The following is a 57,671-nucleotide window of genomic DNA, read 5'->3' as shown; positions in this document are numbered from 1 at the left end:
TTGCTACCATTCTCTCCCAGGCTTTAAGTGCTGCATGGGTTCTTCGGTTTCTTACCTCAAAAAAATCAGGTGTCCGCCTTTCTCTTCGCACCATGAAACCGGATTTTTCCATTTTAGGCTCTGTCATGGCACTCGGCATCTCACCATTTATCATGTCTGCAACGGAAAGTGCCATCACAATCGTCATGAACCACGGGCTACAGACGTACGGCGGCGACCTCTATGTCGGCTCGATGACAATTCTCCAGTCGGTGCTGCAGCTGATTTTCGTACCGGTCAACGGCTTTACGAACGGTGTACAGCCGATCATCAGCTACAACTTTGGTGCAGGCCAGTTTGACCGTGTCCGCCAGACAATCCGGCGCATGATCGCCATTACTTTTACTGCCGCTTTCGTCTACGTTGTATTCGCAATGCTTCGTCCGGCTCTTTTTGCCGGTCTTTTCACGACTGACCCGGAACTGATTGTCATCGTAGAGAAGGTACTTCCGGTTTACATTGCCGGCATGGCAATTTTCGGACTGCAGAGCGGCGTACAGAGTTCCTTCCTCGGTCTTGGCCAGGCGAAGATTTCTCTTTTTATTGCACTGCTTCGAAAAGTCATCCTTCTGATTCCGCTTGCACTCATTCTGCCGCATTTCTTCGGTGTCATGGGCGTTTACTATGCAGAACCGATCGCTGATGTATGTTCTGTTATCACTGCCGTTACGCTGTTTCTCTGCAATATCCGGAAAATTCTTTCAACAGAAACACTTGCAAAAGTGACTCATACCGAAGAATGACAAAAGAGGCGCTCTGCGACCTTTTCCATGCACCACCCATAATCAATTTTCTCGATCGTTTCGGCTGCATAGACGGGATATTCCGCGAGAAGAATCCCGTCGATCGAATACGTAACCGAACCGACCTTTTCTCCTTTCTTTACCGGGGCTTTCAAAAGCTCCGGTAAAAAAATGTCTTTTTCCGGTATTTCTGTCTCTTTCAGAAGAGCGGGAAGCGAGCGCGCCGGATCAAGCGCCGGGCTTGTAAGGGTAAGGCGGGCGCTGCTTTTTACCTGCAGCATCCCGTCGTAAACACCGTCTGCTACTTCAATCTGCCCTGGGTTCCAGCTATGGTCCAGCACGTCACGATACATATACGATTCCAGCCCGTAGTTTAAAAGCTTTGCGGCATCCGCCCATTTATAGTTTTTATGGCTGGGCCATCCGCACGCAAGCAACGACACAATCAGACGCTTTCCATCCCGCTCCAGCGCACCGGTATAACAGTAACCGGCTTTTGCCGTGAAGCCGGTTTTTCCCGAAACAGCTCCATCCATCTGATCCAGCAGTGCGTTGTGATTATAGCAGTTGAACATGTTTTTCTTTTCCAGATCCCAGAAGGTATAGGACCGCGTCTGCGTCACTGCGAGAAACTGGGCGGCTTTCGGTGAAATCCAGACACAGTATCGCATGATCCGTGCCAGATCAGCTGCTGTCGTGTGGTGATCTCCGCCTGCGTCAGAAGCATCGAGACCGTTCGGCGTCACAAAATGCGTATCTGTGCAGCCGATTGCTGCGGCTTTTTCATTCATAAGCGATGCAAATTCCTCTACACTTCCGCCGATGGTCTCTGCAATCATTACCGCCGCGTCGTTATGCGATTCCAGCATCAGGGAATACAGAAGATCGCCAAGCAGAAACTGTTCTCCCTCCCTCACACCGAGATGTACTTTCGGCGCTGCGGCTGCTTTAGCCGATGCAGTTGCGACCGTCTGCTCTTGTCCGTTTTCCAGTGCCAGAATGCATGTCATGATTTTCGTTGTGCTCGCCATTGCCATAGGATCTGTCTCGCGTTTTCCGAACAGCACACGGCCGGTATCGCCATCCATCAGGCATGCCGCCGTTGCAAACAGCTGATTCGGCTCGCTCTCCTGCTCTGTCGCAGTCACGGACACACTTCCCAAAAACAGAAGCAGGATTCCCAGGAAAAAACCTGTCTTGTTTCTTCTTTTTCTGTTCAAAATCAGATCCCCCTTGTGTTTTTTCTCTTTAAAAACGGAAAAGCCGGACGCTCTTTTGGGACCGGCTTTTTGTCTGCTTCTTCTTCATTATATGAGGTTTCCTGTAAAATCATGGTAAAATTTCACAAAGTTATTGACACTGCGATCCATATCATGTATAATTCCCCATGTTTGTATAGAATTACTAAACTTTTTGTTTATTTTTACTGAGATTTCCTGAGAATCCGTATTCAGCAAAAGGATCCCGGGAAAGACTTTGGATGCAGAAAGGATTTTTTATGGAAATCGGAAAAAAAATCAGGGAACTGCGGATGTGGAAAGGGCTGACGCAGGAGGAACTGGCAGATCGGAGCGAGCTGTCAAAGGGATTTATTTCCCAGCTTGAAAACGATGTGACCTCTCCCTCGATCGCCACGCTGGTTGATGTTCTTACCTGCCTTGGAACGGATCTAAAAACGTTTTTCGGCGAAGAGCAGGACAATCAGGTTGTCTTTTGCGAAGAAGATTACTTTGTAAAGACCGCTGAAGCGCAGGGCAACGAGATCGCATGGATCGTTCCGAATGCACAGAAAAACAGGATGGAGCCAATCCGGCTGACGCTGCAAAGCGGCGCGTGCACCGAGATTGATTCACCGCATGAAGGCGAGGAATTCGGCTATGTACTTTCCGGCCGTATTCTCCTTCATCTTGGAGATGAATGCCACAAAGTGAAGAAAGGGGAAAGCTTCTACTATCCCGCTTCCTGTAATCACTATCTGGAAAATCCGGGTAAAACGCCGGCCATCATTCTCTGGGTCAGTTCACCGCCTTATTTTTAGATTTTTTACACCGCGTGATTTTCACGAGAAACGGTGTTCCAAATTTCACAACCCGAAAGGAGCATATTACACATGAGTACCAAATTACTTGATCTGGTCAACATCACAAAATCGTACGACGGAGTTACCATTCTGGATGATCTGAATCTTTATATCCGTGAAAACGAATTTCTTACCCTCCTTGGCCCGAGCGGCTGCGGAAAAACAACTACATTACGTATCCTCGGCGGTTTTGAGACACCGGATACCGGAAAGGTTTTATTTAACGGACAGGATATCACCCAGCTTCCGCCAAACAAACGCCAGCTAAACACGGTGTTCCAGAAATATGCTCTTTTCACGCATATGACAATTGCGGAAAACATTGCTTTCGGGCTGAAAATCAAAGGAAAATCCAAAGCATATATCAATGACAAAATCAAATACGCATTAAAACTTGTTAACCTTGAGGGTTACGAAAACCGCTCCCCGGCGCTTCTCTCCGGCGGCCAGCAGCAGCGAATCGCCATTGCGCGCGCGATTGTCAACGAACCGAAAGTTCTCCTTCTGGATGAGCCGCTCGGCGCACTTGACTTAAAGCTCCGCCAGGACATGCAGTACGAGTTGATCCGTCTGAAAAACGAACTTGGCATCACCTTTGTCTATGTCACCCACGATCAGGAAGAGGCGCTTACCATGTCGGACACGATCGTTGTCATGAACCAGGGTTATATCCAGCAGATCGGCACACCGGAAGACATCTACAATGAACCGCAGAACGCATTCGTTGCAGACTTCATCGGTGACAGCAACATTCTCGACGGCATCATGATTGAGGACCGTCTCGTCGAGATTCTCGGTGCGAAGTTCGAGTGCGTTGATGTCGGATTCGGCAAAAACAAACCGGTCGACGTTGTGATCCGCCCGGAGGATATTGATCTTGTGAAACCGGAGGAAGGTACCATCCGCGGACGTGTCACCCATCTGATTTTCAAAGGTGTTCACTATGAGATGGAGGTTACGGTGAACGGTTTTGAGCTTCTCGTTCACTCTACCGATCTGTTCCCGGTCGGACAGGAAGTCGGCATCCATGTCGATCCATTTGATATCCAGATCATGAACAAACCGGAATCCGAAGATGAGGAGGCGGCAGCCATTGAAGAGTAATAAATTAAAGAAATGGCTGGCAGCACCTTATGCCGTCTGGGCTGTTGGTTTCATCATCATCCCGCTGATCCTGATTCTCTACTATGCGTTCACCGGGGAAGAAGGCGGCTTTACCCTTTCGAATTTTGCCTACGTTGCAACGAAGGAAAACATCAAGGCACTTGGCCTGGCTCTGTGGCTCTCACTCCTTAGCACAGTACTCTGTCTTGTCCTTGCCTATCCGCTTGCCATGATTCTGGCAAACCGGAATGTCAACCAGACCAGCTTTATTGTGCTGATCTTCATTCTCCCGATGTGGATGAACTTTCTGCTCCGTACGCTTGCATGGCAGACACTGCTTGAGAAAAACGGCGTCATCAACAGCATTCTCTCGTTTTTCCATCTGCCCGGCATTTCCATCATCAACACACCGGGAGCGATCATTCTCGGTATGGTGTACAACTTCCTGCCGTTTATGGTTCTGCCGATCTACAATGTTCTGATTAAGATCGACCGTGATGTCATCAACGCAGCAAGGGACCTCGGAGCAAACAGTGTGCAGACGTTTCTGAAAGTAACGCTGCCACTCACCACGCCGGGTATCGTAAGCGGTATTACCATGGTATTCATCCCGGCGCTTACAACCTTTGTTATTTCCGACCTGCTCGGCGGAAGCAAGATCCTTCTGATCGGAAACGTCATCGAGCAGGAGTTCAAACAGACCAACAACTGGAATGCCGGAAGTGCACTCTCCACAGTCCTGATGATCTTCATCATCCTGTCGATGGTTCTGATGAACAAATACGATAAAGACGGGGAGGGAACGGCATTTTGAGAAAGAAACTGGAAAAAATTTACATGGCGCTCATCTTTATTCTTCTGTATGCGCCGATTGTCACCCTTGTGGTGCTCTCCTTTAATGCATCAAAAACGCGTGCCAAATGGGGCGGCTTTACGCTGCACTGGTACCGTTCACTGTTTGCCAATACAGAGATCATGAACGCGCTGTATACAACGTTAATCATTGCGCTTCTTGCCTCTGCGATTGCAACCATCCTTGGAACGCTTGCGTGCATCGGCATCAACAGCATGTCAAAAAAAAGCCGGACGCTTTTCATGGGTATTACGAACATCCCGATGCTGAACGGTGAGATCGTTATGGGAATCTCGCTGATGCTGCTCTTTATCATCTGCCGCATTCAGCTTGGATTCGGCACGATTCTGATGGCGCATATCACGTTCAATGTTCCTTATGTTATTTTGAGCGTTATGCCGAAATTAAAGCAGACGAACAAATCAACGTACGAGGCAGCCCTCGACCTTGGCGCTTCCCCTCTGTACGCGTTTTGGAAAGTCATCTTCCCGGACATCATGCCGGGTGTTGTTTCAGGCTTTCTGCTCTCCTTTACCATGTCCCTCGATGATTTCGTTATCACCTACTTCACCAAGGGACCGGGCGTTGATACGCTCTCCACAAAGATTTATGCCGAAGTCCGCAAGGGAATCAAGCCGGAGATGTACTCGCTCTCCACAATTCTTTTTGTCACCGTACTGCTTCTGCTGCTCCTTGTGAATGTGAATCCTTCTCCGAAGGAAGAAAAAGAGGAGGCAAAAGAGCGCGAGGCTATGGCGAAGAAGGGCATCCGTTTCCGCATCACGAAACGTGTGGTCTTCCGCCGGATTCTTCCGATCGCCATGGTGCTTGTCATCGGCGGCGGCGGTATTTACTACGGAAGCCAGAATGCTTCAGCCGGCGGCTCCCAGCAGCTGATTGTGTACAATTGGGGCGAATATATGGATTCTGATGTCATCGATATCTTTGAGGAAGAAACCGGTATCCACGTTGTTTACGAGGAGTATGAGACGAACGAAATCATGTATCCGAAGATCAAATCCGGTGCGATTTCCTACGATCTTGTCTGCCCGTCCGACTATATGATTCAGAAGATGATCCAGAACGATCTGCTGCAGCCGATCAACTTTGACCATATTCCGAACGCTTCCAACATTGGAGATATGTACTACGAGACTTCCGAGCAGTTCGACCCGGGCAATCTCTACTCGATCCCGTACTGCTGGGGAACAGTTGGTATTCTGTACAACAAAAAAATGGTAAGCGAGCCGATCGACTCCTGGTCTGTTCTGTGGGATACCAATTACCGCGACAGCATTCTGATGCAGGACAGCGTGCGCGATGCGTTTGCTGTTGCTTTAAAGGATCTGGGATACTCCTTAAACTCCACCAATATCAAGGAGCTGACGGAGGCGAAGGATCTGCTTGTGACACAGAAACCTCTCGTGCAGGCGTACGTTGTGGATCAGGTGCGTGACAAGATGATCGGAAATGAGGCGGCTATCGGCGTTATTTACTCCGGTGAAGCTATCTACACGAAGCGTGAAAACCCGGATCTGGAATACGTTGTTCCAAAAGAAGGCTCCAACGTCTGGATCGATTCCTGGTGCATTCCAAAAGATGCGCAGCATGTCGAGAACGCAGAGAAATTCCTGAATTTCCTCTGCCGGCCGGACATCGCACTGAAAAACTTTGAGTATATTACCTACTCTACGCCGAATGATGCGGCGCGTGAACTGATTGAGGATGACGATATCCGAAACAGTGAAATCGCCTTCCCGGATGAGGAAACGCTTGCACGGTGCGAAACCTTTACGTATCTTGGCGATGATGCCGATGAGGTTTACAACCAGCTGTGGCGTGAAGTAAAATCAAATTAAAGATCTGCTTTCGGACAAAAAAAGATCCCGGTCAGGAATTCTTAGGAAAGATTCCTGCCGGGATTTTTCTATTCTTACTGTTGCTCTCAAAAGTCTGTTTTAATCAAAATTGTGGTCAAAGCGCGGGGAAAGCGTTCCGTTTCCATGGAGCACTTCATCCAGCTTTACAAGTTCCTGCGGCGCCTCTGCAAGCGCTCTTTCGTACAGGTGGACAAGATTCCGTGTGCCCGCTTCGCATTCCTTCTGAGGCCTTCCAGGCATCACACGGCCGCCCATCGAATCATAGCAGCCGACCAGTTTCATCGCTCCAAGAAGAAGGCTTCTTACCGCACTGCTGCGGCAGATCGTGATTCTCGTCCAGAGCTTCATGCCCTTCAGGCATTCGACAATTTCTGTTTCCCCGATTTCCGGAAAACAGCGGTGGATGACCTTGTTGCCGTCGGTGTGCGGGCAGATCGGCGATGCCGGACGGTATACGAGCGGATCGAGGCCGTCCTCCAGCATGAAGTACTGGTCAAGGCTCGTCTCAATCTTTGCATGGGAAATTCCAGTGTGATCCACAAATTTCCCGATATACGGATGACACGTCGAATCGAGAAGGTAATGGCAGGCAAAGCCTAACAGATACGCTTCCATCGCCTCTGACGGGCTCTGCTGATACTTTTTCACCTCATCCTCGAACAGAACGGAAGCCGTCTGCTCATGCAGAAGCGTTCCGTAATCAGACACACGGTTTTTCGAGAACGGATGGTAATAAAAGAAGATATCCGGCCCGTGCAGTCCGATCAGATACAATTTTTTGTTTTCTCGAATGATCTTTTTCAAATTTGCCGGAAGCTGTTCATAGACTTCTCTTCCGAACCTGTCGTGTGCGTACGTAGTAGGCATATCGGTATCTCCCTTCTTTTTTCTCCTGCCGGATCAGACATCCAGCTTGATCTGCATTTCCTCTTCCACTTCTGCGCGGAAGTCCTCCATCTTGACCGGACTGATCTCCGGCAGATTGTCGGTGGAATCGACGCCGAAGTTCCGCAGGAATTCTTCGGTCGTGCCGAACACAATCGGGCGGCCCGGCGCGTCGAGGCGGCCAAGCTCCTGCACCAGATTGTACTCCACCAGTTTGTTGACCGCGTGATCGCTCTTGACGCCGCGGATCTTGTCGATCTCCTGCTTCGTGACCGGCTGCTTGTAGGCAATGATCGAGAGAGTCTCCATCATGACGTCGGTCAGAACCGCCTTCTTCGGCTGCATGGCGATGTTGACAAGATAATCATAATATTCCTGTTTCGTGCACATCTGATACGCATTTTCAAGCTCCACGATGTGGATGCCGCGGTCTTTCGTATTATATTTTTCCATCATATGGTTCAGAATCCTGCGGGTCGTCTCCGTGTCATGGCCGATCGCTTTTGCAATCCTTCCCAGCTCCACGGAATCTCCCATCGCAAAAAGGACTGCCTCGATGGCCGCTTCCGCCTCCTCGACCGAAGAGGGGCGTCTTGCCTCACCCAGGGCAGTTTCTTTATTCCTGTTCTGTTCTTCCATCTGTCTTGTCCTCACTGTCTGTCTCGTCTGTATACGGCACAACTACGGTGTCTTCATCCTCCAGGGATTCAATCAGGATATCCCCGAAAAGCTCCTCCTGGCTGATCCGGATTTTGCCGGTTTTCATCAGCTCCAGGATTGCAAGGAAGGTGACAATCACATGCACCTTGCCCGGCTGGGATTCCAAAAGGTCGCGGAAGCTGAAGCGGCGTTTTTTAACAGCAAACTGCTCGACATACGTCATCTTGTCCGGCAGGCTGACCTCTTCTTTTTCGATCTTTCCGAACTTGCTTCGGATCGGGTCGATCTTGTCCTCCTGGCGCTTTAAAATCATTTTATAGATCGTATGGAGCTTCGCGAGAGAAATCTGCGAGAGGAGCTCGGAGGTGTCGACCGGCGTCCTGTACTCCAGCACTTCTCTTGGAAGCGTCGGTTCCTTGTACACGGAACGGCTCGCCTCGTTCATGCGGTCACGCAGCTCGTACGACATGTACTTGTACATTTTGTACTCTAAAAGCTGCTGCACCAGCTCGGCTCTCGGGTCCTCTTCCTCGCCTTCCTCATTCACTTCTTTCGGAAGCAGCATGCGGCATTTGATATCCAGAAGCGTCGCCGCCATGACCATGAACTCACTCATGATGTCGAGGTCTTCCCGCTCCATCTGATGAATGTATTCCAGATACTGGTCCGTAATCTCTACAATGGGGATATCGTAAATATCTATTTTATTTTTATCGATCAGGTGAAGAAGAAGGTCCAGCGGTCCTTCAAACACCGGAAGCTTTACTGGTATCGCCATGTGCTCTGTTCTCCCTTACGGTTTCCCGATATCTGTAATAATCAATTCTCTTCTGTTCCAGATGCGGACCGGAATGGTGTGTTCGCCCGTTCCTGCACTGATGATCTGGCAGGTGCCGCCCGTCAGGAACAGCCCGCGGCAGTTTTTCGAAAAAAGGCGGAAATCCGGTGTCACAAGCCCCCGGTGCGCGCCAAGGCCCACCACGCCGCCGTGATAATGGCCGGAAAGCGTCAGATCGGCTCCATATGATGCATAGGAGCTGAGGTAGGCAGGGTGATGCGCCAGCAGAATGCCGTAGCGCGCCGGATCCGGTTTTCCAAGGTGGTCTGTCAGTTCCGAAACCGGCAGCGGTCCGCGGTAAAAGCGGTTGTAATAGGTGCGGTCCATGGCATAGCCGTAGATCCGGACCGGACAGCCGCTGATGGTAAGATCCGCCGTCTCATTTTCCAGATAGCAGATTCCTGCCTTTTTCAGGCGCTCCCGGAGCTTTTCATACAGATCACCGTACTGTTCCGGATACAGCTTCAGACGGTATTCGTGGTTTCCGCAGCCATAGATTACCTGGTATTCCTCCGCAAGACGTTCCGCGAAACTCAGACCCGGGTCGAGGTTCTCCCCCGGCTTTGCCACAATCTGGTCCCCGCCGATGATGACAAGATCCGGAGCCGCCTCATCGATGACTGCCTTTAACACCGTGTTGTCCGGGCCAAACTCCATATTGTGAAGATCACTGATAAACGCCAGACGAAAACCGTTTCCTTCCAGAAATTTTCCGTTTGACGAAAGTTTGTAATAGGTCGTTGTAAATTTTCTCATACCGTTCATTATACTTGATTTTTCGGTGTATGACAACCCGTTTTCCCTGCTGTTTATAAGCCCAGTGCCTGTTTTGCCAGCTGATCGGCTTTTTCGTTGTAGGTGACGCCGGTGTGGCCCTTTACTTTGCAGAAGCGGATCGCAACTTTGGCCGATGCCAGATCGTAAAAATTCCGGTAATCGATGGTTCCCTGTTTTTTCGCCTGCCATTCTCTCGTACACCAGCTTGCGATTCCCTGGTAATCGTGATAGATGGCCAGCTCCGGAATATCATGTGTCAGGCAGTAAGCCATGGCCAGCTCTGCGCCCTTGATCTCGCCTGCTACATTCCGCATGGAGACGAGATCCGGGTCGCTGTAGTCTTCTGCAAGATTCAGCTCTTTTCCGTCCAGGAAGAGGACCACACCGCAGGAGAACTTTCCGAGCGCATGCTGATAGCTTCCATCCACGTATGCGACGGCGCTCCTGCCGACACCGGCGTATTCCGGGTCTTCGCATGGTTTTTCCGCCAGAATCAGGTGTTCCCAGTCCCAAGAAGAAGGATCGGGTGCTGCCGTGCTCTGTACTGCCTTTCGTTCCGGGGCAGCGAAATACGTTCCGATTGTTTCCCGCAGCAATGGTTCCAGCATTTTACCGCCGCCCAGAAAGGCCTCTGCCTCCTCCAGACGCTCAAATCCCTTGTAAATTGCGCCAGGATAACCGTGTACCTGCGCTTTGCACGCATCCCATGTCCGGTAGATGCCCGGAACCTTTCCCTGTTTTACCGCATAGTAATTTTTCTTTGCCATGTTTTTCTCCTTTTCGCGCATGATACTCCGGCTTTATGCCGTCCCAAGAAAATATTGTTTCATCGTACATCCGAACAGGTCCCACATGCCGGCTCTTGCCACGTCTGCTCCATATAAAATCGCAACGGAACCAAGTTCCTCACCGTCTGCTTTGTAAACAACTCTTCCGGCACACTCGCCTTTCTGGATAGGGGCCTGCACCTCTTCCGGCAGTTCCATCGTTTTTTCCACTTCACCAATCACCGTCCCGCCCGTCGTAAGATAGCGGAATTCTTCCGCATATTCCAGTTCTGCCGTATCCTGCTTTCCGTAAACAACCGAAAGTTCCGGCAGGGGATCGCGTTCCCGGTCTATGTAGATGCTACAGGACGAAAACCCATACTGGAACAGTGACGCTGCATCTGCAAACCGCACCTTGTAGTCCGGTGCTCCCATCACGACTGCCAGCATCGTCAGATCATTTTTCTTCGCCACTGCCGAGACGCAGTACTTCGCCTTCGAGGTGCTTCCTGTTTTCAGTCCCACACAGCCCTCATAGCCGCGGATCAGCTTATTTGTATTGGTGAGGGTGAATGGTTTGCTTCCCTTCTGTGTGACATGCGTAATCTCTTCCATCCAGATAGAGGAATAGTTCAGGATCTGCGGAAAGCGCTCGATCAGCTCCCGAGACATTTTCGCCACATCTGCCGCTGTCGTGTAATGGCCGTCGGAATCCGTAAGACCGCAGCAGTCCTCAAACTTCGTGTCGTTCATGCCGAGTTCTTTTGCTTTCTGGTTCATCCGGCTGACAAACTCGCTTTCTGTCCCCGCAATATGCTCTGCCATCGCTACAGATGCATCGTTTCCCGAAGCAACGACAATACACTTGATCATCGTCTCAACGGTCTGCTTTTCGCCCTCTTCCAGAAAAACCTGGGACCCGCCCATACTTCTGGCGTGCGCACTCGTCGTCACTTCGTCGGTCAGCTGGAGCGTCCCTTTTTCGAGCTCTTCAAAAATCAGCAGCAGCGTCATGATTTTTGTGATGCTCGCCGGGCTTCGCTGTTCCGACGCATTTTTCTCGTACAGAACAGTTCCGGTCTGTGCCTCCATCAAAAGAACAGACGGCGAAGCCAGCCCAAGGTCCGTTGTTATCTCCGGTGCTGTCTCCTCCGTCTCTTCTGTTTTCTGTTCCGTTGTTTCGTTCTGCTGCTTGTCGGAAGATTCTCCATTCTGCTCTGCCGCAGTCACTTTCAAGGGCGCTGCAAGAAGCGCCAGGATCATCAGCAGGCTCCAGACGATATTTCGTGTTCTTCTCTTCATATTCCCCCGAAACATCTGCTCTTTCTTCCCTACAGGCTATGCAGACGACCGCAGAACTATGCTGTCTGTTCCGTTTACAGCAGCGGTGCCAGAAACTTCAGCGCACCGCGGAGTGCACGGACTGCAAAATTTTTCTTTCGACAGTAGTCCATATTGATCTGCTCACACTGTTCAAACGTGATCAGCGCATCCTCTTTTACCTGGGCAACCGCACTGCTGCCGTACATCCAGACACCGCACTCAAAATGCAGGTACATGCTCCGGTAATCCATGTTGATCGTTCCGACCGTCGCAACTTCATCATCACAGACAAAGCTCTTGGAATGGATAAAGCCTGGCGTATACTGGTAAATCTGAACGCCGGATTCCAGCAGGATCTCGTAATTGGCCTGCGTCAGAATATAGACAATCTTCTTATCCGGGATGCCCGGCGTTACAATCCGCACATCGACTCCGCGCTTTGCCGCCATGCAGAGAGCGGTCAGCGTCTCGTTGTCCGGAATCAGATACGGAGTAAAAATATAAAGATATTTTTTCGCCTGTGAAATAATGTTCAGATAAACATGCTCGCCTACTGTCTCTCCATCCAGCGGGGAATCGCCGTACGGCTGCACAAAACCGTCTTTTTTAAACGCTTCCTCGTGATAGATCTCCGGCCGGTATGATTCGAAATTGCATTCCATACCGGTGATTGTGCTCCACATCTGCAGAAACATCACCGTAAAACTCCATACCGCCTCACCATGCAGACAGATTCCGGAATCCTTCCAGTGGCCGAACCGCTCCTTGCGGTTAATGTATTCGTCCGCAAGATTAATGCCGCCCGTGAAAGCCGTATGACCGTCGATCACGGCAATTTTCCGGTGGTCACGGTTATTTAAAATGACATTCAGCACCGGTCGGAACTGATTGAACGCCGCACACTTGATGCCCATCTGCTGCAGCGATTTATAATACTGATACGGCAGCGTCGTCACGCAGCCGAAATCATCGTAAATCAGCCGCACATCCACACCGGCGGCCGCTTTTTCCTTCAGAATCTCCAGCACCGTATCCCACAGATACCCCTCGCTGATGATGAAATATTCCATAAAAATGTAGTGTTCTGCCTTTTTGAGTTCCTCAATAAAGTGCTCAAACCATACATCTCCCAGCGGGTAATACTCTGTTTCTGTGTTTTCATAAACAGGATAATGCGCATAATTGGTCAGATAGGAAGACTGCCCCGCTGCCAGGATATTTTCTTCCTCGAGCTTTTTACGCGTCTCTTCTTCCTCTCCAAGAACGCCTCCCTGCGAAAGCAGAACTGTATCGTAATGTGTACGGAATTTTCTTGCCACACTGGAATGGCCGAGAATGCCGTACAGGCAGATTCCGGTTACCGGAAGCGCCAGGATACAGACTGCCCACATCAGTTTGTAGCCGGGATTCATTTTCGGATTATTGATAATCGAAAGCACTGCAATCAGGGAAAGGATCGTGACCGCATAGTTGATGTAGACAGATTTTTCATTGAGCTGCATCACAATTCCGGCCAGCCAGCAAAATTCCAGAAGAAGTGCAACACCGATAATGACCATACGGCTGGTAAGCAGCTTCAGAATCTTTTTCACGATACGAAACAGCTTGTTTGCTATTTTGTACAAAATTCTCATTTGTCACCGCCTTGCTGTTTTGTCAAAACCTGCGACTTTAAGTTACAAGTATAAAAATCCCCGGCAAAACAGATCGCCGGGGATTTTTTGCACATTAATTATACTTACGTTTTCTGGCAGCTTCAGATTTCTTTTTACGACGAACACTTGGTTTCTCGTAATGCTCTCTTTTACGAATCTCCTGCTGAATGCCAGCTTTTGCACAGCTACGCTTAAATCTGCGTAAAGCGCTGTCCAACGTTTCGTTTTCTTTAACGATTACATTTGACATAGTCTCACACCTAACCTCCCTCCAGTTGTAGATTGTGCATAATACAACTGTATGGGTATTTTTTGCACTGTTCTTATTATACCAGAAAAATCTCGTACGTCAACAAGTTTTTTCATTTTTTTGCAAAATTTTTCCCTGCCGCCTGCCTGGCTCCTTTTTCTGCCCTGCAGGCGGCAGGATTTTGTGCTGTTTTTCCTGCTTATTGTTATGCGATCTGGCCTTCCAGTACCTCAGCAGCTTTTGCAACTGCTTCGTCGATCTTCTCCGGATTCTTTCCGCCGGCCTGTGCCATGTTCGGACGTCCACCGCCGCCGCCGCCGACAACGGCTGCCACTTCTTTGATCAGTTTTCCGGCATGTGCACCTTTCTTCATCGCATCATCGGTTACCATGGCAAGAAGGCTTACTTTACCGTCCTTTGCAGATGCCAGAACAACAACGCCGCTTCCCAGTTTTTCTTTCAGCTGGTCGCCAAGGTCACGCAGTCCGTTCATATCGACATCCGGTACGGATGCAGCGAGAAGTTTTACACCTTTGACTTCGGTTACTTTATCCATAACATCGCCGAGCGCTTCTTTTGCCAGTTTGCTCTTTAAGGACTCATTCTCTGCCTGGAGTGCTTTTGCCTCTGCCTGCAGATGAGCGATCTTCTCGAGGAGATCCGCCGGTGTTGTCTTTAAGAGAGCTGCTGCCTCATGTATTTTCTCTTCCTGTGCTTTATAATATGCAGTAACAGACGGTCCGGTCAGAGCTTCGATTCTGCGGACACCTGCTGCAACGCCTGCCTCAGAAACAAGTTTGAACAGTCCGATTTCAGCGGTATTCTTTACATGGGTACCACCGCAGAGCTCTTTGGAGAAGTCTCCCATGGAAACGACACGTACTTTGTCGCCGTATTTCTCACCGAACAGAGCCATCGCGCCGGATTTCTTTGCTTCCTCAGTATCCATGATGTCGGTTACAACCGGGATCTGCTCCTGAATCTTTTCATTTACCAGATTCTCAACTTTTTCCAGTTCTTCCGGTGTCATAGCCTGGAAGTGGGCAAAGTCGAAACGGAGTCTGGTCGGGGTTACGAGAGAACCTTTCTGCTCTACGTGTGCACCGAGAACAGTCTTTAATGCCTTCTGCAGAAGGTGTGTTGCGCTGTGGTTCTTCTCGATATTTTTTCTTGCCTCTTCGTTGACCTGAAGTGTAACTTCCTCGCCGTTTGAAATCATACCGGATTTCATGACACCGACGTGGCCGTATTTTCCGCCGCGGAGTTTGATGGTATCTTCTACTTCGAATACACCATTTGCTCCTTTGATGATACCGCAGTCGCCTTCCTGCCCGCCCATGGTAGCGTAGAACGGAGTTTTCTCTACGAAAATGGTTCCCTTCTGGCCTTCCATCAGAGATTCTGCAATCTCAGTCTCTGTCGTCAGAACGGTTACTTTGGAGGTATCCTCCAGATGATCGTATCCGGTAAACTCAGTTGTTACGGACGGGTCGATCTCATCGTAAACGGTTGCATCAGCACCCATGTAGTTTGTTACTTCACGGCTCGATCTTGCACGCTCTCTCTGCTCTTCCATTGCTGCATGGAAACCGTCCTCGTCGATGCCGTAGCCCTTCTCCTCGAGGATCTCTTTGGTCAGATCCAGCGGGAATCCGTAGGTATCGTACAGTTTGAATGCATCCTGTCCGTCCAGAACTTTTTTGCCTTCGCTCTGCATTTTTTCTTCGAGCTCGGAGAGGATATGAAGTCCCTGGTCGATGGTTTTGTTGAACTGGGTCTCCTCGTTGTTCAGAACGTTGAAGATGAAATCTTTTTTCTCTTCAAGTTCCGGATATCCGTCTTTGGAGCCTTCGATTACGCTTGCGGAAAGGCGGGCAAGGAACAGTCCGTCAATGCCAAGCAGACGGCCATGACGTGCTGCACGGCGGATCAGACGGCGCAGTACGTAGCCTCTTCCTTCGTTGGTCGGCATGATTCCATCGGAAATCATGAATGTTGCGGAACGGATATGGTCTGTGATAAGGCGGATGGAAACATCGGTCTCATGATCTTTATCATACTCTTTTCCGGAGATTTCGCATACTTTGTTGCGGAGTGCCTGAATGGTGTCGACATCGAAGATGGAATCTACATCCTGTACGACAACGGCCAGACGCTCAAGTCCCATACCGGTATCAATGTTCTTCTGGATCAGGTCGGTGTAGTGGCCCTCGCCGTCGTTGTTGAACTGGCTGAATACGTTGTTCCATACTTCCATGTAACGGTCACACTCGCAGCCAACGGTACATCCCGGTTTGCCGCAGCCGTATTTTTCTCCGCGGTCATAATAAATCTCAGAACACGGACCGCACGGACCTGCGCCATGCTCCCAGAAGTTGTCCTCTTTTCCAAAACGGAAAATACGGTCTGCCGGGATGCCGATCTCTTTGTTCCAGATATCAAATGCTTCATCATCGTCCTGATAGATGGATGGGTACAGACGATTCGGATCGAGCCCTACTACCTGTGTTAAAAACTCCCAGGACCATGCGATTGCTTCGTGTTTGAAATAATCACCGAAGGAAAAGTTTCCGAGCATCTCAAAGAAGGTGCCGTGACGGGCTGTTTTTCCTACATTTTCAATATCGCCGGTACGGATACATTTCTGGCATGTTGTTACTCTTCTTCTCGGCGGAATCTCTGCGCCTGTGAAGTAAGGTTTCAGCGGAGCCATACCGGAGTTGATCAGTAAAAGACTTTTATCGTTGTGTGGAATCAACGAAAAACTCTTCATAGCAAGATGTCCTTTGCTCTCGAAGAACTCAAGAAACATCTTTCGTAATTCGTTTACGCCATATTTTTCCATGACTGTTTGTCCTCCAAATAATTCAGTGTGTCCCGGAATTTCTTCCGGGAATCCATTCTTTTATAATAGCACACTTAATTATTTAACGCAAATTTTTTTGAAATTCTTCTTTCCTTTTTTCAGAACGATACCGTCCTCGCCGAAGGCTGCTTTTTCTACGGCATATTTCGGATCTGTGATTTTCTCACCGTCTACGGATACACCGCCCTGCTCTACGGCACGGCGTCCTTCGTTTCTGGTCTTTGCAAGCTCTGCTTTGACAAGAAGGGTTACGATATCGATTTTATCGTCCGTGAAATCCTCTGCAGAAAGTTCACTGGTCGGCATATGCTCGGAGCTTCCGGTAGAGAATACGGCACGTGCGCCTTCCTGCGCTTTCTTTGCTTCTTCCTCGCCGTGTACCATGGAGGTCAGCTCATAGGCCAGGATCTCTTTTGCCTCGTTCAGCTTGCTTCCTTCCCAGGAATCCATCTCGTCGATCTGCTCCAGCGGCAGGAAGGTCAGCATACGGATACATTTTAAGACATCGGCATCGTCCACGTTTCTCCAGTACTGGTAGAAATCGAACGGGCTGGTCTTGTTCGGGTCAAGCCATACAGCGTTTCCTGCGGTTTTACCCATCTTCTTGCCCTGAGAGTCGGTCAGAAGGGTGATGGTCATTGCATAGGCATCTTTTCCAAGTTTACGGCGGATCAGTTCGGTTCCTCCCAGCATGTTGGACCACTGGTCATCGCCGCCGAACTGCATATTGCAGCCGTATTTCTGGAACATGTGATAGAAGTCGTAGCTCTGCATAATCATATAGTTGAACTCCAGGAAGGAAAGACCTTTTTCCATACGCTGTTTGTAGCACTCTGCACGGAGCATGTTGTTGACGCTGAAGCATGCACCTACCTCACGGAGCAGTTCTACATAGTTCAGGTTCAGCAGCCAGTCTGCGTTGTTGAGCATCATAGCTTTTCCCTCGCCGAACTCGATGAAACGCTCCATCTGACGTTTGAAGCACTCTGCGTTGTGGTCGATCTCCTCGCGGGTCAGCATTTTTCTCATATCGGTTCTTCCAGACGGGTCACCGATCATGGTGGTGCCGCCGCCGATCAGGGCGATCGGTTTGTTTCCTGCCATCTGCATCCGTTTCATCAGGGTCAGTGCCATGAAGTGACCTGCGGTCAGACTGTCTGCGGTGCAGTCGAATCCGATATAGAACGTTGCTTTTCCATTGTTTACCAGGTCTCTGATTTCATCTTCGTCGGTTACCTGTGCCAGAAGGCCTCTGGCGATCAGTTCGTCATAAATCTGCATTTTGTTTTTCTCCTTTTTTCGGTTGACTTTCGGGTATGTGTTACCGTCTGGGACCAAAGTTTTTTATACAAAAAGACTCCCGTCCTTTCCGATTCAAAGGACGAGAGCCCGTATCTCCCGTGTTACCACCTTACTTCACAGCTGTCTCACGGCAGCTGCCTTTGTCGGTATCCAAAACCTCTGAATACCCTGACGCTGTAACGTTCGTCTCTTACGTCGCAGCCTACTAAAAACGTGCATCATAGTTCTTCTGCCGCCCGTTTTATTCGGTGCGCAACTCCGGGATGTATTCGAATCGTACAGAACCTGCATGCGCCTCTCATCTGCCGGCTACTTTCTGTCCGCGTTTTTGTACGTCTACTTGTTCCCTTCCAAGCCTTTTTCCATGTTCCATAGTATAAACGGTGATTCGAAATCTGTCAAGACTTCTGCTTTCCGTTTTTTCATCTATTTTTAATATCCGCGGTCCTGATCCATCATATACAGGAGTGCGTTGCAGATGCACGCCGCGATATTGCTGCCGCCTTTTCGTCCGCGTGCCACGATATACGGGATATTGGTCTGCATAATCAGTTCTTTGGACTGTACCACATTGACAAAGCCGACCGGAACTCCGATGATCAGCGCCGGTTTTATTTTTCCTTCCCCGATCAGTTCATAGAGGCGGACCAGTGCCGTCGGCGCATTTCCAACCGCAATAATCAGCTTTTTATCCAGCTCCGCTGCTTTTTCCATGCAGGCTGCCGCGCGGGTGCTTCCGGTTTCTTTTGCTCTTGCCGCAACATCTTCGTCTGACATAAAGCAGAGCGCTTCACCGCCGTGGCGCGCAAGCACCTTTTTGTTGATGCCGGATCTTGCCATCTGCGTATCCGTCACAATGCAGGCTCCCTCCCGGATCGCCTCGATGCCTTTTGCCACCGCATGCTCCGAAAAGCAGAGATTATCCGCATAATCAAAATCCGCACTTGTGTGGATACACCGCTTTACAACCAGTTCCTGATCCTCTGGAAACGTTCTTCCGTTTAATTCTTCCGTGATAATTTCAAAGCTTCTCTTTTCAATCTCGTGCGGGCTTACCTGCTCCAGTTCTATCTTCATCTTTATGCCCCTTCTTCCAGAATTTGATAAATCTTCTTCATGTCGAGATGCTCGCGCAGCGCATCTGCGAGAATATCGTACTGTGTCTCTTTGAATGTCTGGTAATCGACACCGTGAATCTGCTCCATGGCAATTCCCTTATTCTTTGCAAGTGCTTCCACGATCCGTTCGGCAACTTCTTCTTTGTCGAAAATGCCGTGCACATACGTACCGTACACATTTCCTTTCTGTGCACCGTCCAGCTTATCCGAATCAGCACGGTTCTGATCATCGATGAACGTGAATGCTTCTGTTTCTTCTTTCCGCACCGTTTCTCCCATATGGATTTCATAGCCCTCAATCCGGGTTCCCTCGATCCCGGCAAGAACGCCTTCTGTTTTTCCAAAAGCGCCCTCCGCGCGGGTTCTCGTCTTCTCACCGGCAAATACGGTATCCATCGGCAGGAGTCCCATTCCTTTGATCGTTCCGCCGGCTTCGACATGCAGCGGATCGCTCAGCGTATCTCCGAGCATCTGGAAGCCGCCGCAGACACCGAAAATTACTTTTCCGGCCGCAGCCGCCTTCAGTACGGCCGCTTCCAGACCATTCTGACGCATCCAGAGCAGATCCTCCATCGTGTTTTTCGTTCCCGGAAGCAGAATCATATCCGGATTTTTCAGTTCGGAGACAGAGCTTACGTAGCGGAGTGATACGCCTTCGATCCGCTCGAACGGGTTGAAATCGGTGAAGTTTGAAATACGCGGGAGACGGATGACCGCAAGGTCAATGAGACCGATCTCCTCTTTTCTGGTGAATCGCTCGGTCAGACTGTCCTCGTCTTCCACTTCGATGTGGAGATACGGCGCCACGCCGACCACCGGGATGTGTGTTTTTTCTTCCAGCATCACAACGCCCGGGTCCAGGATGGTTTTGTCCCCGCGGAATTTGTTGATAATCAGACCCTTGATGCGGTCGCGCTCATCCGGCTCTAAAAGCTCTACGGTACCGTAAAGCTGAGCAAAAACGCCGCCGCGGTCAATATCTCCGACGAGGAGCACCGGTGCATCCACAAGCTTTGCCATTCCCATATTGACGATATCATCGGCTTTCAGGTTGATCTCCGCCGGACTTCCGGCTCCCTCGATCACAATGATATCATACTGTTCTTCCAGTGCATGGTACGCTTTCATGATGTCCGGGATCAGCTCTTTTTTGTGGGAAAAATATTCCCGCGCACTCATGTTTCCCAGTACCTCACCGTTTACAATCACCTGCGAACCGGTGTCATTCGTCGGCTTTAACAGAATCGGGTTCATCAAAACGGACGGTTCGATCCCGGCCGCTTCCGCCTGCATGACCTGTGCACGTCCCATCTCAAGGCCTTCTCTCGTAATAAACGAATTCAGCGCCATATTCTGTGATTTGAACGGCGCCACACGGTATCCGTCCTGATGGAAAACCCGGCATAAGCCCGCCGCAAGCAGACTTTTTCCCGCATTTGACATCGTTCCCTGTATCATAATTACTTTCGCCATCGTTTTTCCTCCTAAAACCACTGCAGAATCTGTGAAACGGCTTCTGTCAGAATCTGGTTTTCTTCATGTGTGCGTACGGCTGCACGGTAATATCCGTCGGCAAGGCCCGGGTAGTTGGAACAGTCGCGGATCAGAATGCCGCCTTTTTCCAGCCGTGCGGCAAGTCCCTTCGGTCCCTCAAAGAACAGATAATTTGCACAGGAATCCCATACGGTAAGACCTGCTTTTTCCAGTTCTGCTTTCATCCAGGCGCGTTCTTTTCCGATCAGTTCCCGTGCTTCTTTGACATAAGCATCCTCGTTCAGGGCGGCAAGGCCTGCCATCTGCGCCGGAATCGAAACATTCCACGACTGCATGCTGCGGCTGATCCGATCCAGCAGATCCTCGTCGCTGCAGAGCAGATAGCCAAGACGCAGGCCAGGCATTGCGTAAATCTTTGTGAACGCACGCAGAATCAGCAGATTCGGATATTCGTCCAGTTTTCCCTGCATCGTCACTTTTTCCGGCTCCGGCAGAAATTCTATGAAACACTCATCCAGCACCAGATAGATGTTACGCTCCCGGCAGTTATCCAGGATCTTTAAAAGAAGCTCCTGCGGAATCGTAAGGCCGGTTGGATTATTTGGATTACATAAAAAAACAAGATCCAGATCGTCGGTCAGATCATCGCAGAAATCGTCCTGTAAAAGAAAGCCTTTTTCCTTTTGCAGCGGATACATACGGATAAAACACCCTGCCGCTGAAAGTGCTGCTTCATACTCTGCAAATCCCGGCGCTGCAATCAGCGCTTTTTTCGGGCGGAGAGCCTGTGTCAGGGCAAAAATAAGCTCCGCGGCGCCGTTTGCAAACAGGATATTTTCTTCTGGAAGCTGCTCCTTTTCCGACAGTGCCCGGGTCAGGTCCCGGCACAGTGCGTCAGGATACTGTTCCACCGATTCCGCGCTCTTTCTCACCGCCTCTTTCACACTTTCCGGAACTCCAAGAGGATTGACATTCACAGAAAAATCGACTCTGCATTTTTTCGTGTAAATGTCTCCTCCATGTGGATTTTGTCTCATACCATATGCCTTCCTTTCTCTTTTCCGTTGTGTTTCTATCTTCTCTTTTTACAGAAATAAAAAGAGCGCGCGGATTCCCGCAAAGAACACCAGTCCGAGGAACGAGGTCAGATACATCAGATGATTTGCTCTTTTGATATCTTCCGCCTCGACCGGGCGGATGTCATCGCCGATCGTTGGTTTCTTTACGACTTTGCCGAAATACACGGCATCTCCGGCAAGCTGTACTTCCAGCGCCCCTGCCATAACTGCTTCTGTCTGCGCAGAATTTGGGCTGGCGTGGCAGTAACGGTCGCGTTTGTAAATTTTTTCTGCATTTTTCCAGTTCATGCGCTCGCATGCAGACGCAAGAATCATCAGCCATGCGCTGATTCTCGCCGGTATGTAATTGACGACATCGTCCAGCTTTGCCGCACACCGTCCAAAATACAGATATTTGTCATTTTTGTATCCCACCATGGAATCCATGGTATTGATGGACTTATACAGAAAGCCCAATGCCGGTCCGCCGAGGGCAAGAAAGAGGAGCGGTGCAATGACACCGTCCGACGTATTCTCCGCGATCGTTTCCACGGCAGCTTTCGTCACTCCTGTTTCCGAAAGATTTTCCGTATCACGTCCTACGATCATGGAAACCGCATAGCGCGCCCCCGGAAGATCGTTTTCTTTTAATTTCTGATAGACCTTCATGCTCTCATCCTTCAGGCATTTCGTTGCCGGAATCTGCCAGCACCAGAGAACCTCCAAAAGGAAGCCGATGACCGGATGAATTTTAAATGCCGCAAAGAGCAACAGTGCCGGAACACCGTATCCCGCCAGACAGACGAGGATCACGAGAAAAACTCCTCCGGCAAGCTCTCCATTTGGCGTTTTCGGAAATACCTTCCGCAGCCATTTTTCCAGCAGGGCAATGAGATTTCCGATCACACGGATCGGATGGTACAAAAAGGAGGGATCTCCAAGCAGCAGGTCCAATCCATAGCCCACAATCAGGGCTGCTAATGCTGTTTTCATCTTGTTTTCTCCTGTTCTTTCCGGTAAGAGACACACTGCTCCAGAAATTCCAGTGCGAGGTGCGGACTTGCCATATAGTAAAGATGCGGGAATCCCGCCATCATCCGTTTTGTCGCATGAATGCATTCCCAGTTCCGCTTCCGCAGCGGTTTTGCCGCATGCCATGCACTTCCGCAGTCTGTGCTGTCAAAGTAATGGAACTCATGGCCGCGCACCGGATTTCCGCCGTTCCGAAAGGTATCCTTCGTGTTTGGCGTGAGGGTGATATAGCCGAATCTTCCCAGCTTTTTTGTCCGGTAAACATTTCCCGGAACAGCCTGTACCATAGGATACACATTTCCATCCATATCCTCCATGGATTCTGACAGGTACATATAACCGCCGCATTCTGCAAGAACCGGCATTCCCTGACGGATGTTATCGCGGATCTTCGTTCTCATGGTCTGGTTTTCCGAAAGCTCTTCTGCGTGCAGCTCCGGGTAGCCGCCGCAGAACAGAAATCCGTCTGTATTCTTTGGCGGCTCCGCATCGGAAAGCGGCGAAAAATATTCGATTTTGGCTCCAAGTGACGCGAGAAGCTCCAGATTATCCCGATAAAAGAAACAGAATGCTTCATCCTTTGCAACGGCAAGAATCGGCTTCGCAGCACGCACCTTGGCGGCTGCTTCGCTTTCTGTCACCTTACGCAGGACTTCCGGCATTTTTCCCGAGAGCTCTTCTGCCCCTTCTGCAATCGCAAGAATTTTTTCAAAATCCAGTGTCTTCTGCAGTGTTTCTGCAAGCAGATTGACCTGCTCCTGCAGATTTTCCACCTCATCCGGCATCACAAGGCCGAGGTGGCGGCTTTCTAAGTGGCATTCCTTCAGTTCCGGCACAAAGCCGGCACAGGAAATGCCAAGTTCTTTTTCCGCCATCGGCGCGATCTCCCGGTACAGCATCTCTGACATCCGGTTAAAGATTACACCGGCGATCCGGCTGTCCTCTTTGTACTGCAGGTATCCCTTGATAAAGGCAAGCGCTGAAACGCTCATGCCTTTGGCATCGACAACCAGAAGAACCGGCGTTTTTGTCATACCGGCGAGATCGTAGGCGCTGCCTTTGGTAGAAATTCCGCCAAGACCGTCGTAATACCCCATAACGCCTTCCAATACGGAAATGTCATGACCCGCTGCATGTTTGCAGAACAGATACTGTGTTGTTTCTTCCTCTGTGAAAAATGGATCCAGATTACACGACGGGGCGCCGATTACCTGTTCGTGAAACATCGGATCGATATAATCCGGGCCGCATTTAAACGCTGCGGGCTGCTTTCCCATCTGCTGCAGTGCACGGAGCAGTCCGCAGGTGATCATCGTTTTCCCGCTTCCGCTCCTTCCTGCTGCCAGCATGATTCTTGGTGCTTTCATTCTTTGGCACCTCCCTGGGCTGTAAAGATATAAACCGGATTCTGGGCAATCATCAGATGGCTTCTTCCGGCCTTTTTCGCATTGGAAGCCTGCAGGCAGACGATTTCCGGCTCTTCAAACGCAAGTTTTTTGAAACACGATGCTGCCTCCGCTAATGTTTCCACGGTTACTGTATTTAATACCACGCGGATGTTCGGATTCTTCCGCAGGAGCAGTTCCAGAATCTCTTTTAAGTTTCCGGCAGACCCGCCGATAAATGCATGCGTCGGAACCGGAAGTGCTTCGAGTGCTTCCGGTGCAGTTCCCTCAATAATTTCCAGATGATCCACTGCAAATTTCTTTTTATTTTCCTGCAGAAGTGCAACGGCTGCCGGATTTTTTTCTATCGCATATACCTTTCCCTGTGCTGCACGAAGCGCCATCTCAATCGAAACAGAACCTGTGCCCGATCCAATATCATAGACAACAGAATTCAAAGAAAGCTGCAGATGAGAAAGAGACGCATTGCGCACTTCCCGCTTGGTCATCGGTACTTTGTCACGCAGAAATACTTCATCTGCCATGCCGGCTGTAAACTCCGGTTCCGGATTCGGGTTTTCAAACAGAAGAACCGCAAGCGGGGCAAACTCCATTTTAGCAAGTTCGAATGGGGTTCCTGTCACAATCTGTTCTTCCGGATACGACAGATCCGTTCCCACATGCAGCACAATCTGCTCCCAGCCGTACGAACTTAACGTCTGGCAGATTTCCCTGACACTGCCCTTTCCGCCGGCGATCGCCAGAGTTTTCCGGTTTCGGCGGACCGTCTCCAGAAAGTTGCAGTGCTGTCCGTGCAGGCTCACAAATGCTGCATCCTCCCAGGACACTCCGATTTTGGCACAGAAATAAACCAGCGAAGAAATTCCCGGCTCTACACGGACAGAAAAATCCGCATCTTCCGCAAGGACGGCCTGAAGTTTCTTTGCTCCGCTGTAAAAGCCGACATCACCCGACTGCAGAAGAACAATCTTTTCATATTCCGGGTGCGCCTTCAGATACTCGTAAATCTTTTCCGGGCTGTATTCTGCAAGCATTGGCTTCTGATATTTTTCTACTGCTTTTGTCATGCGTCCCGCACCGATCAGCACATCCGCCTGCTCACACGCGTCTACGAGCGCCAGCGTCATCTGTGCTTCTGCACCAGGTCCGATTCCGGCGATCACGACGTCCCGTTTCACGGACAGATCAAATTTTTCAACGAGATACCGCTTGACCTCGTCCTCCGAGAGTCCTTCTTCCTCTTTCGGACGGCCGATCAGAACGACACGGACACCGGCCTTTTTTGCTGCCTCAATTTTTTCTTCAAAGCCGCCGTTTCTTCCGGATTCCTTCGTTACCATCCATTCGGCATGGAACGACTGCAGCATTGCAACGTTCATGTCCATAGAAAACGGTCCCTGCATGCCTATGGTATGTGCGGCATCAAATCCAAGTTCCGCGCAGGATGCAATTACGCCTGGCAACGGCAGCACCCGGGCATACACACGGTTTTTATAATCCGGAAGCTCTGCAAATTTTGCGAGTTCCTTGCTTCCTGTTGTCACCAGAATCTTTCCCTCTGTGCCCGCCAGATACGATACCGCTTCTTCTGTCGTATCGACCATGACGCAGGATGGATCTGCCGCAAGCGACGGCCGCAGCAGCCGAAGATACGTTTTTCCTGCTTTTTCACATGCAGACCGGATATTTTCCGACACAAGATCGGCATACGGATGGGTTGCATCGATAACCATTTCCGGCTGTTCTTCGCCAAAAAGCTGTTCCATCTCTTCTTCTGTCAGTCTTCCGCTTCGAACCGTCAGGGCACCGCCCTCCTCGATCCGGCACTTGCCGTATTCTGTCGCCGTACAGGCAAGGGATGCAATCTCATATTTCTTCAGAAAACTGCAGATTTCCCGGCCTTCCGTCGTTCCGGCAAAGACGATTACTTTATTCATAGCGATATCCCCTCGGCGTTACCATGTGATCCCGGATTTCCTTTGTCTGACTGTTTCCGATAAATACCGTCGTAAACATATCCACTTTTGTATTGCGAAGTTCTGCAAGCGTCATGGTCCGGCTCGTCTCCCCGTCTCTTCCGATTTGGCTTACGATTCCGCAGACGGTTTCCGGCGCTTTGTAACGAAGCATCAGATCACACGCTTTTTCCAGATAATCCGCTCTCTTATGGCTTCCCGGGTTATAAAGACAGATGACAAAATCCGCTTCCGATGCCAGCAGAAGACGTTTTTCAATTTTCTCCCACGGTGTCAGAAGATCGCTCAGGCTGATCAGGGCGAAATCGTGGATCAACGGTGCACCAAGAACGGCAGCGCCTCCCGTTGCGGCGGTCACGCCTGGAATTACCTTAATTTCAATATCAGGCCATTCTTCCGAAAGCTCATACATCAGACCTGCCATACCGTAAACGCCGGCATCTCCGCTGCAGATCATAGCAACCTGTTTTCCCTCTGCCGCAGTTTCAAATGCTAGACGGCAGCGCTCCACCTCTTTCCGCATCGGCGTCGTCAGAAATTCTTTTCCTTCAAAATGTTCTTTTACCAGATCCACATAGACGGTATAGCCGATGATCACATCGCAGTTCCGCAGCGCATCCGCCGCCTCGATCGTCATTTTTTCATATGCTCCGGGGCCGATGCCCACGACAAAAATTGTACTCAAAATACTGCCCTCCAGTCCGCCGCAGCCAGTGCAACTGTTACACCGTCCGCTGCCTTTTTTTTCTTTATCAGTCTGCCGCCGGCGAGAACTGCGCTGCGCTCACAGACATTGTCAATTCCTGTAATCTTCCTCACAAACGGAGACGGCGTAAATTCCCCCTCCGCCGTTTCCAGTTCTTCTGCAGAAAAGGTCCGGTACTGCCAGCCATACTTTTCCACCAGCTGCAGAATTCCCGGCTCCTGCGCTTTCAGATCAATACTTGCCGCCTGTCGAACTGCTTTTGGAGAAATCCCGGCCGCCGCAAGTGCCGCAAGAACCTTTTCTTCAATCCGGCCGGCCGGTGTATTCTTCTTACAGCCGATGCCGACGGTGATCACCTTCGGGATCAGGTGAAGTGTTCTCTCATATGGCGAATCCTCTTCCGATGTGGTAATGCAGATTCCCATCGACGGTTTTGCCGCCTCTTCCGGGATCAGTTCCTCCGGTTTTGTTCCCTCCACCGGAAAACGGCTGCAGAATCCAACCGTTTTTCCGTCCACCAGAAGCGCCGCTGCCTCTTTTGCCAGCTCCATCTCACAAATTTCACAATGATTTTTTACAGCAAAGACATCGACCGCAAACTTGTGATTGACATCCGTTGCCGTTGTAATGACCGGAACCGCACCCGTTACAGCTGCAACTTCTTCCGTCAGCTCGTTTGCTCCGCCGATATGGCCGGAAAGTAATGAAATCACAAACTTTCCCTGTTCATCCATACACAGAACCGCCGGATCTGTCTTTTTACTTTTCACGTACGGTGCAATACTGCGCACCGCAATCCCGCACGCCCCGATAAACAAAATCGCATCCATTTTCTGAAACATGCGCTCTGTCCATGCAGGAAGCGACGGTGCAATCGCAGGAATTCCCGCTTCTTTCCCGTACTTTTCCAGTGCATATCCTTCACAGCTGTGTTTTTTCAGTGCCGCACAGAGTTTTTGATTCCAGGCGCATCCGTTTCTTGTAAAACTTGCTATGGCTATTTTCATCTTATTTTTCTGCCTCTCGGAATTCGGTGGTAAACGCCGGATTGTACAGATCACTTCTGCGGTAATTTCCCTGGGAAACGGCATTTCCGATGATCATCAGCGCTGTCTTGGTGATCTGGTTCTTTTTCGCCGTCTCGGCAAGTGTTCCAACGGTGCAGACGAACGTCTTCTCCTCCGGCCAGGTTGCTTTGTAAACGATCGCTGCCGGAGTATCTGCCGTATAGCCGCCTGCAATCAGCTCACGGGAAAGTTCCTCTAAGAGTCCCGTGCTTAAGAATACAACCATCGTTGCCTGATGTGCCGCAAAAGACGCAATGCTCTCCCGCTCCGGAACCGGTGTTCTTCCGGCCATTCTGGTGATGACAACACTCTGGGAGATATCCGGCAGCGTATATTCCATTTCAAGGGCAGCAGCCGCTCCGCAGAAAGAGCTGACACCCGGACAGTCATCGTGAGCGATTCCAAGGGCATCGAGCGCATCAATCTGTTCGCGGATTGCACCGTACAGGCACGGATCTCCCGTGTGGAGTCTTGCCACAGTCTGGCCTTTGCTTTCGGCCTCTTTCATAACATCAATCACCTGCTCCAGCGTCATGGTTGCACTGTTATATACCACACAGCCCTCTTTTTTCAGATCCAGCAGTGCCGGATTGACAAGAGAACCTGCATAAATGATAATGTCCGCCTCACCAAGCAGCTTCTGTCCTCTTACCGTAATCAGATCCGGGGCTCCAGGGCCCGCTCCAATAAAATGTACCATCTATTTTTTCCTCTTTTCTTTTACAATAATCAGTGAATAGTAACTTGCCTGGTCCGGGATTTCTTCCGCGCTGAAATACTTCTGTTCCGTATCCATGCCGCAGTTTTCTACCATCACCGCCCGGCAGTTCTTTTCCTTCAGGAACTGTTTCACAGCCGGCATCTTTTTACCCGCTTTCATCAGAACCTTTGTTCCTGAAAGTTCCAGTGCATCTTCAATCTGATAAGACGCCGGAATCACATGCAGTTCTTCGGAATTTTCCACCAGTCCCTCGGAAAGAGATGCTGCTGCCGCGCAGAACGATGTAACACCGCTTACAATTCTCGCATCGTAACCGTCTTCCAGTACCCGTCTGTGTACATAAAGGTAGGTAGAATACACGGTTGGATCTCCGAGTGTCAGAAATACTACGTTTTTTCCTGCATCCAGCAGCTCCTCTATTTTTTCTGCACCGCGCCGGTGATTTTCCTTCAGTTCTTTGGCATTCTTTGTCATCGGCATTGGAATAGCAACAAGCTCTTTTTCTGCCAGTTCCGGCACTGCCTGAACAGCAATCTGGTAGGCAATGCTCTCTTCCGGTTTCTCTCCTGGTACTGCAATCGTATCATTTTCCCGGATCAGACGGACGGCCTTTAACGTCATAAGCTCCGGGTCTCCCGGTCCGATTCCTGTTCCAAATAAAATTCCTGTCATTTTGTTTTTACTCTTTTCTGTTTTCTTTTTCTTCCTGCTCCCGCAGGCGCTCCAGAAGTTCTCCCGCTCCCGGGGTTTCCCCGAGCAGGCCCTCATTGCTTGAAAAAACAATCGCCTCCGTCTGCACTCTGCCCTCAATATGGTAATTCATGTAAAAAGCAATTTTTTCTGTCACTTTTTCCATGGTCTCTTTCAGGCATCCTGCTTCCTTTAAAATCTGCACCGCTTCTTCCGTCGTTCCAGTCTCCAGCAGTTTTTTTGCCAGTGCAAGATCCGCCCCTGCACGCACCGCCTGCGCCGTAAGAAGTTCCGCACGGCAGTCTGCCTCGTGGGAATGGGTATTCATAATTCCGCCGGACACCTTGACAAATTTTCCAAGATGGGCCACAAAAAGGATGGCGTCAAAGCCGAGCTCAGCTGCAAATTCCAGTGTTTTTCCGACGTAATTACTGCACTTAACGGAATGGTCTGCACGGACCCACGGATACGTTTTTAAGAAATCCTGTCCGTAATTTCCCGGTGTCACCAGAAGGACGCGGTCACCCTGTGCTTTCCGCATTTCCATCTCGACGCGGATCGTGGAAATCAGCGCCTCCTCGCTCATCGGCACTACAATCCCGCTCGTTCCAAGGATTGAAATGCCGCCGGTGATGCCAAGTCTCGGATTGAATGTATGCTTTGCCAGTTCTTCCCCTTCCGGTACGGAGATGATAACCTGCAGTGCGCGGAAATCATCGAGTTTTTTCTGAATCTCCTCCACATTCTCGCGGATCATCTGGCGCGGTACATGGTTGATCGCCGCGTTTCCGACCGGCTGATCCAGCCCCGGCTTTGTCACACGCCCGACGCCGAATCCTCCATCGATTACAATTCCCTCTTCTGTTCCAAACGTCACTTCCGCGTAAATCAATGCTTTATCTGTCACATCCGGATCATCCCCGCCGTCTTTTCGGACGGCACAGCTTACTTTTTCGGCACTTCTCCGGATATCCAGCAATTCCAGATTCAGAACAATGCCCTTTGGCGTATGGATTTTCACTTCCTGTATTTCTTTCCCGGAAAGCAGCATAAACGCCGCTCCCCGCGCTGCCGCTGCAGCGCAGGAACCCGTCGTATATCCCATGCGGAGTTTCTTGCTGCCGCGCATAATATATGCATCTTCCAAGCCTGTCCTGCTCATGTTTTTCTCCTTAACAGATCCGGCGGTTTTTCTGCCGGATCACGCGATCTATTTTATCATAACACACAATGAAAAAATGCTGAACCATTTTCGCATATTTTTTCAAAAAAGATCAATTTTTCCCGGCTGTTTTTCTATCTCAGAAACTTATTCTTTTCCCAGCTTCCTGTTGTTTCAAACTCCGCAGCTCTTCTTTCTGCCTGTTTCACAATTTTTTCATCAATTCCCATATTTCCAAGCAGTGCAATCGCATTCTTTCCTCTTGCCGGCCCCTGTTCCAGGCGATACGGGAAGGAAATACTCTGCGCGGTAATCTGCTCTTCAAAATGATAATTGGTGTAGAGATCTTCCAGCAGATACGTCAGTTCAGTATCATGTGTTGCTGCAAGACAGAGCACATTTGCACGGCGCAGGGCAGCAAGCACACTCTCTGACGCTGCAATCCGCTCCGTCGTGTTTGTTCCCCGCAGCACCTCATCAATGACGCACAGAAGCGGTGTTTTTTCACGGCTTGCCTCCAGAATCCGTTTTAAAGATTTTACTTCCACAACAAAGTAACTCTCTCCCTGTGCCAGATTATCGCGGAGTGCCATGGATGTCATGATCCGGCACACAACACCGCGGTACCGCTTCGAAAGACTCGTGTTCAGTGCCTGTGCCAGAATCGCATTCACTGCCATGTTTTTCATAAATGTGGATTTTCCCGACGCATTCGAGCCGGTCAGCAGAATTCCGCCCTCCGCATACAGACTGTTTGCCACCGGATGTGTCAGAAGCGGATGATAAAGCTCCTCCACATCGATCCGACAGCCCGCCTTTTTCTCATCCAGGAATTCCGGCCGGCAGTAATACGAAAGGCTCTCCCGGTACGATGCTGCAGACAGTGCAAAGTCCAGGAGTCCAAGATCCTCTGCCATCTGCAGAATCGCTTTTTCATACGATTTCACTCTGGAAACAACCGAAGAATACTCGATCAGATCCAGCAGAAAGAACGTGTGAAAGTATGCAAAAATCATGTTTGCTGCACCGCCCTGCGATTCTTTCGTATTCACAAGTGTTCTGCATTTTCTTGTAATCGGACGGAGTTGTTTTTCCTGTTCTTCCAGACGCTTCTGATACATTTCCAGTCCGGAAATTTTTTCTTTTCCAAGTTCCCTGGCTGTCCGCTGCAGCCGCAGGATACAGCCAAACGCTTTTAATGCACTCTCCAGCTTTTTGCTCTCCCTTCCATGCATCAGTCCGTTGCCGACCATAGAAGCAAACAGAACAGACACACCCAGCGGAGGCAGTACAAACAGCAGTCCAATTCCAAGCACAGCAATACCGGCCATCAGAAGATATTTCCCCTTCTCTCCCGGCTCCGCCTCTATCAGTACGGCTATTTCTTCTGTCGGCGGATTCATCTTTTCTTTTCCCATCAAAAGAAGTGCTTTCTGCACTGCTTCTCTGGCTTTTTGGTTCTCTGCAAAAAGCTTCATCAGCCGTTCCCGCTCTTCCCTGATTTCTGTTGTTGTGACCGGCATCCGAAGCGCCGTGTACAGATATTCTTCCCCGCACACCGACACTGTGTGGTCGACTGTGTCAAAAACCGCATCGAGATCCAGGTCATTCCAGGTAATCGCGTCCACGCAGAAGTTTTCCCCTGCTTTTCGTCTCAGACACGCTTCCAGTTTTTCTTTCTTTTCCCGTTCTGTCCGTTTCCCCTGCTTTTTTCCCCATTTCTTCCGCAGTTGTACCAGCTTCTTTTCCTGTTCATTTCTGTTATTCTGTACCATCCAAACTCCCAGCAGTATCAGAACCACAAAAATTCCTGCTGCCGTGTACAGTTCTTTCATGTCTTATCGCCATCCTTTTTCCTGCTCTGTATCATAAGTCTTTTGATTCTGTCTTATTCTAGCACAGAACCCTCTTCCCTTCCAGATTTTGTTGCAAAAATCATCTCCACCGCCGCATGTACAGCCAGTCTCCGTGAACTGCTGCCGTCACCAATGCAGGTGGAAAGGGTAAGTATCTTTTGAACTTCCTTTTCCTCACCGCTGCCAAAGATAATGCTGTTTTCTTTTCTTTCCTGTACCCATGCATTCCAGTCCGCATCGCTCCATGCTCCCAGCCGGTAAACATCACTTTTGGCATCCGTCTCCTCCACACTCCAAATACGGCACTGCCATGCTTCACCCGGCAAATACAGGTACAGATACGGAAATTCCTGTTTCCACGACGCTTCACGATACTTTTTCAATCCTCCGAACATCGTTCCATCCCGCATATTATGCCCATATAAAATCGTGTGACGTTCAGAAAAATCCTCCGGTGTATCACACGGTGCAAAAATACTGCCGTAAATCCGCTCCCTGCAAAACGCATCGTGTGTCAGATAATATGCGTTATCCTGCCCGTGCGCAACCGGAACATCTAAGGCGCAGCCCGGAATCCAGAGCCACGCGCAGATTTCTCTATTTTTTGATCGAAGTCCTGTAAAATCAATTGTCCGAAACAGATTTTGATCTGTACTGCCCGGTTCCTGCTCCTGCACTTCTTCGCTTTTTTCGTTTTCCTCTTTGTTCTCTTCTTTTTCTTCTCTGACATACATCTCCACCGCTTCTTCCTGTTCTTTTCGAATCTGCCGGCTTACCTGAATCTGCGGCAGATACCAGAAAAAAAGCGCCGCCAATGTCAGAACTGCAATCCCTCTTCTTTTTCTGCTGATTTTTTCTCTCTCCATTTTGTTTTCATTCCACCACCCGAACCGATGGTGGAATGTTTTTCCGTTTTGTTATTCAACCGGAATCCGGTTTTTTACAATACTGTTGTGTCCATAATCATCCCAGCGGTATTTCTGATTTTCAAATACAACCTCACTTTCTTTGGGATGTCCGCAAAGATTTACCGATACCGAAAAGACGCGCGCAGGATCTTTTCCATATGCCGGCTCTTCTAGTTTTTTCACGGTAACATTCTTCGTACCTGTCACCTGCATAAGCGAATACCGCAGCACCTTCTTCTCCTGTACCCGGTAATCGTTTCCTGCCGGAATTCCCCGGATCTGTACCGACTGTTCCGTGTAGCCGTCCTGATCTGTCGTTTTCTCCACCTGTGTTTTTGTAAACGTAAGATAGCATTGGTATGTATGTTCTTTTCCATACAGATCCTTTCCCTTCACGGAAAACAGAAACGTTGGATTTCCATGCGCCCATGTAATCTCATCCGCCTTAATCTTCTTTGTAATCGTCAAGGTTTCACATGCAAGATCCTTCATCGTCACGGTCTGCACTTCCTGTTTTGCCTCCAGCACAAACGAAACCGGTTCTGCCGCAAGGTATCCATCCGGCGCGGCCTCCTCCACAAGGACATAAGAACCCGGCTTTAATTTTTCCAGTTCATGCGGGCCGCTTCCTCCTGAAATCCAGCTGTCCACACGGTTTCCATCCATATCTTTTAATACCAGCTTTGCGCCGGAAATTCGTTTTCCGCTCTCTGCATCTATTTTTTCAATTGTCAGATGTGTTCCATCATTTTCGACCGCCACCGACAGTTCCGATTTACCGTCAATTTTTCCGTTTTCTACCACAAATTCCCGGCATGTGCTGTCCAGCAGATAGCCCTCCGGAGATGCTGTCTCCTGATAGTACCAGACACCGTCCAAAAGTCCCGTCAGCTCAATTTTTCCATTTGCATCCGTCTTTTTTGTCTCATCAAAACTTCCATCTTTCGTCCAGATATGAAAGGCTGCTCCCTGAAGCACTTTTCCGTCTCCCTGACTTACTTTCTGCAGAACAAAACGGTTCTTCCAGTTTGTAAACGTCAGTGTGATCTGTGCGTTTTGTTCCCCGATCGTTATTTTCTTTTCCGTCGGATCCAGCACATATCCATTTGGAGCCGCCGTTTCCCGCACAAGATACGTTCCGTACTCCAGCCCGTTTTTGAACGCCTCTCCATTTTCATCCGTTTTCAGCACAGCTGCTACCGCCTGATCCGGAAACAGCACTGTTCCGTTTACCGTTGTAATTGCTCCGCTCGCAATCACCTGATATGTTGCACCAGAAAGTGCTTTCCCTGAGTTTTCTTCCGTCTTTTTTATCTTCAGTGAGCCTGTTTTTCTTGTGTTTTCTGCCTCCAGATGGATCGTCTGCATGCCTTCCTTGTCAATGGAAAATTCCTGCTCCCAGCTTCCTGCATAACCAGCTGGATTCTTTGTCTCCACAACACGGAATTTTCCATTTTCACTGTCTGTATCCCGAATTCCCTCCAGCAGATAAGAACCCGTTTTTTTCACCCAGTTCATCTTTTTGAATTCACTCCAGGTGTTGTTTTTCCAGCGGTACACGGTAAATTCTGCACCCGAAAGAGCTTCTTTTGTCTCTGTATCCATTTTTTTCACTACAAGATCTCCTACTTTCGACAGATGACAGGGAACGTTCGCTGTGTAACCAAATTCCGAAGTATTCCACGGCACAACAGTTATTCCCGTTTCCCGGGATGCTCCATGCCAGTTGTTGTACGTACTGGAAGTATCGTTTACAAAATTATCCGGCCATTTTTTCGGTGCTTTCACTCCGCCGCCGGGACCAGTTACCGCGTCGTTAGTGCCTCCATCATAGAAAATCATCGTCTGGGAATTTCCTTCAAAGGTAACTGTAACCCAGCCTTCCGAATTTTCCGGAGTTGTTCCACCGTCCGGCTCAGAGCCGCGTCTTGCCGACCAGATCGCTTCTGTTCTGGCATCGTAGACGATTCTGGCATCTGCCTCCTTCGTCAGATAGATATGTTCTGTCTCATCAGCCAGATAAAAGCCCTGCTTAAAGTCCAGATCTGAAAGTGTAAAATATCCTTTCACATTCAGCGGATTTCCTTTACTGTCGTAATAAGCAAACCGTACCTTGATCCAGAGCAGACCTTTAATATCAATGACCGGCTTATTGTGGTCAATCGCCACGACTACCGCATCCACGTCCTCATACCCTGATGGTACAACCGTGTTCTGCCAGTCTTCCAGCCAGATCCGCATCGTTACATTTTCCCCGTGGCACTCTCCAACATTCGTATATTCCGCATACATTTTTCCTTTTTTCGACTCCAGCGGCGTGAAGGAACGGAGATTACTCCATCCCTTTACATCGGCCGCCGGCCACCATGTGGAACAGCATTTCGAATGGCTCTCTCCGTTTTTGCAGAACAGATTGTCCCAGGTACTTCCATCTGTACTTCCAAAACGGATTTTTGTCTCACTTCCGATCAGCGGGGTAAAATCATATCGGCCGTCAATAACAGAGTCCGATGATACAACTTCTCCGATTCCGGCTTTCGAAAGAGAAGGAAGACTCGTAAGACTCGAAGCCAGAACATCTTCCCGAAAACAAAATCCCAACAACAGCAGAATTCCTGCGATAAACCAGAAGCTTTTCTTTGCTCTTTTCATTCTTTCCTCCTTTCAGACCGGCCCGCGGTAAGAAACAGGAAGGCTCCTGTCACGGCAATTCCAATGGGGACCGCTGCTGACGGATCGCGCAGACCTGTTTTTGGCGCGCTGTGCCAGATAGAGGGGCCTTCTTCCTGCGGCAGATCTTCTCCTTCGACAGAAAAAATCCATTTTACCCCGCTTTTCCGAAGTGCCCATTCATCTCCAAGTTCTGACGGCACACGGATTGAAAAACAGATTTCTTTCCGTTCATCTGGACTGCATATTCCAAGACTTTTTGCTGCCCATAGTCCCTCACTCTCTAAATCACCTTCATAAATCACGCTGTCTCCCTCTCGTATTTCCAGTTTCACCTTGGAAAGCAGTTCTTTTTCTGTTTCACTGAGTTCTTCCGGAAGTTCCGTCCGCAGAAAAAATTCTGCACGGCTTGCTGTCGTGTTCACCAGTGTGAACGTATCTTCCCATTCATCTCCCGGCATCAGCACTGGAAAGTTCCGAAAGAAATTGTCGGGTGCCAAGATCAGATTCCGCGCTGCTCCTTCGTACGAAACGGTGAGGAAGCTCTGCTGCGAAACCTCCGAAACGGTATTATCCGCCTCGTGGACACACTGTTCAATTTCCAGTTCTTCTCCCCACGGAGCTTCTGCCGTAAAATCCGGCGTCACATTCGCTGCCTGTACGGCCTCCGCCTGGATTTCAACGGACAGCACCTGTCCCTCCGCCTCACTGGTCCACGCAGATGGAATGGTGATTGTACGGAAAAAATCGACAGATTCCTGCTTTCCCAGCACTTTTGGATAATAATAATACTCTCCTGCTTTCAGCCAGACGTCCTCGATTCCCCCAAGGTCCTCTTCCCCCAGACGGTAATCCTGCGTTTCTTCCTCATCAAACACAGGCTTTACCCGGACATAGCATGGTTCAGCATAATTGGTGATCCGCGGAATTTTTGAAATCACCTGGGAAGGCAGTACAATGCCGTTTTCCGGTCCCTCATACTTCTTTTCTCCATCCCCGTCTTCCTCATATTCCCAGATTCCAATATTTACATCTCCGACAGCTATTTTGTTAATGGTCTCAACACTGCTCCGGTAATATGCATACGTTCCGCTGATTCCCATCAGAAGACTTGCCGCCGCACATCCGATCCTGACGCGTTTTCCTTTCATGTCTGACCACCTCTCTCATAAGCATCCCATGCCTCCCGATAGCCGTGAAATACCATATTCCCCTTCTGGATCTGCACCGATTCCTCATAGACCGAAACCTCAAGTTCTTTCTGTTCCATTTCTTTTGCAACGCGGATTCCGGTAAACAATTCCGTCGTGCTTTCGCCTTCTGAAACCGGTTTTTTGTAATAATAGTAGTCATCTTCTCCTTTTACCCAGTTTTCCGTATCAAGTCCCTCAATCGCTTCAATTGGTTCACTGAATATAAGTGCCGCACGAATATAGCAGGCAACGGAACCTTCATTTCTGATTTTTACTCTCTTTACCACACTTTTCCCTGGCGGTACGGGCGTCGGTGTCGGAAATTCTTCATCGATAGTACTTGTATTATGTCCGAACACCATACGATTCCAGACACTCTCGTGATCTGTAAAATACGCCGAAGTTCCCGGCAGCAGCCAAATGGCTGCCGCCATCGTACACCCGGCCGCACCCGCAAGGAAAAACAGCCGTTTCGTCTTTTTCTTCATCTTTTGTCCCCCAGAAAACTGCTTAAATTCCAGGTGCTTCTGTCTGTTCCGGCTCCGACTGCGGTGCCGTTACCTGCCCCTTCTGCCCATTATTCTGATTTACATACTTCTCCCAGGCCTTTGCTGCCCGCTCGGCAGCCGTACTTCCCTCACCGGTATTCAGCGCCTGGATTGCATAATAATTGATCGGAATATCGACCTCTTTTTCATCCAGCTGCCCTTCCACGATATTAGCTGCTGTCACGCTCGTAAATAAAGGATCCGTCGTTTTGCCAGCTGCAAGCACTTCATTGTAGAGATATGTATATACCATCGAATTGTTCTGTTTTTTCTTGTACATCAGCACCCATTTTTTCGAAAGCTGATTCATCGAAAACAGTTCCGTATCGACGGCTGCCCCGCCGTTTAAACGGTTTCCGGATGTATCTGCAACGATCACTTTTGCGATTGGTATGGAAACATCCATATAGACGTAAGAATCATTTTTACCTTTATTTTTGATACGCGGGTCCTTCGGAATCACCTGGGTCGGCACAATATGATTGGTCTTTCCGTCCGGATCCGGTGCGTACGATGGTTCATTTCCTTCGATATCTACTTTTCCCACAACAAACTGGTTCGTCACAGAATCCTTATCCGTCAGATACGCCAGTGTTCCGCCCGCTGCCAGGGCTCCTGTCAGAAGCAGTGATGCTGCCCAGAATACGATTTTCCGCTGTTTTTTCATAGATCAATTCCTCCTGTTTTCCTAAATAATTTTGCTAATTCTTTTTATAACTTGTTTTCCTGCATGATTTTTCTACCGTGCCAAAGCTGCCGGATTGTAAAAAGCATCACCGCTCCCACGGCCAGAAAAAAGAGTGTTCCTCTCTGCCGGAGCCAGACGATACCAAAGCCAAGCCAGGGAAGAGCTACGATCACATTCCCGATCACCTGTTTTTCCAAAACGATGCCTGCATCTTCCTCCGCGTTGGCATCCCCCTTAGTACAGTATCCTTCCTCGCTCTTTTCCACGATCCGGTGTGTCACCACCATATTTCCTCTCCGGTAGGTAATCACATCCCCCGGATTCCATTCCTTCTTCCGTCCATCCACAACCACAACAGATCCCGTCGGGATCTCCGGTTCCATGGACCCGGACAGTACGACATAGGCGCAGAAATACTGCATCAGATACCATCCCGCCGCCAGAAAAAGGAAGGAAAGAAAGCCCTGCAGCCCCAGTTTTCCTTTTGCTTTCATTTGCTCCCTTCCGTCGATGCGGACATCCAGACTGTCATTTTTGCACGCAAAAAACAGAGGATAGCATTTACCCTCTGTCTCAGAATATCCCTGTTTCATTTTCTCTAAAGTTCTTGTAAAAGTGATTTAAACTTACCATAGTCCGGGCGAAAGCGCAAGCATTGTCTGCCCGTTTAATTCTAAATTTTTTCTAAAGCCTGAAACGCAGAAAATTTTCAGAACTTTTCCCGGATCTTTTTTTCTCCAAACGCAAGCCGCTTTTCCAGCTCCTGCCCATTTTCTGCCCCAAGGATTTTTCGCATTACACGCTCTTCTTCCCGGATTCCTTTTCCGTGAAGTACGCCGTATGCGCCGGCATCACTTCCCGCCGCAAGCACAACGTCCTTTTCAAATGCGAGCTGCAGACCTTTTTTCTGCGTCTCAAAAATCCACGCCAGCGTTTCAGCCGGATATCTGCCGTTCTCCAGAAGATTCGAAACCGTCACAATTGTCGGCACCCAGATTGTTGCATGCTCTGCCATACAGCAGATGCTCTCTTCATTCTGAAAGTTCCCGTGCTCAACCGAGTCCACGCCTGCCTCTGCCGCATCCATCACAGCCTGTGCGCCGTTCACATGCGCCATCACAGAAAGCCCCGCATCATGCGCCGCAGCTGTCATTGCAAAAACCTCTTCCCTGGAAAGCGGCTCACTGGTCACATGCCCCTTTGTCGCGAAATCCAGGATTCCCGTCGTCATGATCTTGATAAAATCTCCGCCCGCACGGCGTACTTCACGCACAAGCGCGCAATACTCTTTCCCGTCTGAAAATGCGCGTCCGACAATTTTTCCATAACGGCCCGCCCTGTGAATCGCAAAAACCGGTGTGCGGTATGTGATCCCGTACTCCGGCGCAAGGCTCCGTGCAAGAACACCCGCCCCGTACGGATCTCCGCCGTCACGCACATAGGAAATCCCTGCCTTCTGATACGCCGCCAGATGTTCCCGGATCAGATCCTCCCGCGGGCCGTTTTCATGCGCTGCCGCCGCCTTTTTGTAATCCACACCGTCCATAAAAATATGGGCATGGCATTCTGCTGTCACCATTTTTGTTTACCGCCTTATCTCCGATTCCACCACAGCTTCTCTGCGGCCCATTTTCCAGTTCTGCTCCGAGAGATACAGATGATATCCACAGCCGTTTTCTACTCGCCAGTCATAGTAACTCTTCTGTGGCACGCCGTACTGCTCAAGGATACTCATGATCGTGCCTCCGTGCACCACCATCGCCACGTTACGGTAATGGCGGCGGATACACGTATCCACCATCTTGTCAAAGCCGGCGATGCAGCGGTCCTTGAACTGCTGCGGGCTCTCACCGCCCGGAAAGGCAAGCGTCGCCATGGAATCAATCCACTCCTGGTATTTCGGATTATCTTTTAATTCCTGATAATTTTTGTTCTCAAACTCACCAAAATTGCACTCTGCAAATTCCGGGATTTTGACCTGTTTGGCATACGGATACAGAATGTCTGCCGTTTCCAGACACCGTTTCAGCGGGCTGACGAACAGAAGCTCAACGGTATCCATCGTCCGCTGTTCCAGCTCTTTTTTCCCTTCCTCACACAGTGGTTCATCCGTCACGCCGATATACCGTCCTAATGTATTGCCATAGGTTTTTCCATGGCGGATCATTGCAATTTTAATCATGTTTTTCCTCACCTTTCAGCAGGATTCCGATTCCGCACACCACACGGGTTACCGAATCAGCCTTTGCTGCCAGCTCCGTACAGATGCGCCCCGTCTTTTCCCGCCATTTCCGGTCGAAGGGTTCGATCGGAACCACTCCGTAACCGAGTTCATTCGTAACAATGCAGATTTCCGGATTTTTCTGCAGCAGTTCTTCCAGTTCTGCTTCCGGTGCAGTCCCGGTCTCCTCTTCCAGAAGGAGCCATCTGCGGACCAGTTCCTGAAAATCATATACGCCGGAACATGCCGACAGCTCCTCTTTCGAAACTGCTGCCCCATCGGCCCATCCTGTTTCTTTTCCGGTCATCTTCTTTGCAAAGTCAAGCTTTCCCTGAAAAGCCCCTCCAATTACTAATTTCATTTCCAGTTCTCCATTCCAAGAGAAAGTACCACAAGAGACAGGAGCTGTGCCAGCTCACAGAGCGAAAGGAAATAGCCTGCGAGATCTCCTGTAATTCCTCCAAAATACTTACTGCTTTTCCATTTATAATAACAGAATACCAGTGCCGATACAACCAGTACATCCAGTGCCGCCCAGACGCAGAACGAAGCTGAGAGCGCCGTCACGGCAAAAATCGTCACAACAAGCACCGCCGCCGTTCTTTTTTTCTCTGCGCTCATGCCAAACGCTGCCGCTGTTCCTTTCGGATTGGCATTTGGAAAAAACGCGATCGAAAGACCGCTGAACGATCTCGAAACTGCGAAGCCAAATGCATACGCCGGAAAAATCTTCCAGACAAGTTCTCCGGCTGCGCCCGCGTACAGTACAAAATACAGACATCCCATAATAATCGCAAATGCTCCGGCGTGCGGGTCTTTTAAGATTTCCAGTCGGCGCTGTTTTTCTCTCCAGGAACTTAACGCATCCATCGTATCCAGATAGCCGTCGAGGTGAATGCCGCCCGTCACCAGAACCGGAACTGCCGTCAGCACTGCAGCCCGCAGCATGCTTCCCGCGCCAATCTGCTGCAGCAGCCAGAAAAGCACCGCCGAAACTGCACCGACAGCCAGTCCGACCCACGGAAAGAAACACAACGCATATTTCATGTTCTCTTTTTCCCAGTCTGCCGGCGGCATCGGGATTTTCGAGTACATGGCAAACGCCACTTTAAAATTATTCCATATCGTTTTCATCTTATTCTTTTTTTATTCTGACGGGAATCCCATACACAACCTCGGTCACACAGTCCGCCATCTCTGCCAGACGTACATTAATGTTTCCCAGGATCCGCTGGTATTCCATCGTCTCCTCCTCATATCGGTATCCGTCCGAAAAAATTTCATTCGTCACCAGAACCAGATTCCGCGCCTGATTGGCCAGACGGGAAACGCCCGCAAGAATTTCCTCCTCCGTCCGCGCTTTTCCCGCCCCGGATGGATCAAATATTTCATTTGCCGTGAGATTCGACATACATTCGAGCAGCACATCGCTTCCCGGTTCCAGCTCCACTTCTTTTAAATTCGTATAACACTCAATCGTCGAAAACTTCTTTGCCGCGCGCATCTTCCGGTGGCGTGCAATACGCGCCTGCCCTTCCGCACCGAACGGCTGCATCGTTGCGATATAAACCCTCCGTGTTCCGCCAAAATCCAGAATACACTGCTCCGCATACGCCGATTTTCCGCTGCCGCTGCCGCCTGTAACCAGATGTATCATCGTTTCACCTGCCTTTTTTAAGTCAGCGGCACATACGTTTCGATCTGTGCCTCGTCAAATGTCGCCATGCCGCGGTATACGGCATTTGCCTGATCCAGAATCGGGAAAAGCATGATGGCGCCCGTTCCCTCGCCCAGACACATATCGCAGTGCAGGAAGGCTTCTTTTCCAAGCTCTGCAAGCAGCAGATGCGCCGCCGGCTCCTTCGATACGTGCGAAGCGATCATATAGTCCTTTGCAAACGGTGCAATCCGTGCAGCAAGAAGCGCTGCCACACAGGAAATAAAGCCGTCCATCACAACCGGAACGCCATGTGCAGCCCCTGCAAGAAAGACACCCGCCATGCCGGCAATGTCAAAACCGCCGACCTTTGCCAGCACATCGATGGGATCGGACGGATCCGGCTGATTGATGGCAATTGCTTTTTCAATCGCTGCAATTTTCCGCGCAAGACCTTCACTCGAAAGCCCGGCGCCCCGTCCCGTCAGTTCCGGAACCGGCTGATTCAGGAAAACGGCTGCCATTGCACTGCTCGTCGTCGTATTTCCAATGCCCATCTCACCGGTTGCCATCAGCTGATAGCCCGCCGCAATTTTTTCTTCCGCCACGGCGATTCCTGTTTCAAGCGCACGAACGGCCTCTTCCCTTGTCATCGCCGGACCTTTTGCCATATTTTTTGTTCCATACGCAACTTTATACCGCGGAACCTTCGTATCGCGCGCCATTCCGATATCAATCGGAAACAGATCCGCATGCGCACTGCGGCAGAGAATGGCTGCTGTCGCCTTCTCCTGCAGAAAATTTTCCGCAACTGTCGCTGTCACTTCCTGACCGCTCTGCGTCACGTTTTCTTCCACAACGCCATTGTCCGCACAGAACGTCAGAAGTGCTCTTTTTTCAATCGAAATCTCCTCTTTTCCGGTGATTCCGGCAATCTGGATGAGCACGTCCTCCAGCTTTCCGAGGCTGTGGAGCGGCTTTGCAATGCCGTCCCAGTGAGCCTTGGCACGATCCATCGCCTCTTTCGAAAGCGGATGGATCTGTTCGATTGTTTCCTGTAATGTCATCTTTTGTTCGCCCCTTCTTTCGATATGACGTCCGATCAGCTCTGTTTTTTCACCCAGTTCACAAAGAAAATATGGGAATCTTCCCGCGCTGTTCCGCTGGAAGTTGTCCATTTATAGGTGTATGTATATGTCACACATTTTTCTTTATCCATATTCAGATTTTTAAATGCTTTCGGAGTCATGAAATATAGATAATCAAAATCATCTCTCGTATCGCCAAAGCCCGGGATCACACGCTTTGTGCCGTTCTTCAGATATGCATCCATGATCGACTGGGATTCATCCACTGCACCGTAGGCTCCATTATTTTTCAGCTGATTGATAATCGAACTGCTCTGCTCCGCAATTCCCGTCAGATAGTTTGTCAGACTTCCGTTCCGCGCCGGTTCAAACTGCTGCTGTTTATAAATCGCGGTGCGGAGCGAAATATTCTGTGCCGCCATCCGGTTCCGGATGACCATCGCAACTGCCGTCATACCTGTTTTTCTCTGGACACCCGCCTCCGCACTGCAGATAGCCGCAAAGAAATCACGGTCACTCACAGACGGATCCGTGTAATACTGATGCTCCATCGTATAATATTTTCCGCTTACGCTGTCCTTTGCACGCACATACTGGCTCGAGCCGAGAATGCACACTCCGTTTTCGTCAAAGCTGTAGTACCAGTTGCTGCTGTTCTTTTTCAGCAGAGCGTAATACGATTTTACCATCTTTCCGTCGCTTCCAAAGTAATACCAGCCCGTCTGCGGATCACCGCTTACCATCCGTTTCTGTGCATTGAGCCACTGGTTCTTTGCCATGCCTCCCCAGTCTTTAAAGTAATAGGAAGCGCCGTTAATAGTCCGCTCTCCCGTCACCATCACGCCGTTGGCATCGGCATAGTAACTGTTGTTTAAATGCGTAAAGAAGGTATTGCGGTACATCGCACCATTTTCCCGGAAGTAATACCACTGGTTCTCTTTCGAAAGCCAGCCCGTCACCATCTTTCCATCCGCATCGGCATAATACGTTTCACCGCCAAGCTGGAAAAAGGTACTACGGTACATGCCGCCCCAGCCCCGGAAATAATAATACGTACCATTGATTTTCTGCCAGCCGGTTACCATCTTTCCATCTGCATTCACACGATATGTATTGTTGTCATATTCAAAAAAGCGGTCAAAATACTGCTCTCCGGTTTCATCAAAATAGTAATATGTACTGCCCTGCTGCAGCCAGCCGACGGTCAGTTTTCCATCTGCAGCCGCATGGCAGACACTCGTTCCGTTTTTGATGAATGCATTCTGATACATGCCGCCCCAGTCCTTGAAATAGTACCAGTCACCGTCGATCTGTTTTTTTCCGACAGCCATCTTTCCGTTCTCATCGGCATAGTAAAGTGCACTTCCTGTCGGTGCTTTGAAAAAGGTGCTGCGGTACATGCCGCCCCAGCTTCGGAAATAATACCAGGTTCCATCCTGCAGCAGCCAGCCGGTCGTCATCTTTCCATCCGTATCAACATGATAAATATTATTTTTATGCGTCAGAAAGGTGTTTTGTGCCATGCCGCCCCAGCTTCGGAAGTAATACCAGATCCCGTCAATCTGTTCGAACCCGGATGCCATTTTTCCATCCGCATCAACATAATACGTATTCTTGTCATACTCAAAAAAACGATTCCGGTACATCGCGCCCTGATCATCAAAATAATAATACACATCATCGATCAGTTTCCAGCCGGTCGCCATTTTTCCGTCCGCATCAGAATAATACGGTACATTTTTCACGGTGTAAAAGGCATCCCGGTAAACACCGCCCCAGCTTTGGAAATAATACCAGGCTCCATCAAGTTTTTTCCAGCCGACCGCCATTTTTCCGTCATTATTCAGGTAGTAACGGTTCTTGTCGTACTCTCTCCAGGCTCCTTTGACAATGGTACCATCCGGATCCTTAAAATACCAGATCCCGTTCTCATTCACCCATGGGTAATAGCTTCCAGCCTGCACGGATACCGCCGTCTCTTCGGGATTTCCGCTCTGTACTTCTGCCGCCGGAAGATCCGAGGCGGCATTTTCCGCTGTCGAATCCGGCGTCTCCGTTTCTGTCATCTCCGGCGTATTTTCGTCTGTGGTTTCCGCCTCCGATGTTTCTTCTGTTTCTTCCTGTGTAACAGCAGAAGCCTCATTTACCAGACTCTGCTCTGTGCCTGCTCCAAATACGTTCGCAGCACTGACAGCGGTTGTCACGCAGGTTGCCGCCAGTACTCCCCTGATTACTTTATTTTTCATTATTTATTCTTCTCTCCCTGCAAAAACAGGCAAAGCCTGCTGTGTGCTCTGCCTGTTTTAAAATTCTGCTCCTGCTTTATCTTATTTCAAAAACGCCCGAACAGTCTCCGGCATCTGATCTACATCACACTCTGTCGTATGAAGCACCGGTGCAGTACGGATTTCTTCGATCGCACGCGGAATCTCGGTATTGGCAAGTGCAGACAGCTTGTCTACCTGCTCCAGTACTGGAAGGGTGTCATACTCCGGTGCAATCGCTGCAAGAACGCTGCTTGTAAATTTATACGGGCTTGCGGTAGATGCGATGACGGTCTTGGTTTCGTCATAGGTTTCCTCGCGGTATTTTCCGTATACAGCCGCTGCAACCGCGGTATGGGTATCAATCACATATCCGGTATCGCTGTACAGTTTTGCAATCGCGTCTGCTGTCTCCTGTTCGGATGCATAATTGCCGTAGAAGTCTGCCAGCTCTTTTTTCATCGCATCGGTGATCTCATATTTTCCGTCCTTTGCAAGATCCTGCATCAGCTCGCGGTCTGCTGCTTCGCTGTTTCCGGCGATGCGGTAGATCAGACGCTCCAGATTGCTCGAGATCAGGATATCCATGGACGGTGATGTTGTCAGAATAAAGTCTCTGTTTCTGTCGTAAACGCCGGTGCGGAAGAAGTCAAACAGAACTTTGTTCTCATTGGAAGCGCAGATCAGTTTTGCGATCGGCAGTCCCATCTGTTTTGCATAGAATGCAGCGAGAATATTTCCGAAGTTTCCGGTCGGAACGGTTACATTGATCTTTTCTCCGTCTGCAATCTCTCCGTTTTTCACCAGGTTTGCGTAAGCATATACGTAGTAGACGACCTGCGGAACGAGTCTTCCGATGTTGATCGAGTTTGCAGAGCTGAACTGGAAACCTTTATCTGCCAGCTCTTTTCCAAGCTCTTTGTCGTTAAACATTTTCTTCACGCCGGTCTGTGCGTCGTCGAAGTTTCCGTGGATGGCTACAACGTGGGTGTTCTTGCCCTTCTGTGTTACCATCTGTTTTTCCTGAATCGGGCTTACGCCGTTCTTCGGGTAAAATACAATAATTCTGGTACCCGGCACATCTGCAAAGCCTGCCATTGCTGCTTTTCCGGTATCTCCCGATGTAGCAGTTAAGATGACGATCTCATTTTTCACGCCGTTTTTCTTTGCGGCGGTCGTCATCAGATGCGGCAGAATGGAAAGTGCCATGTCCTTGAACGCGATCGTTGCGCCGTGGAACAGCTCCAGATAGTAAACACCGTCTGCTTTTGTCAGCGGTGCAATTTCCTCTGTGTCAAATTTCGCATCGTATGCGTTTGCAATACAGTTTTTCAGTTCATCTTCTGTAAAGTCGGTAAGAAAACGGCTCATTACCTCGTATGCTACTTCCTGATAGCTCATAGCCGCAAGTTTTTCCATGGGAACATCCAGTGCTGGAATGGAGGTCGGTACAAATAATCCGCCGTCGTCGGACAGACCCTTTAAGATTGCCCGGGATGCAGTTACGGTTTCTCCATTGCCTCTGGTACTTTTGTATAATACTTCCATGCTCTTTCTCTCCTTCACTTTGACTCCCGGCAGAGCCTCTCTGACTCCTGGCCGGATACGTTTCAGATTAGTTTTACCTGTACGCTTCCTTTTATTATAATGGATGAAGTATGAAAAAACAACAAAAATATACAAAAAATGACTGTGCACAAAAATGCACAGCCATTTTCCACCATTCTGCCAAAATATTTTTTGTCAGAATGTATGATTTAATTTTCGTCGGACTCCTCCGTTTTTGCTTCGCCGTCTTCTAAAGCCGGAGCTTCCCTTTCTGTCTCCTCGAGTGCGAGTGCCTCTTCCTCTTTTTCCGCATTCTCTGCGATTCTATCTTCCGCCCAGGTCACAAACGCTGCCGCGTCTCCGATTTCAAAGCGTTTCTTATCGAGAAAGGTGCTTCTGCCTCCGATGGTGATGCGGATAAAGTTGTCAAACTCCGTCACCTTTGTCAGCTCTTCGAGCGGAATATCAGTGCTTCTGCCCTCTTTTTCGTATGTCATTGTGAGCACCTGCTCAGTAAAACGAAGGGTACGTTCTCCAAGGAGTCCTCTCTTTTTGCATTTTTTCATCTGTGAACGTGCCATCAGATTCGGCAGAAACGTACACAGAAGTGCCATCAGAATGGAGATTCCAAGATTGAAGAAGTCTCCCGGCATGATAAATCCCCGCGCTGCTGCACCGTAGATCATAAAAGCGATCGCAGCCACAACAGCAATCCCTGTAATGATCCGCAGTACCAGACGTACTTTTTTTATCTCGGTGCCGTAAATCTCCACAAACATTCCTTTGGTGTATTCAATTTTGTTTTTAAACAGCATATGCTCTCTCTTTTCTTATCGGTTGTTGATTGCAGTTACCAGCGCGTCGATGGAAGCGCGGATGATATCCGGATCTACGCCTGCGCCCCAGGAAAGGATTCCGTCCGGCTTTTTGATGCCGACGTAGGCAATTGCCTGTGCACTTGAGCTCTGCTCCAGCGCGTGCTCCGTATAGCTGACCAGATCATACTGCAGATTGTACTGCTGTTTCAGCGCGTTGCTGACAGCATTCAGACGGCCGTTTCCTTCTGCATATACAGTTGCATACTCACCGCCCTCGTAATTGGAGGTAACCTGTGCTTCAATTCTGCCCTCATCGAGCTGTTTAAAGTGAACGCCGTTGATGTTGTACGGTGTCGTTACGTTCTCGAAGGTATCTTTAAAGAGTTCAAAGATCTCATCCGGACGCAGCTCTTTATGCAGATGATCGGAAACGGATTTTGCGGTATAGCTCATAGCCTCGCGCATCTTCGCCGGCAGATTCAGGCCGTATTTCGTCTCCAGAATATAGCCGACACCGCCCTTTCCAGACTGGCTGTTGATGCGGATGACGTCTGCATCGTAGTTTCTTCCGATATCGGTCGGATCGATCGGCAGATACGGAACGGTCCAGGTATCCGGTGCTTTCTCCTCGATCCAGTGCATGCCTTTTGCGATCGCATCCTGATGGGAACCGGAGAAGGCTGCAAATACGAGAGATCCGCAGTACGGGCTTCTCGGGTTGATGCTCATACCGGTGAAGGATTCAAATGCATGGCAGAGTTTCGGCATATCGGAGAAGTCAAGCTCCGGATCGACGCCCTGCATGTACATGTTCATGCCGACCGTGATAATATCCACGTTTCCGGTTCTCTCGCCGTTTCCGAACAGCGTTCCCTCGATACGGTCTGCTCCGGCAAGGATACCCATCTCTGCATCGGAAACGCCGCAGCCGCGGTCATTGTGCGGATGAAGGGAAAGAACGACATTATCGCGGTATTTCAGGTTTTTGCTCATGTATTCCACCTGGCTTGCATAAACGTGCGGCATGGAAAGCTCCACGGTGCTCGGCAGGTTGATGATGGCTTTGCGGTCTGCAGTCGGCTGCCATACGTCGAGAACGGCGTTGCACACCTCAAGCGCATATTCCGGCTCGGTTCCGGTAAAGCTCTCCGGGCTGTACTCGAAGCGGTATTTCTCGCCGGCCTCTTCTGTCAGCTCTTTTAAGAGCTTTGCTCCCTCAACGGCGATTTTCAGGATGTCTTCTTTCGATTTTTTGAAGACCTGCTGACGCTGTGCATAGGAAGTGGAATTGTAAACGTGAACGATGGCATTCTTGCAGCCCTTTAATGCCTCGAAGGTCTTGCGGATGATATGCTCTCTCGCCTGGGTCAGAACCTGAACGGTTACGTCATCCGGGATCAGATCCTGCTCGATCAGGGTGCGAAGGAATTCGTACTCGGTCTCAGATGCTGCCGGGAAGCCGACCTCGATCTCTTTGAAACCAACCTCGACGAGGAGTTTGAAGAATTCTACCTTCTGCTCCAGGCTCATCGGAATTACAAGTGCCTGGTTTCCGTCACGAAGGTCAACGCTGCACCATACCGGTGCTTTGTCAATGCTGTCTTTTTCTGCCCAGTCCATGCACGGAACCGGCGGCATATAATACTGTTTCTGATACTTCTTTACATTCATCATGATTTTTTCCTCCCAGAAAGTGAAATACAATTTATTCTGCCGACATAAATTCGGGATGAAAGCATAAAAAAATCTCTCATCTTCTGTGTCGGCTTCTGACACAAGAGACGAAAGACTTGATATCTTACGCGGTACCACTCCTGTTTTACAGAGATTTTCTCTGTACACTCTGCGGATACGGATGAAACATCTGCATATCCTGCCCTTCTAACGGTGGGTTTCCGTCTGCACCTACTCTTTTTATTCTAAATTTGGGAGCAGCGGCTCTGAGGTCAGTTCCACGGAATTCGTCTGCTGTTTCGCATCACCCAACAGCTTTCTGGATTCGGAAGCTCCATGTAGTATTCCTCTTCTTTGCCTTTTTCCTAACTTGGCTCTTATGTTACCATTTTTCTCCATCTCTGTCAAGCGCAAAACGCAGGATTCCGTAAAAATACACCCGCCGGAAAGGAGGCTCCGGCGGGTGCTCTAACACATGATTTCGTTGTTTTATTTGTTGTACTCTTCCAGGTATTTCTGGTAATCCTCTACCTGTTTTCCGTGGATTTTCTTGAGCTCATCCAGCTCATCCAGTGTAGTCGGAACAGCCAGTCCTAAGTTGTCCAGCCAGTCTTTCCGGATCCACAGAGTCTCACATGCCGGCTCTGCAACGTCGCCCGGGATACGGTAAATTCCGTTGTCTCCGGATGCATAGAACATAACGCCAGGATCTACGCTGTTGTAGTAGTCAACCATGTTGGTGTATTTCTTCATATACGGAGAAACATCCATCAGAAGGCCTGCGTCTACCCATTTCGTATAGTCAGCTTCCATGTTCCACCACCAGATGATGTCCGGTCGCTGTGTCTCATCGCCCATCAGAAGGGAAATTTTGGATGTTGCATCCGACCAGCCCGGCAGTGCGATGATATCGATATCCAGGTTGCAGCGGTCCTCCGTCCATTCCTGCATTTCGCTCTCTCCCTTCCTTCCGGCGATATAATGCATTATTTTGCACTATTATTTTTTAATGTGTGATATTAACGAGGTTTTTATTCTTGCGTTTTTGTCATTTTTGTTCAGTTTAGCTTTCCTTAAATGCACCATTTTGCATTATTAATTAGTGTTTTTCTACATGGCATTTATGCACGAATTTGAATCATCGCAAAAAGGGAGCCGGAAACGCCCCGGCAGACGGTTTTTCTTCTCGTCCGCCGGGGCGTCCCTGGCTTTCTTTCTTTGTTCACTTTTTCCTGTTTTTTCTATTTCTTTCTATCCCTGGCGCTTGCACGAGGAACGGCGCACCACAACCTCCCCCGAAACGAGAATCCGTTCTTTCGGCGCTTCCGGGTGCTCCTCCCGCCATAAAAATTCATGCACCATACGGCGGCCAAGCCACTTCGTATCGACATGAACGGTTGAGAAGAACGGATACAGCATCCGGTCCTCATCATCATCAAATCCGGTCAGTGCCACATCCTCCGGCACGCGCACGCCGATTTTCCGGAAGGATTCTGTCAATCTTTTGGCGATCATATCGTTGCCGCAGACAATCGCTTCCGGCAGTGTATCGTAGCTCGCCACAATCTTGTCAAAATTTTCCGGGTAATAAAAATGATCGCTCTCCATATTGGGGCGCACAAGCTCCTCATCGAGCGGAATGCCCGCCTGTTCCATCGCTGCAAGGAAACCGACATACCGGTCATGCATCGACTCATACGTGCTGCTGTGCTCACTTAGGAAACCGATCCGCGTCATGCCCTGCCCGATCAGATGGGACGTCAGAAGACTCACCGGCTGCACACCGTCCACACGCACGATATCGCCCATCGGCCGCTGTTCGATGCCGCAGTAATGGTCGAGCTGAAAGATGCGGTAACCCAGATTTACCAGTTTCTGCATATATTCCGGCGGCAGCATTTTAATGCAGAAGATCGCATCGATATTTTCATTCAGGCCGAGCGGCAGAATGCCGTTCTCCTCCTCCCGCTCCGTCACGACCGCAACGCGCGTCTGACAGTTATTGAGGCTCGCCTCCTCGGAGATGCCGCTCACGACACGGTCCCAATAAACAGCGGCATCCCGCGTACGCAGAACCATAATATTGTAATGCTTCTCCTGCGGTGCCCGAACTTCTTCCACATATACATTTTCGCCCAGATAGCCATTTCTTTTCGCCATCCGAAGAACTCTCTCCCGCGTCACCGGAGCTACCTTCGGATCATCCTTTAATGCCATGGCAACCGTATTCCGGGACAGTCCCAGCTCCTTTGCCATACTCTGTATCGTTACTTTCCCCATAACTTCCTCCCTGTTTTTTCTGCGCAATTCATTTTTCTTCCGCACACGTCTTTGTCCGTAAGAAAAAAAGTGCCGTAAAACGACACTCTTACCGATCGGGGCAACAGGATTTGAACCTGCGACCTCACGGCCCCCAGCCGTGCGCGCTACCAAGCTACGCCATACCCCGTAATCATGTTTTCATTATACCAGCGAACTTCTGAAAAATCAATGTTATTTTTCCCTCTCCCGTTTCATTACATTCATTTCTTTATTTCGTGTCATATTCTCTTTTATTTTACTATATTGTCACTTTTTCTTTCTGAATATGTAATTTTTCGACGTTTTCCACGTATCATAAGTGAAAGGGGAAAATCGTATGCCATACAAACTTTCACCTCTGGCATGCCCGTCTGCAAAGACTATGTAAAAACTGAATAAAAGGAGACATCGTAATGGAAACTGAAATTTACTTTCTACTACACTCTTTAGGAATTGGTGCAAAATACCGCGGATTTCGCTATCTCGCCTATGGTATCGCTTTATGCATGGAAGACGAAGATTATCTCCTTCGGGTCAGCAAAACGCTGTACCCAAAGATCGCGCAAACGTTTCAGGTATCGTCCTCCTGCGTCGAACGAGACATCCGCACCGCTATTTCCGTCTGCTGGACCCGCGGAAACCGTGATCTGCTCTTTTCGCTTTCTGTGCATCCGGTTCTGACAAAACCGACCAATTCCGAATTTTTTGATATTTTAAGTTCTTATATCAAATACTACCGTGCTTTTCCTGCCTGTCGTCAGGAGGCATAAAAAAACGAATACAGAAAAGATAACACTTCCGCGCCCTATCATATTGGGGGATATGCATGGCGCGGAAGTGTTTTTTCTATGATAAAACGATAGAACGAAAAAAGGAGACTGCCCGCAAAGGCAGCCTCCCGATATGGATCATTTGACAGCAAACCGATTAGTTGTTGATCAGTTTGTCCTCGTTGCTCCAGCTGTACAGTTTTCTGACTTCTTCTCCGACTTTCTCTGACGGATGCTCTGCAGCTTTTCTTCTCATTGCACGGAAGTGAGCCTGTCCGCCTGCTGGGGACATATCCAGAAGGAAGTCTTTTGCGAAAGTACCATCCTGGATATCGGAAAGGATCTTCTTCATGGTCTTCTTGGTTTCTTCTGTGATGATCTTCGGTCCGGTGATGTAATCGCCGTACTCGGCTGTGTTGGAGATGGAGTATCTCATTCCGGAGAATCCCGACTGATAGATCAGGTCTACGATCAGTTTCATCTCATGGATGCACTCGAAGTATGCGTTTCTTGGGTCGTATCCAGCCTCGCACAGAGTCTCAAATCCAGCCTGCATCAGGGCGCATACACCGCCGCAGAGAACTGCCTGCTCACCGAACAGGTCTGTTTCGGTCTCAGTTCTGAAGGTTGTCTCCAGAAGACCAGCTCTTGCTCCGCCGATTCCAAGGCCGTAAGCCAGTGCTCTGTCCAGAGCTTTTCCGGTGTAATCCTGCTCAACAGCAACCAGGCAAGGAGTTCCTTTGCCAGCCTGATACTCGCTTCTTACTGTGTGGCCAGGTGCTTTCGGAGCGATCATAGCTACATCTACGTTCTTCGGAGGTACGATCTGTCCGAAGTGGATAGCGAAACCATGAGCGAACATCAGCATGTTGCCCTCTTCCAGGTTTGGCTCGATATCTTTTTTGTACATTGCAGCCTGTTTCTCATCGTTGATCAGGATCATGATGATATCAGCCTGTTTTGCAGCCTCAGCAGCGGTGTATACTTTGAATCCCTGTGCCTCTGCTTTTGCCCAGGATTTGCTGCCTTCATAAAGTCCAATAATAACATCACAGCCGGAATCTTTCAGGTTCAGTGCATGAGCATGTCCCTGGCTTCCGTAGCCGATAATTGCGATTTTTTTGCCTTCCAGTAAAGAGAGATTACAATCTTCCTGATAAAAAAGTCTTGCTGCCATTTTATTTTCCTCCATAATATATAGAATGTCTTGACCGGCGGCAGGTCGGTCAATTTATACAGCGAAAAGCATTTCTGCCTTTTGCTGTTTGTCAGGGAAATGAACTTTTCTATACAAAAATTTCATTCCTCTAGCAAACGTATGTAATGTGATCTGCGTTAATCGAGGTAACGCACATCGTGGGCTCCTCTGGAGAGTCCTGTCACTCCTGTTCTGGCCAGTTCCAGGATTTCGTATCCCTGTACCAGATTCAGGAACCCTTCGAGCTTTGACTGGTTTCCGGTCAGCTCTACAATCAGGCTTTCCTGTCCCACATCCACGATTCTTCCACGGAAGACATCGGAGATGGCGATGACATTGCGGCGTTCATTTTCATTCACACGGATTTTGACCAGCATCAGCTCTCGTCTGACACTCTCGTCCGGCTTCAGCTCTTTGATATCCCGCACATCGACAAGTTTTGCCAGCTGTTTTTTGATCTGCTCCAGAATCATTTCATCACTGCAGTACAGAACAACAGTCATTCTTGTGTATCGCGGGTCTGCTGTCACACCGGCGGTGATCGTCTCGATATTGTATCCGCGTCGGCTGAAAAGACCAGCTACTCTGCTTAAAAGTCCCGGCGTATTATCCACCAGCAGGGATAATGTTCTTTTCTGTTCCATAAACACCAACTTTCCTCCATCCGCAGGCGCCGCGGATTTTCAGCAATTTCTTACAACTTCCAACGCCTTATCCAATATATTAGCAACTTATCCTCACTTTGTCAACAAAAATTTTACCAAATTATTCTTTTGAGCAAAAATCTTTTGCCTCCTGTGGTTCCCATTTGCATACCTTCCGGTCATACGTAAGGATGCCGTTCGACTCCTCCTCGACATCGGTAAGCTGTGTGTAGACTGCTGCGGCAAGTCCCTGTTCTGTGAGTTCTCTTATCTTTTCTGCCAGTGCATTCATCGCTTTCTGGTACTGTGTCTGGTTCTGGTACGTGCGGTAGCCGAACGATTTTTCGGAGTAGAGATGCTCCTGTACCGGATACGTATAGCCGCCGTATTCAGAAAAAGCAAACGCGCGCTCCTCCGGTTTTACTTTTAACGGACGAAAGTAATTGTGAAGGCTCTTGATGTCCCCCGCTCCCTGATCGTACCAGCCGCTCGCGTGGTCGATCTGCCGCGTCGGATCGAGAGCGCGCACCATTTCTGTCATCTCCCTGGCATCAAACTGTCCCCATCCCTCGTTGAACAGAACCCAGAGCGACACGCACGGTGCATTGTAAAGCTGATGAACCGTCTCGCGGCACTCCCGCTTCCACCACTCTCTTCCCGTTTTTGAGGTCCGCGAAAAGAGCGGATAACAGTTATCCCTGAATTCCGTTGTCACAAACGGCAGTACGGTCGGAAGGTACAAAAGGAACGTCTGAATCGACCGGCCGCCGCCGTTGATCATATCCTGCCACACCAGCATACCGATATGGTCGCAGTGGGAATACCATCTTGCGCACTCAACTTTCAGGTGTTTCCGGATCATATTGAAACCGAGGCGTTTGGCCGTCTTAATGTCATAAACCATCGCCTCATCGGACGGCGGCGTGTAGAAGCTTTCCGGCCAATAACCCTGGTCGAGGACACCGTTCTGGAAATACGGCTTTCCGTTTAAGAGAAGACGCGTGATTCCTTTCTCATCTTTTCCAATGCCGAATTTGCGCATGCCGAAATAACTCTCGATGCGGTCTTCTCCCGCTTCAATGGAAACCCCATAGAGATGCGGATGTTCCGGGCTCCAGCCTGCAAAATTACCGAGAATCAGCTCCGCCTCGTTTTCTCTCGTCTCCCGGACGCAGATCACCTTCGCATCCGGCGCTTCGCTCTCCCGCACCGTAATTTTTTTCGTCAGTCCCGCATCCGGTCCGTTGAGGAAAACCCGTACTTTTACGCTCGCCGTATCATATTCCGGCGTGATCACGATGCGTTCCAGATACGTCTCCGGCACCCATTCCATCCAGACGCTCTGCCAGATGCCGCTCTGCGCGGTGTAAAACATGCCGCCCGGGGTAAGGCTCTGCTTTCCGCGGCCCTTCCAGTCCGTGTCCGTCTCATCGCGCACCTTGACGGCAAGCTCGTTCTCTCCCGTTTTGAGATACGGCGTAAGATCCACTGAAAAAGAAAGATACCCGCCGAGATGGCCTCCGGCACGCTTTCCGTTGCAGTAAATTACCGCATCCTGATCCACGGCGCCGAACTGCAGCAGCAGCCGTTTTCCGGCAGGAATTTTGGGAAGCTGAATCGTGCGGAAGTACCACAGATATTCTTTTGGAAGCAGCTGCCGCTTCACGCCGGACGCATCGCACTCCGGGGAAAACGGAACGAGAATTTTTCCGTCCCGCTGTTTTGGCATTTTCTGCGTTTCCGTGAACGCATACTCCCACCATCCGTTCAGATTTGTCCAGTTTTCCCGGCGCATCTGCGGACGCGGATATTCCGGAAACGGGAGCTCTTCTTCCGGATTTTTCCCAAATTCCGTAGAAAGGCGGAATTTTTTTCCTTCCTTTTTTCCAATCTGTAATGCTTTGACCGCATTTTTGAAGTCCATTCTTTTCCCTCTTTTTCTGATTTTTATGATTGATAAAAGCGTGCCCGGACAAAATCCCGGACACGCTTTTGGTGTACTGAAAATCAAAGCGGATATTCGCAATCCGGTTAGATAAACGCCAGCGTTTTCATCAGATACAGCCAGAACGTCAGCGTAAAGGCACTGCCGCACGTTGTGAGCATAACGGTGTTTGCCGTCAGACTTCCCTCATGACCCATATTTTTCGCCATGATAAAACTGCTCACCGTCGTTGCGGAACCCAGCATCACAAGGATTGCCACCAATTTTTCCTGACGGAAGCCAAGTATCACGGCGATCGGCAGAAAGACAGCTGCAAGACCGACCAGCTTAATCGCAGCTGCAGCAATCGACGGCCGGATATTCTTTGCCGCGCTCTTTGCCTCAAACGACGCACCCATCGCAATCAGGCCGAGCGGCGTTGCAAGTACCGCAATATTCTGCACCGTTTTCTGCAGAATCACCGGCTTTGGAATGCGAAGCACCGACCAGAGAAGTCCTGCAACGATCCCGAGGATAATCGGGTTTGTCACGATATTTTTCGCCGTCTTTTTCACAAAATCTGCCGTGATCTCCTCCCGTTCCGGACCGAATACCGCAAGAACGACAACCGCCATGATATTATACAGCGGCACACTGCTGATGATCATCAGCGGCGCCATGCCGGAATTTCCGTAGATATTCTGGATAAAGGCAATACCAAGGATCGCCGCACTGCTCCGGTACGCCGCCTGGATAAATTCGCCTCTTGCACTTCTCTCTTTTAAGAGATGGGAAAGTCCCCATACCGCAAGAATTGAGAGCAGTGTTGCAAAGAAGCAGAACAGAACGAATTTGATATCCCACACAGCGGAGAAATCAGAATCCGACAGGTCCTGGAACAGCAGCACCGGGAGTGCGATTTTAAACACAAATTTGTTCATTTTGCCTGTGAACGATTCGTCCAGAATACCAACCTTTCGAAAGAAAAGTCCCAAAATCATTGTCAGGAAGATCGGCATCGTCGCGTTCAGGCTGAAGATCAGATTACTCATACCAGTGTTTTTCCTGCCAGTACATTTTTATAATCTTCGTAGTTCTCTTCGAGAAGCTTCGGCGTATTCAGACCGTAGGGACATTTCTTCATGCAGGCGCCGCAGTGGAGACAACCTTCGATTTTCTTCATCATCGCCTGGCCGCGCTCGGTGAGCTGGTTGGCGGACGGGGAACGGCGCAGAAGCAGGCTCATGCG

At 49.6% G+C, this 57,671-nt stretch carries 52 protein-coding genes, 1 tRNA gene and 1 other annotated feature (2 of these 54 running past the window's edge); of the genes, 6 read left to right on the top strand and 47 right to left on the bottom strand.

Annotated elements, in window-relative coordinates:
• A protein-coding gene (locus tag PGS38_RS01330) for an MATE family efflux transporter (protein WP_055226390.1) crosses the window boundary here: on the top strand, positions 1–782 show its 3' portion. The gene continues 601 nt to the left of window position 1, outside the view; 782 of the gene's 1,383 nt are visible here — the last part of the coding sequence; its start codon lies beyond the left edge, outside the window; it ends in the stop codon at positions 780–782.
• Here PGS38_RS01330 and PGS38_RS01325 read toward each other — a convergent pair.
• A complete protein-coding gene (locus PGS38_RS01325) occupies positions 767–2,002 on the bottom strand; it encodes a D-alanyl-D-alanine carboxypeptidase family protein (protein ID WP_226906314.1) in 1,236 nt (411 codons plus the stop codon). The genes PGS38_RS01330 and PGS38_RS01325 overlap by 16 nt on opposite strands.
• 278 nt (positions 2,003–2,280) lie before the next feature.
• On the opposite strand from PGS38_RS01325, the gene PGS38_RS01320 reads away from it, so the two are divergent.
• From PGS38_RS01320 to PGS38_RS01305, 4 genes are all read left to right on the top strand, one after another.
• Complete coding sequence (locus PGS38_RS01320) at positions 2,281–2,820, top strand: cupin domain-containing protein (protein WP_055226534.1); 540 nt, start codon at positions 2,281–2,283, stop codon at positions 2,818–2,820.
• A gap of 72 nt (positions 2,821–2,892) precedes the next feature.
• Positions 2,893–3,966, top strand: coding sequence for an ABC transporter ATP-binding protein (locus PGS38_RS01315; protein ID WP_055226392.1), 1,074 nt, complete (start codon positions 2,893–2,895; stop codon positions 3,964–3,966).
• A complete protein-coding gene (locus PGS38_RS01310) occupies positions 3,938–4,780 on the top strand; it encodes an ABC transporter permease (RefSeq protein WP_055226393.1) in 843 nt (280 codons plus the stop codon). Before PGS38_RS01315 ends, PGS38_RS01310 begins: the two co-directional genes overlap by 29 nt.
• A gap of 23 nt (positions 4,781–4,803) precedes the next feature.
• Positions 4,804–6,678, top strand: a complete 1,875-nt coding sequence (locus tag PGS38_RS01305; RefSeq protein ID WP_179964625.1) for an extracellular solute-binding protein — start codon at positions 4,804–4,806, stop codon at positions 6,676–6,678.
• A gap of 99 nt (positions 6,679–6,777) precedes the next feature.
• On the opposite strand, the gene PGS38_RS01300 is transcribed toward PGS38_RS01305, so the two are convergent.
• The 41 genes from PGS38_RS01300 to PGS38_RS01100 all read right to left on the bottom strand — a co-directional run bounded on the left by PGS38_RS01300 (position 6,778) and on the right by PGS38_RS01100 (position 52,034).
• Complete coding sequence (locus PGS38_RS01300; RefSeq protein ID WP_055226396.1) at positions 6,778–7,566, bottom strand: zinc dependent phospholipase C family protein; 789 nt, start codon at positions 7,564–7,566, stop codon at positions 6,778–6,780.
• Positions 7,567–7,599: 33 nt separating this feature from the next.
• The gene (scpB, locus tag PGS38_RS01295; protein ID WP_055226398.1) at positions 7,600–8,223 is read right to left on the bottom strand and encodes an SMC-Scp complex subunit ScpB; all 624 of its coding nucleotides are present in this window, start codon (positions 8,221–8,223) and stop codon (positions 7,600–7,602) included.
• Positions 8,201–9,022 (bottom strand): segregation and condensation protein A, encoded by an 822-nt coding sequence (locus PGS38_RS01290; RefSeq protein WP_022462320.1) that lies wholly within the window; start codon positions 9,020–9,022, stop codon positions 8,201–8,203. The genes scpB and PGS38_RS01290 overlap by 23 nt, the downstream gene beginning before the upstream one ends.
• A 15-nt stretch (positions 9,023–9,037) precedes the next feature.
• Positions 9,038–9,838, bottom strand: a complete 801-nt coding sequence (locus PGS38_RS01285) for a metallophosphoesterase (protein ID WP_270475770.1) — start codon at positions 9,836–9,838, stop codon at positions 9,038–9,040.
• A gap of 53 nt (positions 9,839–9,891) precedes the next feature.
• Positions 9,892–10,626, bottom strand: a complete 735-nt coding sequence (locus PGS38_RS01280) for a ribonuclease H1 domain-containing protein (protein WP_119188469.1) — start codon at positions 10,624–10,626, stop codon at positions 9,892–9,894.
• A gap of 33 nt (positions 10,627–10,659) precedes the next feature.
• Complete coding sequence (locus tag PGS38_RS01275; protein WP_243038268.1) at positions 10,660–11,928, bottom strand: D-alanyl-D-alanine carboxypeptidase family protein; 1,269 nt, start codon at positions 11,926–11,928, stop codon at positions 10,660–10,662.
• A gap of 74 nt (positions 11,929–12,002) precedes the next feature.
• On the bottom strand, positions 12,003–13,583 hold the full coding sequence (gene cls / locus PGS38_RS01270; protein ID WP_119221538.1) for a cardiolipin synthase: 1,581 nt from the start codon (positions 13,581–13,583) through the stop codon (positions 12,003–12,005).
• A 94-nt stretch (positions 13,584–13,677) separates the two neighbouring features.
• Positions 13,678–13,854: a 30S ribosomal protein S21 gene (gene rpsU / locus PGS38_RS01265; protein WP_004222305.1), complete on the bottom strand. Its 177-nt coding sequence runs from the start codon at positions 13,852–13,854 to the stop codon at positions 13,678–13,680.
• Positions 13,855–14,059: 205 nt separating this feature from the next.
• Entirely contained in the window at positions 14,060–16,699 is a 2,640-nt protein-coding gene (alaS, locus tag PGS38_RS01260) for an alanine--tRNA ligase (RefSeq protein ID WP_117801012.1), read from the bottom strand.
• Between the two features lie 78 nt (positions 16,700–16,777).
• Positions 16,778–18,001 (bottom strand): tyrosine--tRNA ligase, encoded by a 1,224-nt coding sequence (gene tyrS / locus PGS38_RS01255; RefSeq protein WP_022462314.1) that lies wholly within the window; start codon positions 17,999–18,001, stop codon positions 16,778–16,780.
• A 453-nt stretch (positions 18,002–18,454) separates the two neighbouring features.
• Positions 18,455–19,099 carry a precorrin-8X methylmutase gene (locus PGS38_RS01250; RefSeq protein ID WP_055218068.1) on the bottom strand — a complete coding sequence of 215 codons (645 nt, stop codon included), beginning with the start codon at positions 19,097–19,099 and terminating at the stop codon, positions 18,455–18,457.
• A gap of 2 nt (positions 19,100–19,101) precedes the next feature.
• Positions 19,102–20,613: a cobyric acid synthase gene (locus PGS38_RS01245; protein ID WP_118594746.1), complete on the bottom strand. Its 1,512-nt coding sequence runs from the start codon at positions 20,611–20,613 to the stop codon at positions 19,102–19,104.
• Positions 20,614–20,624: 11 nt separating this feature from the next.
• Positions 20,625–21,671: a threonine-phosphate decarboxylase CobD gene (gene cobD, locus PGS38_RS01240; RefSeq protein WP_118594745.1), complete on the bottom strand. Its 1,047-nt coding sequence runs from the start codon at positions 21,669–21,671 to the stop codon at positions 20,625–20,627.
• Between the two features lie 48 nt (positions 21,672–21,719).
• Positions 21,720–22,685, bottom strand: a complete 966-nt coding sequence (gene cbiB / locus PGS38_RS01235) for an adenosylcobinamide-phosphate synthase CbiB (RefSeq protein WP_118594744.1) — start codon at positions 22,683–22,685, stop codon at positions 21,720–21,722.
• Positions 22,682–24,091 (bottom strand): cobyrinate a,c-diamide synthase, encoded by a 1,410-nt coding sequence (locus PGS38_RS01230; RefSeq protein ID WP_118594743.1) that lies wholly within the window; start codon positions 24,089–24,091, stop codon positions 22,682–22,684. Before PGS38_RS01230 ends, cbiB begins: the two co-directional genes overlap by 4 nt.
• Positions 24,088–26,067 carry a precorrin-6A reductase gene (gene cobK / locus PGS38_RS01225; protein ID WP_117760336.1) on the bottom strand — a complete coding sequence of 660 codons (1,980 nt, stop codon included), beginning with the start codon at positions 26,065–26,067 and terminating at the stop codon, positions 24,088–24,090. The genes PGS38_RS01230 and cobK overlap by 4 nt, the downstream gene beginning before the upstream one ends.
• Positions 26,060–26,791, bottom strand: a complete 732-nt coding sequence (gene cobJ / locus PGS38_RS01220; RefSeq protein WP_118594742.1) for a precorrin-3B C(17)-methyltransferase — start codon at positions 26,789–26,791, stop codon at positions 26,060–26,062. The genes cobK and cobJ overlap by 8 nt, the downstream gene beginning before the upstream one ends.
• Positions 26,788–27,819, bottom strand: coding sequence for a cobalt-precorrin 5A hydrolase (locus PGS38_RS01215; protein ID WP_118594741.1), 1,032 nt, complete (start codon positions 27,817–27,819; stop codon positions 26,788–26,790). Before PGS38_RS01215 ends, cobJ begins: the two co-directional genes overlap by 4 nt.
• A gap of 1 nt (position 27,820) precedes the next feature.
• Positions 27,821–28,579, bottom strand: a complete 759-nt coding sequence (gene cobM, locus PGS38_RS01210) for a precorrin-4 C(11)-methyltransferase (protein ID WP_022462305.1) — start codon at positions 28,577–28,579, stop codon at positions 27,821–27,823.
• On the bottom strand, positions 28,580–29,272 hold the full coding sequence (cobI, locus tag PGS38_RS01205) for a precorrin-2 C(20)-methyltransferase (protein ID WP_117812894.1): 693 nt from the start codon (positions 29,270–29,272) through the stop codon (positions 28,580–28,582).
• A 7-nt stretch (positions 29,273–29,279) separates the two neighbouring features.
• Positions 29,280–30,452 (bottom strand): cobalt-precorrin-5B (C(1))-methyltransferase CbiD, encoded by a 1,173-nt coding sequence (gene cbiD / locus PGS38_RS01200; RefSeq protein ID WP_055226415.1) that lies wholly within the window; start codon positions 30,450–30,452, stop codon positions 29,280–29,282.
• A 134-nt stretch (positions 30,453–30,586) separates the two neighbouring features.
• On the bottom strand, positions 30,587–32,287 hold the full coding sequence (locus tag PGS38_RS01195; RefSeq protein ID WP_118640385.1) for a MutS-related protein: 1,701 nt from the start codon (positions 32,285–32,287) through the stop codon (positions 30,587–30,589).
• 53 nt (positions 32,288–32,340) lie between these two features.
• Complete coding sequence (locus tag PGS38_RS01190) at positions 32,341–33,174, bottom strand: class B sortase (RefSeq protein ID WP_118640384.1); 834 nt, start codon at positions 33,172–33,174, stop codon at positions 32,341–32,343.
• Positions 33,175–33,225: 51 nt separating this feature from the next.
• On the bottom strand, positions 33,226–35,868 hold the full coding sequence (locus PGS38_RS01185) for a SpaA isopeptide-forming pilin-related protein (protein ID WP_119188474.1): 2,643 nt from the start codon (positions 35,866–35,868) through the stop codon (positions 33,226–33,228).
• Positions 35,865–37,037, bottom strand: coding sequence for a hypothetical protein (locus PGS38_RS01180; RefSeq protein ID WP_117800985.1), 1,173 nt, complete (start codon positions 37,035–37,037; stop codon positions 35,865–35,867). Before PGS38_RS01180 ends, PGS38_RS01185 begins: the two co-directional genes overlap by 4 nt.
• Positions 37,034–37,567 (bottom strand): hypothetical protein, encoded by a 534-nt coding sequence (locus PGS38_RS01175; RefSeq protein WP_022462298.1) that lies wholly within the window; start codon positions 37,565–37,567, stop codon positions 37,034–37,036. Before PGS38_RS01175 ends, PGS38_RS01180 begins: the two co-directional genes overlap by 4 nt.
• Before the next feature lie 22 nt (positions 37,568–37,589).
• Complete coding sequence (locus PGS38_RS01170) at positions 37,590–38,294, bottom strand: SipW-dependent-type signal peptide-containing protein (RefSeq protein WP_055266634.1); 705 nt, start codon at positions 38,292–38,294, stop codon at positions 37,590–37,592.
• A 44-nt stretch (positions 38,295–38,338) separates the two neighbouring features.
• Positions 38,339–38,908 carry a signal peptidase I gene (locus PGS38_RS01165; RefSeq protein WP_117760345.1) on the bottom strand — a complete coding sequence of 190 codons (570 nt, stop codon included), beginning with the start codon at positions 38,906–38,908 and terminating at the stop codon, positions 38,339–38,341.
• A gap of 116 nt (positions 38,909–39,024) precedes the next feature.
• Positions 39,025–39,894: an amidohydrolase family protein gene (locus PGS38_RS01160; protein WP_243104811.1), complete on the bottom strand. Its 870-nt coding sequence runs from the start codon at positions 39,892–39,894 to the stop codon at positions 39,025–39,027.
• 6 nt (positions 39,895–39,900) lie between these two features.
• Positions 39,901–40,497, bottom strand: coding sequence for a histidine phosphatase family protein (locus tag PGS38_RS01155; RefSeq protein ID WP_022462294.1), 597 nt, complete (start codon positions 40,495–40,497; stop codon positions 39,901–39,903).
• Positions 40,490–40,897: a bifunctional adenosylcobinamide kinase/adenosylcobinamide-phosphate guanylyltransferase gene (locus PGS38_RS01150; protein ID WP_022462293.1), complete on the bottom strand. Its 408-nt coding sequence runs from the start codon at positions 40,895–40,897 to the stop codon at positions 40,490–40,492. The genes PGS38_RS01155 and PGS38_RS01150 overlap by 8 nt, the downstream gene beginning before the upstream one ends.
• Entirely contained in the window at positions 40,894–41,670 is a 777-nt protein-coding gene (locus PGS38_RS01145; RefSeq protein ID WP_055226435.1) for an adenosylcobinamide-GDP ribazoletransferase, read from the bottom strand. Before PGS38_RS01145 ends, PGS38_RS01150 begins: the two co-directional genes overlap by 4 nt.
• Before the next feature lies 1 nt (position 41,671).
• Positions 41,672–42,193: a bifunctional adenosylcobinamide kinase/adenosylcobinamide-phosphate guanylyltransferase gene (locus PGS38_RS01140; RefSeq protein ID WP_117509027.1), complete on the bottom strand. Its 522-nt coding sequence runs from the start codon at positions 42,191–42,193 to the stop codon at positions 41,672–41,674.
• A 17-nt stretch (positions 42,194–42,210) separates the two neighbouring features.
• Complete coding sequence (gene cobT, locus PGS38_RS01135) at positions 42,211–43,260, bottom strand: nicotinate-nucleotide--dimethylbenzimidazole phosphoribosyltransferase (protein ID WP_117760346.1); 1,050 nt, start codon at positions 43,258–43,260, stop codon at positions 42,211–42,213.
• 35 nt (positions 43,261–43,295) lie between these two features.
• Positions 43,296–45,527: a cell wall hydrolase gene (locus tag PGS38_RS01130; RefSeq protein WP_117509029.1), complete on the bottom strand. Its 2,232-nt coding sequence runs from the start codon at positions 45,525–45,527 to the stop codon at positions 43,296–43,298.
• An 81-nt stretch (positions 45,528–45,608) separates the two neighbouring features.
• Positions 45,609–47,093, bottom strand: a complete 1,485-nt coding sequence (gene thrC, locus PGS38_RS01125) for a threonine synthase (protein ID WP_055266623.1) — start codon at positions 47,091–47,093, stop codon at positions 45,609–45,611.
• A 209-nt stretch (positions 47,094–47,302) separates the two neighbouring features.
• Positions 47,303–47,908: a hypothetical protein gene (locus tag PGS38_RS01120; protein ID WP_117804054.1), complete on the bottom strand. Its 606-nt coding sequence runs from the start codon at positions 47,906–47,908 to the stop codon at positions 47,303–47,305.
• Positions 47,909–47,923: 15 nt separating this feature from the next.
• Entirely contained in the window at positions 47,924–49,585 is a 1,662-nt protein-coding gene (locus tag PGS38_RS01115) for a 2-isopropylmalate synthase (RefSeq protein ID WP_022462286.1), read from the bottom strand.
• A gap of 100 nt (positions 49,586–49,685) precedes the next feature.
• Positions 49,686–49,949 (bottom strand) — a binding site (T-box leader).
• A 125-nt stretch (positions 49,950–50,074) separates the two neighbouring features.
• Positions 50,075–50,536: an extracellular solute-binding protein gene (locus PGS38_RS01110; protein WP_158565809.1), complete on the bottom strand. Its 462-nt coding sequence runs from the start codon at positions 50,534–50,536 to the stop codon at positions 50,075–50,077.
• 300 nt (positions 50,537–50,836) lie between these two features.
• Entirely contained in the window at positions 50,837–51,865 is a 1,029-nt protein-coding gene (locus PGS38_RS01105) for a LacI family DNA-binding transcriptional regulator (RefSeq protein WP_117804052.1), read from the bottom strand.
• A 95-nt stretch (positions 51,866–51,960) separates the two neighbouring features.
• A tRNA-Pro gene (locus tag PGS38_RS01100) sits at positions 51,961–52,034 on the bottom strand.
• Between the two features lie 265 nt (positions 52,035–52,299).
• Between PGS38_RS01100 and PGS38_RS01095 the strand changes: the two genes are divergently transcribed.
• Complete coding sequence (locus PGS38_RS01095; RefSeq protein WP_022462283.1) at positions 52,300–52,656, top strand: sporulation initiation factor Spo0A C-terminal domain-containing protein; 357 nt, start codon at positions 52,300–52,302, stop codon at positions 52,654–52,656.
• A gap of 157 nt (positions 52,657–52,813) precedes the next feature.
• Here PGS38_RS01095 and ilvC read toward each other — a convergent pair whose 3' ends face one another.
• The 5 genes from ilvC to PGS38_RS01070 all read right to left on the bottom strand — a co-directional run.
• Positions 52,814–53,833 (bottom strand): ketol-acid reductoisomerase, encoded by a 1,020-nt coding sequence (ilvC, locus tag PGS38_RS01090; RefSeq protein ID WP_022462282.1) that lies wholly within the window; start codon positions 53,831–53,833, stop codon positions 52,814–52,816.
• Positions 53,834–53,991: 158 nt separating this feature from the next.
• Entirely contained in the window at positions 53,992–54,498 is a 507-nt protein-coding gene (gene ilvN / locus PGS38_RS01085; RefSeq protein WP_022462281.1) for an acetolactate synthase small subunit, read from the bottom strand.
• Between the two features lie 121 nt (positions 54,499–54,619).
• A complete protein-coding gene (locus PGS38_RS01080; protein ID WP_117804051.1) occupies positions 54,620–56,422 on the bottom strand; it encodes a glycoside hydrolase family 2 protein in 1,803 nt (600 codons plus the stop codon).
• Positions 56,423–56,529: 107 nt separating this feature from the next.
• A complete protein-coding gene (locus PGS38_RS01075) occupies positions 56,530–57,474 on the bottom strand; it encodes an AEC family transporter (protein WP_118639889.1) in 945 nt (314 codons plus the stop codon).
• Positions 57,471–57,671 carry the end of an aldo/keto reductase gene (locus tag PGS38_RS01070; RefSeq protein ID WP_117804049.1) on the bottom strand. Its footprint extends 825 nt past the window's final position, so 201 of the gene's 1,026 nt are visible here — the last part of the coding sequence; its start codon lies beyond the right edge, outside the window; its stop codon occupies positions 57,471–57,473. Before PGS38_RS01070 ends, PGS38_RS01075 begins: the two co-directional genes overlap by 4 nt.

It is taken from the genome of Fusicatenibacter saccharivorans (genome assembly GCF_027667425.1).
GTDB classification, from domain to species: domain Bacteria; phylum Bacillota; class Clostridia; order Lachnospirales; family Lachnospiraceae; genus Fusicatenibacter; species Fusicatenibacter saccharivorans.
This window is presented reverse-complemented; position numbering and strand designations above follow the sequence as displayed.

Bases quoted from the DNA above. Each gene is read 5' to 3' on its own strand.
- PGS38_RS01320 (WP_055226534.1), top strand. From the start codon at position 2,281: ATGGAAATCGGAAAAAAAATCAGGGAACTGCGGATGTGGAAAGGGCTG.
- PGS38_RS01315 (WP_055226392.1), top strand. From the start codon at position 2,893: ATGAGTACCAAATTACTTGATCTGGTCAACATCACAAAATCGTACGAC.
- PGS38_RS01310 (WP_055226393.1), top strand. From the start codon at position 3,938: ATGAGGAGGCGGCAGCCATTGAAGAGTAATAAATTAAAGAAATGGCTG.
- PGS38_RS01305 (WP_179964625.1), top strand. From the start codon at position 4,804: ATGGCGCTCATCTTTATTCTTCTGTATGCGCCGATTGTCACCCTTGTG.
- PGS38_RS01300 (WP_055226396.1), bottom strand. From the start codon at position 7,566: ATGCCTACTACGTACGCACACGACAGGTTCGGAAGAGAAGTCTATGAA.
- scpB (WP_055226398.1), bottom strand. From the start codon at position 8,223: ATGGAAGAACAGAACAGGAATAAAGAAACTGCCCTGGGTGAGGCAAGA.
- PGS38_RS01290 (WP_022462320.1), bottom strand. From the start codon at position 9,022: ATGGCGATACCAGTAAAGCTTCCGGTGTTTGAAGGACCGCTGGACCTT.
- PGS38_RS01285 (WP_270475770.1), bottom strand. From the start codon at position 9,838: ATGAGAAAATTTACAACGACCTATTACAAACTTTCGTCAAACGGAAAA.
- PGS38_RS01280 (WP_119188469.1), bottom strand. From the start codon at position 10,626: ATGGCAAAGAAAAATTACTATGCGGTAAAACAGGGAAAGGTTCCGGGC.
- PGS38_RS01275 (WP_243038268.1), bottom strand. From the start codon at position 11,928: ATGAAGAGAAGAACACGAAATATCGTCTGGAGCCTGCTGATGATCCTG.
- cls (WP_119221538.1), bottom strand. From the start codon at position 13,583: ATGAGAATTTTGTACAAAATAGCAAACAAGCTGTTTCGTATCGTGAAA.
- rpsU (WP_004222305.1), bottom strand. From the start codon at position 13,854: ATGTCAAATGTAATCGTTAAAGAAAACGAAACGTTGGACAGCGCTTTA.
- alaS (WP_117801012.1), bottom strand. From the start codon at position 16,699: ATGGAAAAATATGGCGTAAACGAATTACGAAAGATGTTTCTTGAGTTC.
- tyrS (WP_022462314.1), bottom strand. From the start codon at position 18,001: ATGCAGATTTATGACGAACTGATCGCCAGAGGCCTTCTGGCACAGGTA.
- PGS38_RS01250 (WP_055218068.1), bottom strand. From the start codon at position 19,099: ATGAAGATAGAACTGGAGCAGGTAAGCCCGCACGAGATTGAAAAGAGA.
- PGS38_RS01245 (WP_118594746.1), bottom strand. From the start codon at position 20,613: ATGGCGAAAGTAATTATGATACAGGGAACGATGTCAAATGCGGGAAAA.
- cobD (WP_118594745.1), bottom strand. From the start codon at position 21,671: ATGAGACAAAATCCACATGGAGGAGACATTTACACGAAAAAATGCAGA.
- cbiB (WP_118594744.1), bottom strand. From the start codon at position 22,685: ATGAAAACAGCATTAGCAGCCCTGATTGTGGGCTATGGATTGGACCTG.
- PGS38_RS01230 (WP_118594743.1), bottom strand. From the start codon at position 24,091: ATGAAAGCACCAAGAATCATGCTGGCAGCAGGAAGGAGCGGAAGCGGG.
- cobK (WP_117760336.1), bottom strand. From the start codon at position 26,067: ATGAATAAAGTAATCGTCTTTGCCGGAACGACGGAAGGCCGGGAAATC.
- PGS38_RS01215 (WP_118594741.1), bottom strand. From the start codon at position 27,819: ATGAAAATAGCCATAGCAAGTTTTACAAGAAACGGATGCGCCTGGAAT.
- cobM (WP_022462305.1), bottom strand. From the start codon at position 28,579: ATGGTACATTTTATTGGAGCGGGCCCTGGAGCCCCGGATCTGATTACG.
- cobI (WP_117812894.1), bottom strand. From the start codon at position 29,272: ATGACAGGAATTTTATTTGGAACAGGAATCGGACCGGGAGACCCGGAG.
- cbiD (WP_055226415.1), bottom strand. From the start codon at position 30,452: ATGAGCAGGACAGGCTTGGAAGATGCATATATTATGCGCGGCAGCAAG.
- PGS38_RS01195 (WP_118640385.1), bottom strand. From the start codon at position 32,287: ATGAAAGAACTGTACACGGCAGCAGGAATTTTTGTGGTTCTGATACTG.
- PGS38_RS01190 (WP_118640384.1), bottom strand. From the start codon at position 33,174: ATGGAGAGAGAAAAAATCAGCAGAAAAAGAAGAGGGATTGCAGTTCTG.
- PGS38_RS01185 (WP_119188474.1), bottom strand. From the start codon at position 35,868: ATGAAAAGAGCAAAGAAAAGCTTCTGGTTTATCGCAGGAATTCTGCTG.
- PGS38_RS01180 (WP_117800985.1), bottom strand. From the start codon at position 37,037: ATGAAAGGAAAACGCGTCAGGATCGGATGTGCGGCGGCAAGTCTTCTG.
- PGS38_RS01175 (WP_022462298.1), bottom strand. From the start codon at position 37,567: ATGAAGAAAAAGACGAAACGGCTGTTTTTCCTTGCGGGTGCGGCCGGG.
- PGS38_RS01170 (WP_055266634.1), bottom strand. From the start codon at position 38,294: ATGAAAAAACAGCGGAAAATCGTATTCTGGGCAGCATCACTGCTTCTG.
- PGS38_RS01165 (WP_117760345.1), bottom strand. From the start codon at position 38,908: ATGAAACAGGGATATTCTGAGACAGAGGGTAAATGCTATCCTCTGTTT.
- PGS38_RS01160 (WP_243104811.1), bottom strand. From the start codon at position 39,894: ATGGTGACAGCAGAATGCCATGCCCATATTTTTATGGACGGTGTGGAT.
- PGS38_RS01155 (WP_022462294.1), bottom strand. From the start codon at position 40,497: ATGATTAAAATTGCAATGATCCGCCATGGAAAAACCTATGGCAATACA.
- PGS38_RS01150 (WP_022462293.1), bottom strand. From the start codon at position 40,897: ATGAAATTAGTAATTGGAGGGGCTTTTCAGGGAAAGCTTGACTTTGCA.
- PGS38_RS01145 (WP_055226435.1), bottom strand. From the start codon at position 41,670: ATGAAAACGATATGGAATAATTTTAAAGTGGCGTTTGCCATGTACTCG.
- PGS38_RS01140 (WP_117509027.1), bottom strand. From the start codon at position 42,193: ATGATACATCTGGTTACAGGCGGCAGCGGCAGCGGAAAATCGGCGTAT.
- cobT (WP_117760346.1), bottom strand. From the start codon at position 43,260: ATGACATTACAGGAAACAATCGAACAGATCCATCCGCTTTCGAAAGAG.
- PGS38_RS01130 (WP_117509029.1), bottom strand. From the start codon at position 45,527: ATGAAAAATAAAGTAATCAGGGGAGTACTGGCGGCAACCTGCGTGACA.
- thrC (WP_055266623.1), bottom strand. From the start codon at position 47,093: ATGGAAGTATTATACAAAAGTACCAGAGGCAATGGAGAAACCGTAACT.
- PGS38_RS01120 (WP_117804054.1), bottom strand. From the start codon at position 47,908: ATGCTGTTTAAAAACAAAATTGAATACACCAAAGGAATGTTTGTGGAG.
- PGS38_RS01115 (WP_022462286.1), bottom strand. From the start codon at position 49,585: ATGATGAATGTAAAGAAGTATCAGAAACAGTATTATATGCCGCCGGTT.
- PGS38_RS01110 (WP_158565809.1), bottom strand. From the start codon at position 50,536: ATGCAGGAATGGACGGAGGACCGCTGCAACCTGGATATCGATATCATC.
- PGS38_RS01105 (WP_117804052.1), bottom strand. From the start codon at position 51,865: ATGGGGAAAGTAACGATACAGAGTATGGCAAAGGAGCTGGGACTGTCC.
- PGS38_RS01095 (WP_022462283.1), top strand. From the start codon at position 52,300: ATGGAAACTGAAATTTACTTTCTACTACACTCTTTAGGAATTGGTGCA.
- ilvC (WP_022462282.1), bottom strand. From the start codon at position 53,833: ATGGCAGCAAGACTTTTTTATCAGGAAGATTGTAATCTCTCTTTACTG.
- ilvN (WP_022462281.1), bottom strand. From the start codon at position 54,498: ATGGAACAGAAAAGAACATTATCCCTGCTGGTGGATAATACGCCGGGA.
- PGS38_RS01080 (WP_117804051.1), bottom strand. From the start codon at position 56,422: ATGGACTTCAAAAATGCGGTCAAAGCATTACAGATTGGAAAAAAGGAA.
- PGS38_RS01075 (WP_118639889.1), bottom strand. From the start codon at position 57,474: ATGAGTAATCTGATCTTCAGCCTGAACGCGACGATGCCGATCTTCCTG.